The organism is Methanoculleus thermophilus (assembly GCF_001571405.1).
Taxonomy (GTDB): domain Archaea; phylum Halobacteriota; class Methanomicrobia; order Methanomicrobiales; family Methanoculleaceae; genus Methanoculleus; species Methanoculleus thermophilus.
On the sequence record NZ_BCNX01000010.1, the window covers coordinates 56,240 to 110,702 of the forward strand.

The window sequence follows — 54,463 nt, forward strand, 5'->3', positions numbered from 1 at the left end:
TATTTTTCCAGTTTCTTTCGCTTTAAAGAGGTTTTTCAAGACTCTGGCAACAAAAAACTGCCAGAATCTGACATCTGATCGGATACAGTCTTCGGATACTCGCTCTGCAGCCAATTATCGCCAAAATAAGGAAGCAAATCGCTCGGGTTCTCGTCTCTGAGATCTAATTCGAGGAGCGAACCTCCAACAAAGCCTATATAGCGACAGGGTGAGTCATTGAGCAGTGATTTCTTCATGATCACCGCCCAGGGCGATGCCTACATAGCACTTCTGGGACGCTCAACATGGGCTCTCGTCAACGCATATCATGCAGTCCTGCGGGAGAAGGGGTTGCGCCCCAAACAGGTCTCTATCGTAACCGAGGAACCCTATGCATCGAAGACATCGACCGTAGCCGAGGCCATCCGGATAATATCGGAGGGATATGGCTTCACTCCGGTAATCAGGGTGGAGGTTCTGCCTGAAGCAGACTTTGTGCAGGCCGGGCGGACGATCCGCTCTCTCGTCGCTGACCTCATCCAGCAGGGGTTTTACGTGGCGATCGATATCACCTCCGGGAGGAAGGTCATCGTCGCAGGAGCACTCATCGCGGTCTCACTCGCCGGACTCGATCTAAGACACATTTACTATCTTGCCATGAAGACGACAGACAACGTTGCAAAACCGTACATGATGATCCCTCATCAGATCCAGAAGATCCGGGATATCATGGAGGATGCGGGGGTAAGGCCATGAATGATGCAGTCATCAGGGAAGATGAGCTGCAGATCCTCTTAAACAGCCTAGATGAGATCAACGTCACATATCCGCTCTATGAGGGGGATATCCTCGTTGCACGCCCAGAAGGCATCGGCTACTCCCTGGATCTCCTTGCATCACGCGAGACCTTCCAGGGCTGGCTCGCGGAGTACGAGCCGATTGCCGCCGAACTTCCCAACTACGCAGACTTCCTGGAATGCATGCTCGCAAGCGGGGTCGCCCGCTACGCAAACCAGGCCGCCTTCGATGCAATGCTCACATCGTATGGGCAACTCAAGAAAGCCGTCTTCTTTGGTCTGGATACAAATCTCTTCTACCATGGCTTTGCAACAAACAACCCGGAGATCGATCATGCCTCCTACCTGATCGTTGAGACCGTCCGCGACGAGATCGCATACGCAATCAACCGTAAGTACCCGGCAAAAAAGATCGAGGAGATGGTGGCGCATGCACCGGGCTTGCGAGACTATATCAAGGAACTCGAGAACAAGCGGATGAAGAGATCCCGAAAAGCGGCATACCTAGCTCTGAAAGAGTATCGCATCATCCGCGACCGGGCGACAGAGATCGCATCGCCAGGCCCTCATACGCACCTGACGGAAGAGAACGATCGCAATATTGTCAAAGCGCTCCGGAAGTTCGAAGAGGAACGGTATGCTCTCCCGGTGCTTCTGACAGCCGACGTCTACATGGCGGATCTCTGCATGGCTGAAGGGCTTGAGTACTTCTACTTTGACCGCCCATACAGGTTAGAGACAACAACCTGTACGGCCCAGGGATTCCGGCGGCTGCTCTTCAATCTTGCTGCCGTCTTTGGATTCGTGGGTTGCAACGGTTTTGCCGTCTTCGGGGAATACGGCGGGAAGGGCAACGATCTTGATGAGCTGAAGGTGCGATTTTTTGACGACGAAACATATCATGAATTCACCAGGGAACTGGAGATATGCAGACAACTCCAAAAACTCGGCATAGAACGGTAGAGGCGATCCTCTGCGATATGGATAACACTCTCTTTGACCTTGTTGGAGCAAAGCGTGAGGCCTGCCGGTGCGTGGTCGATTATCTCGGTGTTGGAGACGCGGAGATGCTCTTTTCAGAGTTTCTCCGGGGAATCCATGGGTTTGAAGATCATGAAAACATACGTGACTACCTCGAGCGTCTCGGGGTCTACGAACCCAGGACGTTTGAGGTCTGCTGCCGCACCTACGAAGACGTGAAACTCGACCTGGTCGAGGCGTACCCAGGTGTCGAAGAGACGCTCCAGTTCCTCAGAGACGCCGGGATTGGGCTCGCGGTCGTCACCGACGCAGATTTGCTCCATGCACACCAGCGGCTCACAAAGACCGGGCTCATCGATTACTTCGAGGTCGTGGTGACACCGGAGGTCTCGGGGAGACGGAAACCGGAACCGGACTCGCTCCTCTACGCCCTCCGGAAACTCGAGACCCCTCCTGCGCAGGCGATGATGGTCGGCGATAGCCTGGTTCGCGACATCGCTCCCGGGAGGCATCTAGGGATGGTGACCGCGTTTGCCGCCTACGGCGACTGGCGCGCAAGCCGGCCAAGTGACGTTGAGGCCGATATCATCCTTTCAGAATTCTCCGAACTCCCGGATCATATCGGCATATCAGACCAGTAATCAGCAGAGCGGCGAGGGAGACTGAGAGCCCGGAACCGGGAGGCGCGCTCCGTGGACGATGACCGGCTGATCGGTCTCCGCGACTTTCCCGAGAATGATCGCCTTTCCCGCTTTGGTCATCGCAAAGACCGGGATTGATGTCCCTGCCTGCAGGAGCGCGGCCTTCGCCGCCTCATCGCGGATGTGCTGCGACGCGCAGGCAGTGAGGAGATCGGCAGATCTCGCCATCAGCGCCGCGTCCTCTCGCGAGATCCCGGTCGTGTGAACGGCAACGATGACGGTCTCGGGGAAGTGTTCCCGGATTACCGCAGCCTCGGCGGCAACGGCGGTGGTCACGGCGATCCGCCGGTGCCCGAGCGATCGCGCAAGGGCAACGCCGGCGGCCTGGTCGATCGTGGCGGTCTTCGGGTCAAGGACCACGCCCCCGTTCTCCCGAATTCGTGCGATCACCTCAGGGATAGGGGAAGTCTTTACGAGGCCCGACATCCGGCCGCCGATCCCCTGGATGAGGGCGGGATTCGCCGCGACAAGCGTCCCTGCCCCGTCGGATACGATCACCACAGCGTCGAGGTCTCCCCGGCGGACAGCGCTGCTCAAGAGTTCCGATGCCCCGAAGATGACGAAGTCCGGACCGGCAAGAACCTCCCGATCCGGAGTGCACATCCCAAACGACCGGATTCTCCCTTCGATGTTTCTTCGGATCGCCTCAGGCGTCATCTCCTCGACCGGGCAGGCAAACCGTCGCGCCAGTGGGCAGTCCTCGATCAGGGGCGTCCCGACCTCGACCACACGACCGTTCTGAATCACGACCCGGCACCTTCCGGCAGCCTCTATGATATGTTCGTCTCGGTTGTTCATAGGCCCGTTTCCATACTTGCTATGCGGTGACGTGAAATAATACTCCCTTCCCGACCCCGGGTAAATGCTTATCAGATTGCCGCTATGAGTGTACAGAGATGATATACCTGCATCAGGTAGACGGGGTGAAGGGTCATGGGCCGGATCTGTAGTCCGTTCATCGTTCTCGAGTGCAGCCGGGAGTGCGGATTCACCCGGATCTATAACGAACCTACCGAGGAGCAAGAGAAGGAGATCGCCGATATGAAGACCTGCCCTGACTGCGGGGCCCCGATCAGGCGAAGATTCTTCTGACGGCGAAGACTATGCCGGGAGAGCGCTACTGGGAGATCGATATCGTCCGGGGTATCGCCGTCGTGACGATGATCATCTTCCATGCCGCTTTCGACCTCAACTTCTTCGGAGTCCTGCCGCTCAACGTCTCGAGCGGCTTCCTTCGGATGCTCGCCTACCTGACCGCATCGACATTCATCTTCCTCGTCGGGCTCTCCTTCACCATCAGTTATGCCCGGGCTTCGGAGCGGCTTGCCGGGCGGGACCTCACGCTCAAATACGTCCGGCGCGGCCTTACGATATTCGGCTACGGGCTCGTCATAACTGCTGTTACCTGGTTCTTCCTGCCGAATGTCTATATCGTCTTTGGCATTCTCCATTTCATCGGGGTCGCCATCCTGATCGCGCCGCTCTTTGCGCGCTTTGGCGCGACGAATCTCATCCTTGCAAGCATCGCCTGCCTGGTTGCGGGCTACGCCACAAACGCCATCCCGGGCCCGTGGCCCCTCCTCTGGCTCGGCATCCATCCGGAGTCGTTCGCGAGTCTCGACTACGTCCCGCTCCTCCCCTGGTTCGGCCTTGTCCTCGCCGGGATGGCGTTCGGGCACCTCTACTATCCGGACGGACGACGCGGATTTGTACTCACGACGAGAGAACCGAGGCTTGCGCATCCCCTCTCGTTCCTCGGCCGGCACTCGCTCCTCATCTACTTCCTGCACCAGCCCATCCTCCTCCTCCTGACCGCGTTCCTCGCGCCAGGAGCGATGATAACCGGGTTGTGGTGAGGGACGTGGCACGGAGACGGGGAAGAATGGCGTCCGCTCCCCCCAAGAGATCTGGATCTTTCGGGTAGAGGCGATACCGATACGCTTTAGGCACAAAATACCCACATGGAAGACATTGGTCTATAAGGTGGACTGTCTGTATCCCGCCATGGAAATGGAGGAGTGGTCCCGTCCGAACCTAAAAGACGCCCCAGATCATCATTCCAAGGGTGTGGCCGCATGGATTACCTGGAGGAGTTCCCTATTCTCATCATCGACGATGAGTTGCATTCAGATACTGCTGAAGGCCGTGCATCTCGCGAGATCATCAAAGAATTGAAGGACGAAGGTTTCTCCATAATCGAGGCTCTGAATGCTCGCGACGGGGTTCACGCATTTCTGTCGCACCCGCATGCAAGCTGCATCGTCATCGACTGGGAACTCACCCCCGAGGCCGCGGACGGCATGCTCACCGCAGCCGACGTCATCACCCTCATCAGGGAGCGCAATCCGAAGGTTCCGATATTCTTAAACACCGAAAAACTGGCGATCTCCGCCATTCCTTTGAGCGTCATATCCCGGATTGACGGCTACATCTGGAAACTTGAGGATACCCCCAGCTTCATCGCCGGCCACATCAAACGGGCGGCGACAAGTTACCTCATTGATATCCTTCCTCCATTTTTCCATGGGCTGATGGACTACGTTGAGGAGTACAAGTATTCCTGGCATACCCCGGGGCATATGGGGGGCGTCGCGTTTCTCAAAAGCGCCGCAGGCCGGATATTCTACAATTTCTTCGGCGAGAACGCTCTGCGGGCCGACCTCTCGGCCTCGGTGCCGGAACTTGGATCGCTCCTCGAGCACTCCGGCGTCGTCGGTGAGGCGGAACGGAAGGCCGCGGAGGTCTTCGGGGCCGATCGGACCTACTTTGTCACCGGAGGGACATCGGCCGCGAACAAGATCGTCTGGCTTGCGACCGTTACCCCCGGCGACGTTGTCCTTGTCGACCGGAACTGCCACAAATCCGTGATGCACGCAATCATCATGACCGGTGCCATCCCCATCTACCTCATACCAACCCGGAACGAGTATGGGATCATCGGTCCCATTCAGAGCCGCGAGTTCCACCCCGAGGTCATCGCAGAGAAGATCCGCAACTCCCCGCTCATCGACGACCCTGCGGCAGAGACGATCAAGATGGCCGTGATCACGAACTCCACCTACGACGGGATCTGCTACAGCACAGAGAGGATCGAGGAGCAGTTGCGGAATGTGGTTCCATACCTCCACTACGACGAGGCGTGGTTCGGCTACGCCCGGTTCCATCCCCTGTATGCGGGACGCTACGGGATGCACACCACAGATACGGTCGGGCCGACGGTCTTTGCCACCCAGTCGACCCACAAAGTCCTCGCCGCCTTCTCGCAGGGCTCGATGCTCCACGTCAGGCAGGGCCGGGGACCGGTCGACCACCCGCGGTTCAACGAGGCGTTCATGATGTTCACCTCCACCTCACCTCAGTACACCATCATAGCGTCCCTCGACGTCGCCACCAAGATGATGGCCGGTCACTCGGGGAGGTTCCTCGTCGAGGAGGCGATCGAGGAGGCGATCGTCTTTCGAAAGAAGATGGTGACAGTGGCCGAAGAGATCCGGCGAGGCCCCTTCACCGAGGAGGACTACTGGTGGTTCACCGTCTGGCAGCCCGATTGCATCATGGACCAGGAGGCGGAGCGGCCGCTCGGAGAAGTGGAGGACTGGATGCTCCGGGACCAGGCAGGCTGCTGGCTGTTACATCCCCACGATACCTGGCATGGGTTCGACGGCATTGAGGAGGGATACGCCATGCTCGATCCCATCAAGGTGACGATCCTCACCCCGGGGATCAGACCGGGCGGGAGCATGGAGGAACAGGGGATCCCGGCGAGCATCGTCACGAAGTACCTCCGGAAGAGAGGGATCGTCGTCGAGAAGACCGGACATTACTCGTTCCTGATCCTCTTCACGCTCGGGATCACCAAGGGCAAGTCCGGGACGCTGCTTGCGGAACTCTTCCGATTCAAGGCCCTCTACGACCGAAACAGCCCCCTCGAAGAGGTCTTCCCCGATCTCGTGCGCCAGTATCCCGCCCGGTATGCAGAACGGGGGCTCCGCGACCTCTGCCAGGAGATGCACGAACATCTGCGCGAGAAGTCGATCGCAGAGATGGTCCGAAACGTTTACTCGAGATTACCGGAACAGGTGATGACACCTGCGGAGGCCTACCGCCGCCTGGTTCGAGGCGAGGTGACGCCGGTGCCCGCAAGCGATCTCGAGGGGAGGACGGTCGCGGTGATGGTCGTCCCCTATCCTCCCGGTATCCCGGTCATCATGCCGGGGGAGCGATGCGGTCCGGAGACGCGGGCGATCGTCGATTACCTACGATCATCAGAGGAGTTCAACGCGCTCTTCCCCGGGTTCGAGAACGAGGTGCACGGGGTGGACATCGTGACGGAGGGCGACCGCCGGGTCTACTACGTTTACTGCGTTTCGGAGTGACGCCGGTCAATCCCGCACGCCGACGAAGATCGCGGTCGCGAGGAAGTGGACGAGGCTACGAAACTGAGCGATACTGCGTCGGGAGCGAACTCAGCGGCGATGGACGGGAGCGCGATGTTCACCGCCGAACCCATGAACGGGGTGGCCACGCGCTGAGTGTAGGGTGGTCGGGATGATGCCGGATCACCTGCCGGGGGGGTACGGTGCCGGGCAGGGACCTGCCCGGGAGAGAACAATGAAGAGGAGAGGAGCGGGTTAGCCGGCGGTACTCTTTACATTAACCGATAACGTATGCAAATTATTTACACGTCTGGGTTTTGTCGGAGAAAAAGTCCTGGTTTCGTCGTGAGTAATTTCTTGCTTCAACGGTCATTTTTCGGAAAACCCCTTGAGGTGGGGTTTAATATTCCGCGCAACACCTTTCCCGTATTGCGCTTGTCCTTCAGAAAGGTGCGGAATGGACGATTCTCGGCGGAATGCCCGTGATCCTGCGTGCTATTCCGGAGACGCTCGGGTGATCTCTCACGCGCCGAGATCGACGTACTGCTTGCGTATATAAAACGTGTAAAGAAATTGGACAGAATTTTTATACGGAGGTCTTCCGATGTCTCATCGGTGGATTCTGATGAAGATCAGCCGCGTTATAGGACTTCTTGCCGTCGTCGCCTTCATCGTGCCGGTGGTTTCAGCTGCAGGTATCGGAAACGAAAATGACGGAGTCGCGGGACTTCTCTCGCAGGCGGACGGGTACGGAACCCGTGAGTATTTTACGATTACACAGGGGGAGACTGATACTCATCTGCTCAATGTACCAGCTGGGATGTCCTTACTGAATGTTTACTTAAACTGGTTTACCCCGGACCACTCCCTGGAATTGGAGATCTACAGACCGGATGGGAGCCTGTATGGTTCGTACCATGACAACTATGGTGGACGTCCAGATGGAAAGATCCGCATAGATATAAGCAGCCCAGCATCAGGTACCTGGAGAATTGAAGTGTATGGAGAGAGTGTGACAGGAACCATTCCGTATATTTTGAATTGCAATGCTTATGCTTAAATGATTACCTCTCACATGCTTTCAACAAAGCCGAACACCTACCAAACCAAATCTTTTTATTGATACCGGTTTTATATAAATCCATGGTCATGCGAGTGCGGATTGCCGGAATCGCTCTGGCCATCCTCTGCCTCGCACTGCTGCCGTCTGCCGCATGTGCTACTATCGTTCAGGACGCATATCCGGAGAGGGTGCCTTTGGATCCGATGCCGGTGTACGTCTGGAATATCCCCCTGGAGATTGTTACTCTCGGACTCGTATCCATATTCGTTCCGGTGCTTTTTATCCCGATGCAGCTTGTATTCTCGCTGCTCACATGGTTGCATTTCGGCCATAAGAGGGTCCTGCACAATAACGTCCTTGAGAACGAAACCCGGAATGCAATGTACCTATGCATACGCGATAATCCGGGAATCAATACAAGCTCTCTCTCCCGGTTGCTCGGGATGAATATCGGAACCCTCCGCTACCACGTAGAGATGTTATGCAGGATGGGAACGGTCGTCCCCGAGCCGAACTGCAGAGGTATGAGATATTACGTCGACACGGGCGCCTGTTCTGATCTGGAACGAAAGGTGGCGGGATATCTCAACGAGCAGTCAAAGAGTCGGATACTCAATATCGTTTTGCAACACCCGGGAAGCACGAGAAAAGAGATCGCGTCCCGGCTCATAATGTCGGGCGCGAACGTCACCTGGCATATGAAACCGCTGCTCCGGGACAGCATTGTCAGAGACGAGAAGAAAGGACGGTTCGTACGCTACTACCTCTGCGCCGATGCGAAAGAGTGTGTACAAGCCCACGGATCGTGGAAGCCCACGATCGCCGGGGGGCGTGTGTCCGGCACCGGTATCTGATTGCCGTTCGACAGTTCTCCATAACTACACCGTTTGCCTCTTTTCCCGGATCGCCCCGCGGCTTATCGAGGATGTGTTCAGAGTCTCCGGGCGCCGCCTGCACGTCATGCATGGACGACGGAGTCGGCCCGGGCGATCTCCTGCTCGGGGAAGAGGATGATGTGATCCGATATGCTCTCTGCGGTCGTAATCCCGCCCGACTGCCCGATCTCCGGGAAGATCTCGATCATATGCCGGGAGGCTTCGGAAGAGAACGTGGCCTCCTTCAGGGGACGAAGCGATCCGTCCGCGAAGGCGTACAGGTCGCCGTTGGTTTTGTTGTAGGTCATTGGACCGTCGTGTTTGAACGTCGTGAGCGTTATATTGTATTCTCCGTGAGTGAGATCGTCAAACTCGATCCTGTCGACCTCGCGTAATATGGCGAGGGGATGTACCCCCTGCATGGGGAAGTCAAATATCTGGTCGTTATAATACACGTTGCCGCTCTGGTGGACATATACCTCGTACGCGTGCTCCTCCCCGTCTACGTAGCCGATCCAGTGGAGTCCGGTGCACTGCACTGTTCCGTCTTTGTCGATATACTGGTTCAGCTGGATGAGCACGGCCGACTCGTTCGAAAACGCCTGCTCCTGTGCAAGCGTATTCCAGAGGTCAACCAGATCGGGTCGGCACTCCCGGGCGTCGAAAGAGATATGCATCTCTCCCCTGGTGACCTCGGGTTGCTCGGGCATGTAGAAGTAATGCACAAAGACGAGAGTGATGAGGATGCTCCAGATGACAATCTGGCTCTTTTTCATGGGACCTCCGGATAGGAGCGTCCTGGTTTCGACGGGTTTTTGTACGGGTTGAAGGTACTGTCACTCATGGCTGATACAGTTTATGCAATCGGCCGGCAGGCCTGCCTGTCTATCGACAGAACCCGGTAGTTCGGGTGCAGGGCGCGCGCAAGTGCGGCAGTCTGAGGCTGCTGCGTCCTGTACGGCATTACCGCCGTGAGAATGGGTTCTCTCCTGTGCCCTCGTCTTCCGGGGAGGGTTCTCTCCGTTCATTTTCGGCAAATATCTGCCGACGTGTAAAGAAATTGGACAGAATTTCTAAATAGATCGCCATTCATGTCATTGTGTGGATGCTTCAGAGCGGCGTCTGCAAAAGGTGTGGGGCTGCCCATCCCTGGTTGACGACCGGATGACGCGCCCCGCATGCCCAGAGGCAAAGGGAACGTACGCGTTCTGCGTACTTAAATATGTGCCTCTTTTGCCTCCTGGGAAAGAAACAGGAGGAAAGCAAATGAACAGAAACATTGGAATGCGGGCACTCTCCGCGCTTCTCGCCGTGCTGCTGGTGAGCGTGGGCGTTGTGCCGGTGATGGCGTGCGAGCCCGGAACACCTTGCGGCGATGCCAAACAAGACATGCAAAAAACTGATCTGTCGGGCCTGGAGAAGTACGAGGCTGTTGCTTCTGCACTGGATTTGGACGATGTGCGAAAACTCTCAGAGATCCCGCGTTCCGAAGATCTGAGTAAGATTGTCGAGAATGCTGAGACATTCTCTCTCGATAAAGAACTTGAAGATGGATCCATCAATCATATGACGGCTGTAGTACTGCCCGTTGAATCCGTTATCGAAAAAGGCGGCTCTGTCCAGATATCAAACGTCGTTGCCGTCTGGGATAGCGACAATACTCGGGTACTCAAGTACACAAACACGTATCAGAATGGGTCCCTGTATAAACTCACGTTCGCTAGAATCGGCAGCAATGGAGATGTCCTTGAAGAAATTATCGTCGACGGAGGTTCCCTGGTCGAGGGCATGCCAGAGCAGTTCATTACGACAGCTGAGGATGATGATTATTGGCCTTGCGTAGGCGAGTGTATCATCGGAGATTGTATCTGTGCGATTGTAGGAACTACCTGCCCCGGGCTGCCACTCTGCGACGTCTGTGTAATTCTGCTGCGGCCCTGCGCTGCTCTGCCGAGTGCAGTTTCTTGTGCACCTGCCGCGGCTTGTCTGGGGATAGAGGTAGCATGGTGTATGGGGCAATGTATGTGAACCAGGGTAGCCCCATCATTCTTTTTTTAAGGTGGATATGATGGTGGTACAAAGGGACTCTCAATCCATATTGGCTATTGTAGTAATCGGACTCATTTGTTCCGGTTGTGTAAGTACAGACATTAGTTCTGGTACACCTCTGGAAATAGCCATAGAGAAACAGCAAAATATCGAAAATTTAGCGTATATTGAAATACTTACTTTGAACATAGTCAACGAAACGAGGGCAATTGAATATGACGTACTTTTACAGAAACCAGATAGATTTCGAAAGATTGAAAAAAGTGACTCTTTTACACGCTTGAAGATCGTTTCGAATGGAGATGTCGTCTGGATCTATGATCCGGAGAAAAATAATGTGCTCGTAAGACACTTGACACCATCTGAAAAGAGACCAGCGCCTGCGATCTACACATTACTGACCGACAACATTACTAAAAATTACACGGTAGAGGAACAAGGGATAGAATCAATCAACTCAATTCCGGTCTATAAAGTAAAACTGACTCCTCACGAGTTGGACCGCGAGGACAACACAAAAGAGTACGTATTGTGGATCGACTCCAAAAATATGACCCCGTTAAAACTGCAGAGTTACGATAAGGGCAATCTGGTGCTAACCCTGGAATATCGAAATTACTCAATGAATTGCGTGATAAATGATGATGAGTTCACGTTCACGATTCCCGATGGCGCATCGGTGGTGTACGCATGAAGATTGATACTATTGCCAAAGAAGAGTTGTGGCGTTCAGTTGCAACCTTTGGAATCTCGCTTATCGTCATCGCTTACATCATCACAACAGACTACCTCCCATTGCCAGCTTTTTTGCTCTTACCCCTGCCATTGATGATCGCTGCAATAGTCGCCTGCGTTATGGTGTGGTATAGACGAAAAGAAGGCCTGACCGACCCCAATCCCGCGAATATCCTTTGTCATGCGTTTCGACTGGGGAAGCGCGGAGAAAAGAAGACAGCACGGAGAAGAGGCATCGTTGAGAAGATGACCGACGCCGCCCTTCTTGTCACGATCTTCCTGATCTATAGCTATGCGTCCCTTGCATACTCCATCAACCAGATATTCTGGCTCCCTGTCCTTGTCATCCTCGGCCTGCTTCTGACGCGCATCGTCTTCATCGATGGTGGGGAGCGCCACATCACCTTCGCACGATCGGCCATCTTCTACCTCGGAGCAACTGGGATCGTCCTTCTGCGCTACCTGGTACTGGGGTACCCCGTTCTCCCCCTCCTCCAGGCAATCGCGCTTGTTGGTATCGTTGCTTTTCCCATCCTCTATATCTGGGAACGACGGCGCGCACCGGAGGGAGCGGATTGATGGCTGATGGATGACCAGCAGAGTGATCGATGTGTTCTGCGCACCCCTGTGAGAGGTAGAGGGCTCATGACCGTAAAGGCAGTGCAGGTACTGGCCGCTCTGCTCATCGCATGCACTCTGTGCATTCCTGCAGTCGCGGCCTCAACGATCCCCCTCGAATACTAACACATGGACCGGTGCCCGGACTGCAAACTGACTGATCCGCTGATTGCGGACCTGGAAAGCACCTACGACGGCGCCCTCACGATCGAATGGATCGACGTCGAGACTGTGGACAGTTGGGAGCGATGGAACGCGTACGCATTTCTCGAAGTCCCGGCCGTAGTCGTGAACGGCACCGTCACAATTCCCAAAGAGGAGATCACCGACGAGAACCTCAGGGCGGCGATCGAGCAGTCCCTTGCCGGTGCTGAGCCGCAGGAGAACTCGCCGCCGATTGGAGAACTCGCCGCCGATTAACTGGAATATCCCGTTTGCATTCTCCCTGGGCCTTTTCTCCGGGTTCTCACCCTGCCTGATGGCAATACTCGGATTCATCCTGGTGTACGTCACCGGGTCGGGCAAAGGGCTGAGAAGCAGTCTTCTGAACTCGTTAATATTCGGCCTGGGGCTGGTCGCCGCGTATATCATCATGGGATGCTGCTTCCTGCTGGCGGGGATGTCGCTCGGCGGTTTCGGTCCGTACCTCGCCATCGCGGCGGGACTGATCACGATACTCGCCGGGGTGAACCTGCTCGGGTTGATACGGCTCCCGGTCTCTACAGATAACTATGTTAAGTCATCCATACGAAGGCACTCGACCACCCTTGCCGGGTTGTTCGTTCTGGGCATGATATTTTCGATCGTCAAGGCCCCGTGCGCCGCGCCGATGCTCCTTGTCCTGCTGAACAGAATCCTGATCGACGGCACCGTGCAGGACTTGTCGCTCCTATTGATCTTCGGGGCCGGGGTGCTCACGCCGTTCCTCGGCGTCGGGGTCCTCGGGGGATACGCCTCGTCAAGCAGGATACGGGAATACAGGGACATCATTCGAGCGGGAAGCGGGATTCTGTTGATAGGATTCGGGCTCTGGATGCTCTTCTGGGGGTAAACGCTGCTGGATCAGCAGATACCCATCCTCTGGATCGACTGGCGTACCTTGCACGACCTTCCTTGCCGCGAGAATATTCGTTCTCCTGCACCTGCGTCATTCTGGATGAGACCGAATGCCTCGTTTTTGCAAACAGCCGATGGACGTGTAAAGAAAAAGGACAGAAAACATAAATGCCCAGACGTCTAGGCTAGAGTGCGGAGGCTCAAAACAGCGTTCGCAAAACCGTGGAGGCTCACCCTATCCGTCCAAGACCGGATGAGCCCCCCCACTGCCCGAAGGCAAGAGATAGATTTGCACTCCCTGTACTTAAGAACTGTGCCTCTTTGCCTCCGGGGACGTTAGAGGAGGCAAACAGATGAAAGAAACAATTGGACCGCGGGCACTTTCCATGCTTCTCGCTGCATTGCTGGTGAGCGGAACGATGGTGCCGGCGGTGAGTGCAGAGAATGAATCAAGGGGCTGGCTCGATACGTTCGACCAGTGGGTTGAGCCAAGGGATATGTCGAAGTATACTCCGGTCATTGAAACCCCGCAGAGGGTTCCGATCACTGAGGAGATCGCACGGCAGCACCCCGGAGTAATCATTCTAGATCCGAAGAGAGAATCAGAATTCCCGGTAATCGATGCAGACATAGTTCCAACCTCCATAGTTCCAACCTCTCCCGGTAAAGTATCATTGACGCTGCAAACCGAGAGCAGTGACCTCGGCACCAGGGATTTAATGCCGGACGTGAGGATGACCCAGGGAACTATCTCCTGGTACTGGACACAGGACACATTTGTCTACCACGAGATCACGATTCATAACTATGCTTCTTCTGCAGCGAGCGGGATGGTCATCCTCTGGTCGCTTAAGGATGGGTATGGGTGTGGTGTACCCTTCTCGGATCTTGCAGCGGGAGCGGACCTCACTGTGACGGTTCCATTCGAGGTTCTCCCACAGCACAGTTCCATCGGAATAAAACCGATGGCAGTCGAGATCAGAGTTGATCCGACCGGCCTTACGTCGTGGATGGCAAGAATGCCGATCGATGCCATAGAAAAGTATAACAACGATGCGGCGCATCTCTTCGATCCTGACGGCGGAGAAAACCTCGAGACAAGTGATCTATATCATTTCCCATTCAGTGAGGGATATAGGGTGTTACTCGAAGCAGCGCAGGCAGCTGATGGTACGACAGAGCCGTATCAGTCTGCCTACGAAATAATGCAACGGGTTCATGATATGATGGAATATAATAACGAAACAATGTACGTTGAGTATATATTTTCTGATCTGTATACCCTAGACCATCCGTCTCCCATAAACGGAAAATATCAAGGGGTCTGCGATGAGTATGGGACCCTGTATACCGCCTTCACCCGCGCACTGGGCATCCCGACGCGATTCCTATCGTTCACCATGGAACTGCCTTCCGGTAATATAACAGGGCATGCTATTGCAGAATCATGGAATGGAAATGCCTGGATCCACTCGGATCCAACATGGGATGTATTTGACAATCCCCAGGTTTACAGGGCAGCGGGAAACAACCACATCAACATCACCATCTACGGTGACGCCGATGACTCCTATTACACGCAGGACCCGAACGACCCAACCGGCGATGGCATTCTCAGGTACGAAGATTTCAGAACGCAGATTCTCCTCGGAGAGGTTCCGAGGTATAACTAACCCTTTTTTATGTCGAAAAGCGTTGTCCTTCTGATGCTCGGTCTCATCCTTGCGGTGCTTGTCTGCAGCATACCCGCAGATGCGGTCGTGACGCCTCTCCCTGGGCAGGGAAACCAGACGGGAATTCTGTTTGGGGTTCACCCGAACGCGAAGACCAACGAGACGATCACCGCATTCATCGCTGAACATGGGGAGATCTGGTGGCATGAGAACACGTACAACCACACGCATGAGTACGTGTACATCGTGCCGGCGAACGCCTGCGAAGAACAGCTCGTCTATTTAAACAAGATTAGAGCCGATGAACACGGCGGCGAACAGTCCATCGGGCAAATCTGGATTATCGGCTGCGATGAGGCGCTGCCCCTGGCCGCGGAACTCACCTTCCCGAAGATTTTTGCGAAGTACCCGGCGCTCAGCAACGACGGCGGGGTGCGGTCGTACGTCGAGAATCAATCCCCCAACCGCTATGAGGAGATCACGTCCAAACCTTCTCGGGCGCAGGTCTACTTCATCAACGATACCGGCGTGTTCACGGAGTACATCGTCGACCTCTCGGGAGGAGAGATCGTCTCCACCACCTACATCTCGGAAGAGAACCTCACGGTCGGGAGAGCCGAAGCGGAGGCGCAGGTCCTCTCCGGGCAGTCTCCGGGCGCCTGCGTCGAGAACGTCGTGCTGAAAGTCTACGACAGCGACCGGATAGTCTGGGAGATCACCGTTCGGGCCGGTCGGGAGACGGACGTCGTGCAGATCCCCTCGGACCTGGCGCCCGGGCAGTCGCTCCGGACGACGACGCCGGGGTTCGGAACGATCCTCGCGGCTTTTGGCGTAGGGATGAGTTTCGTCCTGTACCGGAAGCGGAGATAGGGTCGGGGCGGCGGATACGCCCTTTGCAAACGCTCCTGTCCGGCATGCGCGCCTGCCCATCCGGGCATGAGGGGGCATCCCGCTCGAACTCCGCTTTGGTGAAACATCGCCCCTCCAGGCGGCACACCTGAAGAACGGGTTGGACCCGGCCTTGTCCCCGGGCCGATCCAAAAAAAAAAGTTTACTCTCCCTTCAACATCGCGTCGATCGCCGCGGCCGCGCGCTTTGCCGAGCCCATAGCCTCGATCACCGTCGCCGCGCCGGTGACGATGTCACCGGCGGCGTAGACGTGGGGAATAGACGTCCGACCGTTCTCGTCGACGATGACGTTGCCCTTCCGTCCGCGCTCAAGGCCCGGGATCAGAGAGACAAGGAGCGGGTTCGGGCTTGTGCCGATTGCCTGGATGACCATATCCACATCAAGGGTGAACTCGCTTCCCTCGATCGGCTTTGGAGAGCGGCGACCGCTCGCGTCGATACCGCAGAGGGCCATCTTCACGCACTCGATCCCTGTGACGTGCTGATCGCCAAGGATCCGGACCGGATTGGCGCAGGTGTAAAACTCGATCCCTTCCTCCTTTGCATGAACGACCTCCGCTCTTCGTGCCGGCATCTCTTCTTCGCCGCGCCGGTAGATCAGAAAGACCTTTGCTCCCAGACGGCGTGCCACCCGGGCGGCGTCCATCGCGACGTTGCCGCCGCCGATCACCGCAACGCGAGCCGCATGCAAGACCGGGGTGTCGAACTCCGGGAACGCCTCGGCGTGCATCAGGTTCACCCTCGTCAGGAACTCGTTTGCAGAGTAGACACCGTTTAAGTTCTCGCCGGGGATGCCCATGAACGCGGGGAGCCCCGCCCCGGTCGCGAGGAAGACCGCATCGTAAGAGAGGAGTTCGTCCACGCCGATGCTTCTTCCCACAACGTGATTCTTCTTTAACCGGGCGCCGAGAGCGAGAACCTGGTCGATCTCCGCTTTGACGACATCTTTCGGGAGCCTGAACGCAGGGATGCCGTAGGTCAGAACACCACCGGCCTCGTGGAGCGACTCAAAGATCGTGACGGCGTGACCGGCGCGGGCGAGTTCGGCCGCGGCCGTCAGCCCGGCCGGACCGGACCCAACGACGGCCACACGCCTTCCGGTCGGCTTTGCCACCTCAGGGAGATCGGGCCCGTTTGCCCGTTCCCAGTCGGCCACGAACCGCTCGATCGCTCCGATCCGGATCGGGGCATCTCTGTTGCCGAGGATGCAGACGCCCTCGCACTGTGTCTCCTGCGGGCAGACCCTGCCGCAGATGGCGGGGAGCATGTTCTGCTCCTTGAGTGCCCGTGCAGCTGCCGGGAAGTTGCCTTCCGCGACCTCGCGGATAAACGCGGGGATATCGATGCCGACCGGGCAACCCCGAACACAGAGCGGTCTCTTGCATTGCAGGCACCGCGCCGCCTCGTTGATAGCCTCGTCCGTGGAAAGACCGATATCGACCTCACCAAAGTCGCGGATCCTTACGTCTGCCGGCCGATCACTCATGGCGGTGACCCCCCTCGCCGCACCGGCACCGGTGCTCCGCAAACCGCTCAAGCGAGACCTTCTCCTGTGCGGTATAGATACGCTGGCGCTGCATCAGTTCGTTAAAGTCCACCTGGTGGGCGTCGAACTCGGGACCGTCGACGCAGGCGAACTTCGTCTCCCCACCGACGGTCACCCGGCAGGAGCCGCACATTCCCGTTCCGTCGACCATGATCGGGTTGAGGCTGACGTAGGTCTTCACGTTGTAGGGCACCGTCACGCCAGAGGTGACCTTCATCATGATGGCGGGGCCGATGATCCAGACCCGGTCGAGCGTGCGCTCCTCAAGCAGTTTCTTTAAGACATCACTTGCAAATCCGTGGACGCCCTTGCTCCCGTCATCGGTCGTGATGTAGAGTTCGTCACAGATCTCCCGCATCTCATCCTCGAGGATGAGAAGATCGGCGCTGCGCGCCCCGATGATCCCGATGACGTGGTTGCCGGCATCTTTTAGTTCCTTCGCGATGGGGGGCGTGCTCGCGATCCCGACACCCCCGCCGATGACGCAGCAGGTGCCGTAGTTGGCGATCTCGCTCGGTTTCCCAAGCGGCCCAACGACGTCCGTGATGCGATCGCCCGCACGGAGCGTCGCTAGTTCCTCGGTCGTCTTGCCGACGGTCATAAAGATCACTCTGACAGCGTCTTCCCTGACCGCAGAGATAGTGAGTGGTATCCGCTCGCCCGCCTCGTGCAGGCGCAGGATAAGAAACTGGCCTGCCCGCGCGTGCTGCGCCACATGCGGCGCGCGTATCCAGAATTCATAAACTCGGTCGGCGAGTTTGGTCGCCTTTTCTATTTTATACAACTACTTCACTCCTGACGGTGCTGACCGATCCTAACATCGAGACGCACCCAAACTTTTCATACATATTGTGGCTCCAGCCTCTTTACTTCAGCTATCACATGCAGGCTACTGCCGATCGATGCCGCAGCGATCCTCCGGAGCTTAGACAGATAATCCGGATCCGGACGGGGAATGCGAACGGTTTATCCCCGTGTCCGTCTCAGAGTTAGGTATGCGGAGTCCGGTACGTTGGGGGGTTGCCCTGACCGCCATCGGTGTGGTGATCGCGGTCATAGCGATTCTCACGCTCCCATTCCTCCTCATATACGGCGTCCCGCTCATTGTGCTCGGCCTTGCGCTGATCATCTGGCAAGGGCGCGAAGAAAAGATCGAAGCGATGCAAGAGTGATGCAAGATGATACTGACAACGACTGAAGAGGTGCCGGGCTACGAGATAGGAGAGATCCTCGGCGTGGTCTTCGGCAACACGGTACGAACGAAGCACGTAGGAAAAGACGTCATGGCCGGGTTAAAGAGCCTCGTCGGCGGGGAACTCGAGGAGTACACCGAGATGCTCTCCGACGCACGGACTGAAGCGTACAACCGAATGGCCAACGCCGCACGCGACCTCGGGGCCGATGCGGTCGTGAACATCCGGTTCACCACGTCCCAGACAATGGCGACAGCGGCTGAACTCCTTGCCTACGGGACGGCGGTGAAGCTCGTCCCGAGGAAGAAGTAAGGAAAGCAAGGGTTTTTGGGGTTCCCCGGGTTGGGGGGCCTGATTTTCTTTTTGCTGAGATTCGTAAGTCAACGAAATCCAGATAGTTTCAAAAGCCCTTGAACAAATTTCCATCGGCAATCGTCATGCACTGCCCGCCCCCTTGGGGGCGGAACGACTTTCCCGCAGGGAAAGGAGTTTGAGCACCGCCAGGTGCGATTGAGGAGCGCGAAGCGCGGGCGGTGGGGGGTATAGGCATCCCGTATAACGGACAGAGGGGCTCGCCCCTCGAAGATCTTCGATCTTCTCGTGCGACGTTCCTGCGGAACGTCGCACCTCGCACCTAACGGTGCCCAAGATCTAGTTCTCTGAACCATCGCTTTACGCACCTAGCGGAACTTTAGCTCCGTTTCTATCGAAACGTCGCCACACGCACCTAAGTGGTGCTCAAGCTCCGGTTCTACGAACCATCGCTCATCGCAACGCACTGCCCCCGCTCCGAGGTGTGGGGTGCGACTGCCGGAACGGCAGGAGCACGAGCACCGTCAGGTGCGAGCTACGACGCTCCACTAGGAGCAGAGTTGAAGCACCGTAGGTGCGTCTGAGGAGGCCGAAGGCCGGGCGGGGTGGGGGAATAACATGCCTCCATAATTAATATACGGAGACAGGGGAGGGGGGCTCGCCCCCCTCCCCGTCAGCCCCACCCCCGCGTGGCGATGCGCACCACGGTCCACTGTTCCGGGCTCTATACTCGCCACACGGAGTTACCCGACGCCGCAGGCAAAAAATGACATCTTACAGTTGTTTCAGGGCCAACCGCCTGCAAAACATGACCCCAGGGGGAAGCAAACCCCCAGGGCTCACTTACTCCCCAACCTTCCTCACCTTCCTCACCCTCACCGCGATCCCGCGCTTTGATCGGAGCATCTCGTCTGCGCCCATCAGCGCCCGGCCGGTGGCGATCGCGAGCGGGCCTTCGATCAGCACCTCATCGCCCTCCCGTATCCGGGGGTCGCAGTCCGTGATCCCCGGCGCGAGGATGTCGCCCTGCGGGACGAACGCATCGATCCTGACCCGGTAACCCTCCGGTATCAGATCCCACCCCTCAAACGTCGGGCGGAAGAGCCCGGTCCCGGGGTCGATGCTGAAGAGTTGCTGCTTTCCGCGGAGGACCGCCATCTGCATGCTCCTACCACGGATCTGGAGGCCTTTTGTATCGATATCGGTCGCAAACTGCCAGGAGACGGTCCCGCGAATGGTGTCGGTCTGCATCCGCCGTTCACCCTCGAGGGCGTCGGAGAGCGCCCGAAGCGAGGTGGGCGAGGTTGGGTGTCCCCGGCAGGTCACCTCGAGATCGATCCCGCAGGCTTCCGCCGCCATCTCTGCGACGGTGAGCGCTCCGCCCTCAAGGTGCGCGATCACCCGGCGGTACGGGTGCGCAGCAAAGTAGCGGGCGAGGATATCGGCGATGAAGGCGCACTCCTCACGGTCCCAGTAGCCGGTCACCGGTACGTCGTAGTGGCCCGCCGGATAGATCCGCTCAAGTTCTCGGGGAACAAGGCCGAGGGGTGAGGTGACGATCAGTTCGTGAGCCCGCCGGTCCACGGCGTTCATGAAGAACTTGTGGCTCCGGGAGAGTGAGTAAGGCTTCTTCGCCGAGCAGGGGAGGAGGACCGCGACGTCGGTTCTGGTCGGGATGAACCGTTCGATCACCCGATCGGCGAACCGCCGGATCTCCGCACGATTTTGAGACTCGGCGGTGTTTGCGTGCATCGGCACCGCCCGCACTATCGGGAGGGAGCGCTCCATGAATGCATAGTTCCGGTCGAGGAACCGCATGACCCCCACCTGTGCGGCGTCTGCACGGCATCGCAACTCCATCAGTTCCCGGAGCCTGCCCGCCTCGATGTAGTGCCGCACGAGGGCAATCTCCCGGTCCAGCGCGAGGCGGTTGTGCTTTGCAAGGTCGCCGTCCCGGCAGCCCTCACACCCGCATACCCCGGTCTCCATCAGTGAAGCGGGGAACTCCCCTTCCGGGAGGCAGAAGAGATTCTGCGCGGAGGCAAGATCGACCGCCCGATAGTCGAAGAGATCAAAGCCCGAGTAGATGAGGAGGCAGGCGGTCGAGGGGAGCGCAGATGCCGGGGCATACCATGCAGTGTCCGGCGGGATCTTCTCTTTTAAGACCGCAAGCCACCCTGCGTAGTTCCGCGGGTTTTTAAGCGCCGTATGCCAGTTCGCAATCAGGACACAGTCACCCGACTCCGCTCTCGATGGGGCAAGCGGGTGGACGGCCATCGGCTGCCCCTCCCCGGGGGAGAAGTAGTCGCGGACAAACGCCTCATCCGCGGCAAGCGGGACGTTTGAGAAGGGGCGCTTGCGAAGTGCCGGGAAGAGAGCGTCAGTATCGAGGGCGGCAGGGAGGGATACCCTCTTTTCACCCTCTTCATAAACTCCTATTCGCGCAAGACCGTCGCGTTTTTGAGCCTCATACCTGCTCACGGTACACCTCCACATCAGGGAGCTCCTCGAGGACGAGACGGATCCACTCCTCACCGCATCGGACGGCAAACTGTTTCTCTGGGTGCGCCTCCATCAATGCCCGGATCCCTGCGCATCCCGACCGGACCATCTCATCGTCCCATTCCGGGACCTCACTCTGGCCCACGGGGAAGGTCTCCGCAAGTTCCGTGGGATACGGCCCGAAAGGAGGCTTGAAGTTCAGCACCGTGTCAAACCCGGGAACTTCGCGCCCGTCAAACGAGACCAGTACCCGGTCACCGAGCGGGATCCGGGGGATGACCTCCTGGTACCGGAGCACCTCAGTTCTCTGGCAACTCTCTGAACCCCGGTAGAAGAACCGGCGCTTGGAGACAGGGTCATCGCGCTCAAGCTCCGCAGCGTGGGCGAGGAGCTCCCGGTAGCCGTCGAGGAGACGCGGGTGGCTCCGGCACCGCTCGTCGACCAGTTCCCAGAGGGTCCCGTCCAAAATTGCCTGCCGGATGCGGGCGATCTCCGCGATAGTGACATACAGGTTGTGGAGAGCAAGCAGCCTTTCCCGATCCTCGGACTTCCGGAGTTCGTCGGCGGTCATCGAACGGCAGACCCGGCAGGGACAGGGGAGTTCCGCGAGCTCCTCAATCTTGAAGCTCCCGTGCGGGGTGATGTAGCGCCCTTCCCGGGCAAAGAGAGCATACGCGGCCGAGTCGAAGAGGTCGCAGCCCATGGCAACGGCAAGGGCGAACATCGACGGGTGGCCTGCACCGAAGAGGTGGACGGCGGTTGCAGGGGAGAGGCCGCGTTTGGCCGCGAGGACGACCCGAACGAGATCCCGGTAGCGGTAACTCTCCATCAGCGGCACAACGGCGCCGATAGGACAGAAGGTGAAGTTCAGGTCCTGGACGGCCCGTCCCGCCTCCTCACGGAGGTCGGTAAAGATTCCGCCCTGCACCGGCCCTGCCAGGTTCGCGTCAGGGAAGAGTTGTTGAGCTTCACGAATCCGGTCCATGGTGATCGCGAGCTCCCGCTCAGCCCTCTCCCTGCTGGCGTCCGGCGGGGTGGGGAGGTCCAGGGGGACAATAATATCACTCCCTATCGCCTGCTGGAACTCAAGCGTGTCCCGGTTACTTACTTCGACCTCCCCGTAGACCGAGAGCTGGAACGAGCCGGAGTCGGTCATGATGACGCCGTCGAAGTCGAGAACATGATGCAGCCCTTCCGCAAGCGCTCGATCGCGGTATTCTGTGCTCCGCCTGAAGATGTAGGCATTCGTGATCAGAGCCTCAACCCCCATCTCCTGCATCTCGCGGGGGGTCACCAGAGGAAGGTGCGGGTTGACGACGGGAAGGAGGGCAGGTGTCCGGACGATCTTGTCGTTCACCCGGAGTCGCCCCACCCTCCCTGCGATATCTTTGTGTATGACTTCAAAATTGATTGCCATTCGGATTAAACCGCCTTTTCATCGAATATCTGCCCCTCAAAAATCTGTACGGTAACATCGCTGCGCCTCCAGCACCCGGGCTGGAGCCCGGCCTTGATGCAGGTCTGGTCAAGGAACTCCCTGCTGTTCCACCCGCACTCGGTGGCAACCTGTGGGAGGAGAAGGCCGCCGGTTCCAAGACCGGTGATGATCAGGCCGTGCCTCCCGACCTCGACGAAGTTCGGGCGCTCCTCCGGCGGGCAGTCGAGCGGGCGGGGCTGGGTAAGCACTGTCACCTCGAGATCGAGATCGGCAAGTTCCGACCGAGAGACCGGCGGAAACCGGGGGTCCTCAAGAGCGGCCGACGTAGCCGCCTCGACGAGCGCGTCGCCGAGCGGTCTTATCGGATACGGGAGGCCGATGCAGCCGCGGAGGCATCCCTGCCGCTTGATCGTAACAAAGACGCCCCGCTTCTCTTGAAAGACCGAAGGTAAAGCGGGCAGTACCACCCGTTCACCGCTGACGGCTCTCTCGATTACACTTCGTGCCAATAGAACTGCCATTCTGCCTTCTTCCGGGGTCAGCATTTCCATCAGAATGGGTCGTATGATTTTGAATACTTTTAGTCTTTCCCAGAAGAGAAGGACGCGGGAGCACCAGCCGTCGGGATACTGACCGGCCCGGTGACGGAGCAGGGTGCTCTGCCCTCAGTGCGCACCTGGAGGGTCAGGATCTCACCGGCAGGAATGGGACGATCGAGGCGCAGACTGATAATCCGCTCTTGGCCGGGGTGAATGAGCATACCCTCTCCAGGCGAGACCACAGCCCACATCCCGGGCTCTGGGATGGGATCTTTCGAGAGTGCGAGGATCTCAATGTAATCATCCATCATGATCGTCACGGTTGCCCGGGAGAGATCGATGGCCCCTTCCTCCCCGGTATGAGCGACGCGAAAGGTGAGGGTATCGATAGATGTTTCGGAGGGACCCGGGACCGATGAGGAGCCGTAAACCCCTCCGGCAACCTCAAGCTGCGGTTCACCTGCGGCGAGAACCGGGTATACGTCCACAGCGGGGGCCGGGCCCATGGCGCCCGCACCGAGTGAGACAAGTGAGAAGAGTGTGGTGACAACAGTGAATGCCACAAAGATTACCGCAAGTTCCAGATGTGTGCAGGTTTCACCTCCCCCCATGGTAACGTCAATGGTAGGACTAGATACGAGTATATATAGTTATGCTACAGGGTGTGCGCGGTTGACACGATGGGTCTCACCGGGCGGTCCTAAGCGCCCACGGGTTGAGGAAAGGGTCGGGCAGGGTACACGTGCGGTTTTATATTCTCATTACAATATATTATATGGGAGAGGGAGAGTGCGGCCGACGGTGGCACATCCGGTGCTGCTGAGGAAAGTCCTCCCACCAACCAGACACGCAGCCGCATGCAAGTGCGGGTGGCGAGAGCCACGGCAATGACACAGAAACGATACGGCCCGCCGTCAGTGATGAAACGACTGAGCCTCGAGAGGCGAGAAGCGTGGGAAACTCACGCGAGCAACTCGTTGAACGTAGCGGCGGGATACGATGAAACGGTGAATCCCTGCGGGTGCAAACCAGAATAGGGCATATGGATCGTCTGGTATCCGCCCAGGTATGGCGCTCAGCTGAATGCCGCACAGAACAGAAGGAGGCTTACTCCTCCCACTCCTTGCTAACCATCAACTCTTCTCGGTGATGATCTTAGAGTATCTCAGCCCTTTCGCGGTTTGAGCTCGATCTCATCAAACGTCACGATATGTGAGTCGAAGACATCGCCTTTGTCGTTTATGAAGAGCTGGACGAAGATCTCGGCGAGCGTGTTCTCCATGGATATAACATCCCCATGCTCCGCCCGCACATCAAAACCAAGTGACTCCAGTTCGCTCCGGACGGCATCCCTGGTGTAGTATGTCGAGAGTATATCCCTGACCTTCGCGAGGAGGCTCTGCTGCTCTTCAACCTTCACAGCCATACTCCACCCATGTATTCTTGGGTATATTAACATCTCCAAGAAATGTATAAGTAAAAAAATTACCAATGGTAATATATGGAGATCCCCACCCCGGCTGAGTTGCGTGAAAAACGGATCCGTATGGGCCTAAAGCAGGCAGATGTAGCCCGTATGGCCGGCATCAGCCAATCCATGGTCGCGCGGATCGAGGCAGGCAGCGTAGATCCAAGGGTGAGTACGCTTGCAAAGATTGTGGAGGTCCTGCAGGCGGCGGAACACTCGGAGATCACAGCGAGCGAGGTGATGAGCGCACCCGTATACTCCGTTGCCCCTGATGACCCCGTCAGCCGTGCCGTCGAGATCATGAGCCAGAACAGTATCTCTCAGCTGCCCGTGCTAGAGAATGGGGTACCTATCGGGTGCATATCCGAGTCGGCGATCATGAACGCCATGGAAAAAGGGGGGTTCCACCAGACACACCGAAGACTGGTGCAGGACTACATGGAACCGGGTTTTCCGACGGTTCCTCCGACGGCCCCCATCGATACCATCGTCCATCTTTTACACCACAGTCACGCGGTCATCGTGCTCGATAAAGGGGAGGTACAGGGTGTCATCACCAAGCACGATCTGATCTCGCTAATAACGTAATTTGCGCTTAAAGCATCGAGACAAGGTCCCGGAGGACGGCTTCGGGATCGTCAGCCTTGACGACGCTTGATGCGAGGAGAACACCGCAGGTCCCAAGATCGACAGCAATCTTCACGCACTCGCCCGACTGGATACCCGCCCCGGTCAGGACCTTCACGTCCGGGTTGACCGATCTGACGGCATTGACGGACCGCTCGATTATTCCAGGGTCGGCCTTTGAGACCGAGACACCGCTCCCGATCAACTCCGGAGGCTCGACCGCCACATAATCGGGCCCGAGGGCCGCCGCTGCGGCGCTGGTCGAGTCGTTGTTCGTGCAGACGACCGATTCAAGGTTGAGCCTGCGAGCGACCTGGACGCAGGCGTCGATATCGGCCAGAGTGAGGCGTCGCTCAGAGTGGTTGATCAGGGTGCCGCGTGCACCTGCCGCCCTGACCGCCTCGGGGAGAATATGGCCCGTATGGGCGCCGGGGGTGATCGCATCGATATGCTGGGCATAGACCGGTATTGCATAGTGGTGACTTATCGGATGAATCTCAGTGAACGCCGGCGCGATGCCGATGACGACGCCGCTCTCCTGTGCCACGGTCTCGGCTGCAGCGGCGATCCGGTGAGCATTGCGGCCCATACCCTCCTGATAGGTCTTGAGATTGACCAGAATTAACGGTGAAACCATATCCATCACGTCTGCTAGATAGATTACTTCTCCTGATATTAACCCTGATGCCGGGTGTGTATCCTCACTCTTCAATTCCTCTGACGAAATGACCACCCGTGATGCCTCCGAGGGCCCGCCGCTTCACCTTGTCCTTGAGCGCGGAGAGCGCGCCATGGTCACCCCGGCTCACCGCATCGATCCCTTCACGGTAGAGCCGGGCCACCTCCTCGGCGTAGCGCGGACCACGGCCCCGTGCATCGATGGCAACGGCAGCTATGCCCATCCCGGCGATCCGGGGCAGGTGGTCGATGAGGCAGGTCTCGACCGCGTTTGCGATGTAGGTCCGCCCTTCGCTATCGGACCGGATCGGGAAGATGCGGTTTCGCTGGTCCTCGATGCCCATGAAACGGTTGCCGGGCTGCTCCCCGGCGACCGCCACCACCAGATGGTCCTCGGTTACCATAGCCTCGAGGTTGCCCTGGACAATCACCTCAAGTTCTGGAGCATCCCCGATTCGTCCCGCAAGCCGGGCCAGATCGGCGGCCGAGAGCTCAGGGGACGCCGTACACCGCTGAAAGTACGATGTGAGTCTCTGGGCGGTGAGGTGGTTCCAGATGTTTAACCCGGCGGCACCATAGAGCCGCATGCGGGGCTCGGCCCGCTGCACCGCATCGAGAGCGCCCATCCCGCTCACCATGACGCCATGGATGCCTGCCTCATAGAGCGACGGGAGGAGGCTGGACGCTGCATCAAGGAACCTGCGCCGGGTGATTGCCGGCCATTTCCAGACAAGGTCCGCACCCCCATCCCGGCAGATGGCGGCAGCCTCGTTGAGGTGGGGAAGGTCGGAGGGTTCAAGGTAGACGGTCGTCGCCCCGCCCCGGACGGCGGCGGCTGCACCCTCGAGGGTGTCGGTGTAGACCGAGACGGACGGGATCCGGTGTGCAGGATAGGGATCTCGAGGTCTCTCCAACCGAGCAACAGCCGCTTCTATCCGTTCCCGTGCGGCGCTCACCGCCTCCGGGCCGGGCCGATGTGCGGCAAGGACGGCCTCCTCGACACGAACTAAGAATGAGCGTCGGACCCGGTTCAACTCCCCAAGCGGCGCAAAGAGTCCACCCGGGTAGTCGACCTCCATCCTCCGGACCACAAACGGGGTTCCCCCGGTCTTTGAAAGTTGCTCGGCGATCGTCTCCCGGGTGAGCGGCCGGCTCCGTGCCGGCTCCATCCGGAGGTCCGACCGGTAACGCACCCGGAACGGTTCACTGCCGTGCACAAAGACCATTGCCTCCAGACAGAGCGTCCCGTCATCAAAGGATACCGTAAGATCCAACGGTAACTGCCGTAGAGGCCTCTCCATGATCCGCTTCGCCCGCTCCTCAAGATCCGCACTCTTCGTTATGAAGACACGGGTGCCCTGCCCGACGGGTTTGGGAACGTTGAGGCGCACAGTGCCGTCTCGAACGGCGGGGGTGCCGCGAAGAACCGTTCCCATGTCGCGGTCGGGGTCGTTCGTGCAGAACGCCAACCCGTCGCCGGAACGAGGCATGAGATCGCCGGCGAGGCGCACGGCCGCTTCCCGCCGCCGGGGGTCGTAGCCGGTGACCGTGCCGAGCAGAATGCCCCGGTTCCCGGGACGGTCGCGGGCCATAATCTCGGATGCGCCGAGGATGTAGCCCTCTGTGAACTCCCGGTTGAACGCGAGAGCAAGGTCCCGGATATCGTCCGGCGAGGGCGACCAAGCCACACCGCTCGCTATCGCGTCGAGGGCACGCCGGTAGATGCTCACCACCGTTGCGACATACTCCGCCGAGCGCATCCTCCCCTCGATCTTGAGCGACGCCACCGGTGCACGCACGATCCGGTCGAGGTAAGGGTAGATCGCCAGATCGCGCGTCGAGAGGAGGTAGTGATCCTTTGCGGGTACTCTCCGGAGATCTTTTGGCCGCCCGAGATCGTCCATCTCGGAGGTCACAAGCCGGTAGGGCTTCCGGCACGGCTGGGCGCACATCCCCCGGTTTCCGCTCCGACCCCCGATGACCGAGGAGAGGAGGCACTGGCCCGAGTAGCAGTAGCAGAGCGCCCCGTGGGCAAAGACCTCGAGACCGACCCCCCGTGCATCCGCAACTCTCGCGATCTCCTCGATCTCCGCGAGGGTGAGTTCTCTCGCGAGCACCACGCGGGAGAACCCTTCCCTTGCTGCCCGGGCGACGCCTTCGCGGTTGTGGACTGTCATCTGGGTGGATGCATGGAGGGGGAGGTCCGGGACGACCTCCCGGGCAAGCGACGCCACCCCGATATCCTGTACCAGGACAGCGTCTGCACCGATCTCGTAGAGCCAGAGGAGATAGCGGGCCACATCGGGGAGTTCGGCATCCCTCACGAGGATGTTTACCGTGACGTAGACCCTGACTCCATGGAGGTGTGCATAATCGATAGCGGAACGGAGTTCCTCGTCGGAGAAGTTCGCCGCGTAATGCCGGGCCCCAAAGCGCTTTCCGGCAAGGTAGACAGCATCGGCGCCGGCGGCGACTGCTGCAGTCAGGGCCTCCGGCGACCCTGCCGGTGCAAGCAGTTCCGGCAACCAGGATCTTTGAGGGTGTTTCTGCGGCATCTCTTGAGTACCGTTCGCTCCGTGGGTCTATATAATCCACCCCGCAGGTATCCTTTTGGGGCGGGAGAGCGATGTGGAGAGAGGGTCAGGATATGGATCGCGTAGGACTAATCGGCTATGGGCACATGGGGAGCATGCTGGTGAACGGATTTCTCACATCCGGGATCCTTTCGACCGATGAGCTCGTGGTTGCGACAAAGAGCCTGGAGAGCCGAAACGCATGCGCCGCCGCATGGCCGGGAGTCGGTATCGCCAGAACGAACGCGGAACTCGCACGGCAGTGCCGCACAATCATCATCGCAGTCAGGCCGCAGGAGATGGCGACCGTCCTTAATGAGATTCTCCCGGTGATGGATGGGGACGAGCATATCGTCTCACTCGCCGCAGGCATCTCCCTCAAAGATCTTGAGAGCGTCTTTCCCGGATCGCTCACCAGGGCGATACCCACGATCACCTCCACGGTTGGGCAAGGGACGACGCTGGTCTGCCACGGGCGGCAGGTGGATATAAACAGCGCTCTCAGGGTTGAGGGGCTCTTCTCATCGCTTGGGAACGTAGTGCTCGTCAGTGAGGAGGAACTCCCGGCAGCCATGCTTCTTTCGAGCTGTGGGCCGGGACTGCTTGCCGTTATCATCGACGAACTTGCCGGGGCGACGGCCCGTGCAAGCGGACTCCCGAAGGACCGGGCGATCGGACTCACCATGGAGATGGTTGCCGCCACGGCTGCTTACCTTCGGGAGACCGGCAGGAGACCCGGAGAGATGATCGAGGAGGTCGCGACCGGCGGCGGCGTCACTGAGGCCGGGGTACGCAAGCTCCGCGAACGGCTACCCGGGGTCTTTGATGAGACCATCATCTCCATGCTGGAGCGCTGCAATACAGTGGGGGCGTGGTCGGGGAGGCGGACAGACTTTTAAATGATAAGGGGTTATACCTCGGATTAACATGAAGATCGTCGTCTCTGTGGAGGATGCCGGTGTTATCGACGAAGTAGTGGAGTACAGCCCTACATTCATCGAGATCAGGCTCGACCGGATGGGAGGTGACCTGCTGGAGCAGGTCCAGTCTATCCGCGAGAAGACCGACATTCCTTTAATAGCCACACTCAGGAGCAGAGAGGAAGGGGGGAGGTTCGTCGGCGATGCCGACCTCTGGGTCAGGATCGTCGGGCCGATCGCACGATACGTCGACTTCGTGGATGTAGAAGCCCGTTACCGCGACCATGCGCCGCTTATCAAGAGCCAGGGTGTCCAAATTCTCGCATCTCTTCACACGAGCGAGATGCCCTCTCTCCCGGAGCTCGGGAAGATCGAGGAGATGCTTCGGTCCTACGGCGATATACCGAAGATTGTCGTGAAACCCCGAACCCTTGACGACCTCTTTGACCTCATCACGTTCACGCATCGTGCCCAGAAACCTATCTGCACAAGCATCATGGGCTCTGAGTTCCGCTATGCCCGTGCAATCCTCCCTCTCTTTGGGTCGGAGTTCACGTTCTGCCACGCCGGGACCCCGACGGCCGAAGGGCAGTACCACATACGGGAGATGCAGCAGATTGCGGATCTGCTGAAGTGATGGAGGAGAGGGGTCTTGGCACTCGTTTGGACAGGAGAGATGCTTGAAGTGGTTCGTCGTGATGGGTTGTAAAGGGGATACTCCCCCTCACCTCACTTCCCATCCCCGGTACTTCGCCTGCTCAAGCATCGCATCGATAATAACGAGCGCCATCATGCATTCCGCGACCGGCACGATCCTCGGGGCGATACAGGGGTCGTGCCTTCCTCCGACCGAGATCTCCCGCTCCCTCCCGGTGGTATCGACGGTCCGCTGAATCTTACGTATCGATGGCGTCGGTTTGACGGCAAGCCGCACGACAATATCCTCCCCCGTGCTGATCCCGCCGAGGATACCGCCCGCGTGGTTGCTTAAAAATCCATCCGCATCGATCGGATCGTTCATCTCGCTCCCGAGGAGCCGGGCGGCGCCGAATCCCTCTCCGATCTCGACACCCTTCACGGCGCCGATTCCCATCATCGCCCCGGCGATGGCGGCGTCGAGTTTGCCAAAGACCGGGTCGCCGAGACCCGCCGGGCACCCCGAGGCAATCACCTCGACGATCCCCCCGACGGAGTCGCCTGCTTTTAGTGCCGCGCGGATCTCCGCTTCCATTGCTTCCGGTTCCGTCGCCCCATGAATCTCGATAACCCTTCCGCGTATCGAGATGCCGTAGGGTGCAAGGCAGCGGAGAGCCACCGCTCCGGCGGCGACCCGGGCAAGGGTCTCGCGGCCCGAACTCCGACCGCCGCCGCGGTGGTCGCGGAGCCCGTACTTCGCCTGCCAGGTGTAATCCGCGTGCCCCGGGCGGAAGAGATCCCGGAGCGTGTCATAGTCCTCCGATCGGACGTCCTGGTTCCTGACGAGAAGCGCGATCGGGGCGCCGGTCGTCCTTCCCTCAAAGACCCCTGAGAGGATCTCCACCCGATCGGGCTCCATCCTCGCGGACTCGAGCGGGCTCTTGCCCGGCCGTCTTCGGTCGAGGTAAGGTTGGATATCCGCCTCCGCGAGGGGGACTCCGGGCGGGCAGCCGTCGATGACCACGCCCACGGCCAATCCGTGGCTCTCACCGAACGTCGTGCACCTGAAGTTTCTCCCGAACGTATTCATGCAAGCATCTCCCGAACCACCTCCGGCGCGACCGCGATCCCGGTGATCAACCGGAACTGCTCCACCGCCTGGTGGACAAACATCTCCGTGCCGGGTATCGTCTCGCACCCGGCCTCTCTTGCCGCCCGGATGAGGGCTGTCTCCGGCGGCGTGTAGACGAGGTCAAAGATGGTCATCCCGGCCCTAAGATCGCAAGCGGCAAGCAGGCTCCGGGTGTCGGGCTCCATCCCGACAGGGGTTGCGTGTACAACCACATCGGCATCGCTCCCCTTGAACTCATCGAGGCCGCCCCACCGGCATCCAAACCGGCCTGCAAGCCTCTGTGCCGCGGCCGCCCTTCGGGCAAGCACCGTGACGTCCATATCGAGCGTTTTGAGCGCATAGACCGCCGCAGCCGCCGCACCCCCGGCCCCAAGCACCACAGCCCGGCCGCCACGCCGGTGTACAAGCGGGGCCCGGACGCCGAGCCAGTCGGTGTTATGGCCGTAGAGCCTCCCGCCGCACCGGACAACCGTGTTCACCGCCCCGATCGCCGCTGCGTGCTCGCTGACCTCGTCGAGATAGCGCATCACGTCAGACTTGAACGGGATCGTGACCGAGAGGCCTTTTAAGGGGAGGAGGTGTGCAAGGCGGACGATCGTTCCCACATCCGGCCACTCGAAGCGGGTATAGTGGTAGTTCATCCCGAAGCGCTCAAAGAGCCGATTGTAGAGGAGCGGACTTTTGCTGTGGGCACAGGGGTTCCCGCCGATGCCGCACACAGAAAGTCCCGGGTCCCGGTCGAGCATCTCACCGAGAGTGGAGAGGCCGAACCGCTCAAGGAGAGCGGCGCGCTCACGTGCGTCATCGGGGGAGATACCGGTCTCCCCTCTGATCTCCCTGCAGATGATATCCGCGACCTCCGCAGGGGTGCGTCTCCCGGTATCGATGCAGGTATCTGCCGCACCAAGGTAGGCATCCTTCCGCCGGGCAAGGAGCGTCCGTATCTCCTCTGCGGGAGAGAGATCGGTCAGCCCCGGGCGGTCGCTTCCGGCGATCCGCTCATGGCAGATCTCAGGAGCCGCGGTGAGGAGGAAGACCCTGCCGTGCCACCGGAGGTCTGCGACGTTTGCCGGGTCGCAGACCGCCCCCCCTCCGGTAGCGATCACGCCCTCTGCGGTCCGGAGCGACGCGATGACCTCCCGCTCGAGAGCCCGGAAATGCGCCTCGCCGGCCCGGCGAAAGATCTCCGGGATCGGCATCCCCGCCCGCTGTTCGATCAGCGCATCGGTGTCGTAGAACGGCAGCCCGAGACGATTTGCGAGGATCCGACCGACAGTGGTCTTCCCGGTCCCCCGAAAGCCGATAAGCACGACCTTCACAGCAGTCCCTCCCCGTAAAGTGCCTCCCAGAACCCGGGGAAGGACTTCTCGACGCACTCGGGGTCACGGATCGCCATCCCGCCGACCGCAAGACCGAGCACGGCAAACGCCATCGCCGTCCGGTGATCGTCATGCGGATCGACGAAAACACCGTGGAGGGGGCCGGGGGTTATCGTGAGGGAGTCCCCGGTGACCTCGACCCCGGCTCCCATCCGCCGGAGGGTATCCGCCGTAACAGCGACGCGGTCGCTTTCTTTGTACTGCAGGTGCCCAATCCCCGTGATCGTCGTCGGCGAACCGGCTACTGCCGCCACCGCAGCGAGCGTCTGGACGGTATCGGGGGAGGAGGACATATCGATCTCGATACCCCCCAGATCGTCCGTCCGCTCCACCGTCACCGCGTCTCTCCCAAAAGTCACCCGACACCCCATCGCCTCGAGCGCGTCGAGGAACCGGCGGTCCCCCTGGACGGAGGCGGGATTCAGGCCAGTGACGGTGACCTTTCCGCCGCAGACGGCCGCGATCGCAAAGAGGTACGATGCCGAGGAGTAATCGCCCTCGATCCGGTAGTCCCTCCCCCGGTAGGTTGCACCGCTCTCTACCCGGAACCTGTCGTATTCCCGCCGCTCGAGCCGGGCGCCGAACCCAAGCATCACGTCTGCGGTCACATCAAGGTAGGACCGGGAGGCCGGGGTTGCAGGGAGAGCAAGTTCCACGTCCTCCTCCGCGTAGGGAGCCGCCATCAGGATGGACGAGATGAACTGGCTGCTGATGCTCCCGTCGATCTGCGTCTTCCCACCGCGAAGCCTGCCTGTGATGCGGATGGGCGGGAACCCCGGTTCACCAAGAAATGCAATCTCACCCCCGAGGCTCCCGAGTGCTCCTGCAAGAGGACCGATCGGGCGCTTGAGCATTCTCGCACTCCCCGTCAGCACCACCGGATGCGGCGAGAGGAGCGCCGCCGAGGTGAGGAGCCGCAACGTCGTCCCGGAGTTCCCGCAGTCGATCGTCACCTCTCCGGTCGCCGGGAACGTGCCGTCACATCCGGCAACGATGATCTCGCCGGGCAGCCACTCGAGCGCCACCCCGAGGCTCTCAAGCCCCCAGGCGGTCAATTCCGTATCGCCCGCCCGAAGCGGGTTTACTATCCGCGTTCTTCCCGAGGCGAGCGCTCCTGCAATCAGCGCCCGGTGGGTGTAGCTCTTCGATGGGGGCGCTTCGAACGTCGCATCGACCGGTTCTGTCCGTGATACCCTGACGATCATAATCCCGGCACCTCCATGCGGGCGTAGCACCCAAGTTCCCTGACACTCGCCATGCCTTTTAACTCCTCTTTTGCCTCCTGCAAGCCTTCGGAGATCGCAAGGTCGATGAAGAATATGTAACTCCCGATCCCTCTCCGGGACGGCCGCGACTCGATCCGGGTCAGGTTGATCCCGCGCCGGGCGAAGACGCCGAGCAGATCGGCGAGGAGCCCGACCCGGTCGGTCTCCGGGTCCACAAGGAGACTGCACTTTGTGGCTCCCGCGCTGTCGAGAGGGGCGGCGGATATCTCCACGAAACGGGTAATGTTCGATCTATTGTTCTGGAGATCCCGGAGGATTATCGGGAGGTTGTAGATCGCTGCAGCCATCTCCGAGACGACCGCACCGGCACGCTCGTCTCTCTGCATGGCAACGGCGCTTGCAGCGTTGCTGCTCGTGTGGACGACCTCGATCCCGAGTTTATCGAGAAGAATGGAGCACTGCTCGTGCGTCTGCGGGTGAGCGTAGATGACCGAGAGGCGCGAGGGGTCGGTTCTTGCCGCAAGGTGATGCCTGATCGGAATATATGCTTCTCCGGTTATCGAAACGTCGAACTCCATCAGCCCCTGGAGCGTCTCTCCCACGCCCCCGGCCTCCGAGTTCTCGATCGGAACGAGCCCTTTCGCCGCGCCGGTCGCCACGTGTTTGATGATGGAGCGGATGGTCGGCAGAAGCTCGATCTCATCGGTATAGAGGCGGGCAGCAAGCTCGTGGCTGAACGTCCCGGCCGGCCCAAGTGTTGCGAGGGTCATCGGCTCACCACGTGATTGATGAGGTCGTCCGTCTCCTCCGTCGCGGCGCTGAGGTAGGAGGCGTAATGCCCGGCGTTCGCGGTAAAGAACGTCTGGAACCGTTCGGCATCTCTGGACTCGACGATCTCGCGGAGTCTCCGGACAGCCTCTTCGAACTCGCCAAGCACCTTCGGGACCTCCGGGTTCATCTGCAGGATGTCACCGTAGAGCCCGGCGTCCTGGGCAAGGATCCGCCCGACAAGCCCCATCTCTATCCGGTAGATAGGGCTCGTGTAGGTAAGGGTCTCTGCGACATCGGTGCCGATCCGGCGGATCGCCTCGGCTTTTGCGAGCGTTCCAAAGTGGGTCAACCCCTGGATCACCGCCATCATCCGGTCGTGCTCCTCCGGTGTCGAGATGGTGATCGCCGCTCCCTGGTCGCGAAAGATAGAGAGGAGCCTTTCAAGAGTCTCTGGGCTGCAACGGGCCGGTGTAACGACGATCGTCTGCCCCCGAAGCGATGCGGCGCCCGGTCCGAACATCGGGTGGAGCCCGATCACCTCCGCACGCGAGGCAAGCATCGCCCGGACCGGTTCGACCTTGAGGGAGGTGAGGTCGCAGAAGACCTGCTCTTCCGAGAGGAGCGGAGCAACCTCGCGGATCACCCCGACGGTGGCGCGAATCGGGACCGAGACCATCACAAGGTCTGCGGTCTCTGCGAGATCGCGGTTGGTCCGGGGGGTCTTTCTCCCGGAGACGATCACCTCCCATCCGGCGGCCTCAAAGACCCCGGCGAAGAACCGTCCCATCTGGCCCGTGCCGCCGATGATGCCTGCAAGCATTTGGGTCATTTCTCCCGTATCGTCTCATTGACGGCGACCCCGAAGTGCCGCCCGCCTTTTGCGACGCTCCCGAGCACCCGATCGCCCACTTCGAGGGCGGCGACCGATACGGCCGAACCGTCGGGTCTGACGAGCCAGATCGTCTCGGCGTTCTGGAGGACCAGGCTTGCCGTACTCTCGCCGGCCCTCGCCTCGACAAGGAGGAGCGGACGGCGCTCGATCTTTATCCTGCCGACGACCGCGTCATGGGTTGCGCCGGTGTGCTCGGCGATGAGCACCTTATCGCCGACCGCAAGATCGGCAAGATACGCGGTCTTCCCGTCCGGGAGGAGGGCGTAGGCATGCACCGCTCCGGCATTCACGCGGAACGGGCGCGGCGCCACGTAGGGATTCTCCAGGGTCTCGGGGTGGACCAGCAGGAACGCCGAGGAGGTGTTGCCGACGAGCATTCCCTCCCCGTCGGCGAGGAGGGAGCAGGTGTCGACGCAGACCCGGTCCCCCATCCCGACGGGGACGATCCGGGTCACCTCGAACGGAACGAGAGGGATCTCTTCGCCGGCGCCGGCGATCACGCCCGCCGTCCTCCTGATCTCTGCCGGGTCGTCGGTTGCAAGAAGAACGCCTGCCGTCCCGCGCTCGAGGACGGTCAGGGCGACCTTCGCCTCGTCGGCGCTTCCGACCGCGGCGATGATCCGGTCGGACTGCGCGACGAGGTTCTCAAGCGGGATAACCGTCCAGTCCCGTGTCCGGACGACGACGTATCCCTGCCTTGAGAGTCTGAGCGCCTCCTCTTCGGCCGCTTTATCGACGATCTCGACCTCAAAGACGTCCTTTCCCGGTATCAGGTCGCCCTTCTCTGCGACCGTCGTCACCCGCCCGAGTTCCCGCACGCATTGCGCGTCCTCGACGACCAGGGTATCGGCACCGCTCTCGATCGCGGTCGTTGCGAGATCTTTCCTCCACGGCCTGATATCGACCCAGAACTGCTTCATCGATTCGTCTCCAGTGCTTCGGTCGGATCCGCCCCCTCGTGCACGACCCGGGAGATCGCAGCGATGAACCGGGCAGGATCGTCACGCTGGAAGGCGTTCCTCCCCATGCAGACACCCGCAGCACCCGCATCGATGGCTTCACGAATGGTTCTGAGCGTCTCCATATCCTCACCTTTCTCGCCGCCGGCGATCAGAACCGGCACCGAGCAGGCGGCTGTGATCCGGCGGAACGACTCCGGATCCCCGGTGTAACTCGTCTTGATGAGATCGGCCCCGAGTTCTTCCGCCACCCGGACACAGTGCCCGATCGACTGCGGCGAGGTGGGATCGATACCTTTGCCGCGGGGGTAGATCATGACCAGGAGCGGCATCCCCCAGCGGTTGCAGTCCCGCACCACCTGGCCCGCCGATTCGAGCATCCTCGATTCATTCGGCGCGCCGAGGTTGATGTGGATCGAGACCGCATCGGCGCCGAGCGCGATTGCCTCCTCCACGGTGCAGACGAGCACCTTGTCGTTCGGGTCCGGGTTCATTGAGGTACTCGCGGAGAGGTGCACAATAAGCCCGATATCCTTTCCGCGCTTCCGGTGACCTCCTTTCACCATACCCATGTGGAGGACGATGGCGTTTGCCCCGCCCTCGCTCACCGCGTTGATGGTCTTGGTCATGTTGCAGAGCCCTTCAATCTGGCCCATCGTGAACCCATGATCCATCGGGATGATCACGGCACGGCCGGTATTTCTGTCCATTATCCGCTCCAGGCGGATCTCTTTTCCTATCATACCCATCACGTCCGAAGAATCTCAAATGCCTCTTCTGCCGACCGCCCTTCATGAATGATCAGCGCCGCGGCACGAATAAGGCGATCGGGTGCGGGATGCTGGAAAGCATTCCTCCCGATCGATATGCCTGCAGCGCCTCCCTCCATCGCGCCCTCCACCAGGTCGAGGATCGCCCGCTCATCGGTCTTTGAGCCGCCCGCGACCACGACCGGTACCGGGCATCCTTCCGTCACCTCGCGGAACGAGTCCGGATCCCCGGTGTAGACGGTCTTGACGATATCGGCGCCGAGTTCCGCCGCCACCCGTGCAGAGAGTTTGACGCTCTCAAGGTCGTGTTCGTCCGCGATCTTCCGGCCCCGCGGGTACATCATCGCAAGAAGCGGCATCCCCCACTCCATACATTCGACCGCGACTCTGCCGAGATCTTCAAGCATCCTTGCCTCAGAGTCGGCGCCGACGTTGATATGCACAGAGACGCCGTCAGCACCCATCTTTAAGGCGTTCGTGACGGTGTTCACAAGCACTTTGTTGTTCGGATCGGGGCCGATGCTGGTGCTTGCCGAAAGATGCATGATCAGCCCCACATCCCGTCCATGCCTTCGGTGCCCGTGCAGCGCAAGCCCCACATGGCCGATCACTGCATTTGCTCCGCCCTCGGCGACGAGATCGATGGTCTTTCCGACGTCGACCAGCCCAGGAATGGGACCGAGCGTCACGCCGTGGTCGAGCGGCACGATGATGGTCTTGCCGGTATTCCGATCCATAATACGTTCCAGACGAATTTCCTTTCCTCTCATACCGTAGTCCTCCCGGATTTGATACGATGGTCTTTCCGGGAATGATTAAAACTGGATATACCAGTTAAAATAGCGATAAAACGCTGCCGCTCCGTTGTTTAAGGTAGCAGCGGTCAAAAGCGGGTCTGTCAGTCCTGCGCAAGTAGTGGCCACTCCGTTAACCGAGGTAAAAACGGTCACCGGCGAAAAAACATCCACCACGCATTAGATATATCGTTACGCATTCATGTATAAAAAAATGACGGATTACAACACGAGAAATGAGGTCGGGCAAGAGAAGGGGCCTCAGGAAAAAGTATTATGATTGGCTTATTTCCGGTTCTTTTTAAACGATATTACATCGCCGACGGTCATAGTCACCTGGCCTGCCCTGCCTGCGGAGGTGCTGTCTTCGGTTGAATCGATCAGCCTGATATTGAGGGCTTTCTCAAGTTTCCGTCGGACTTCGTCTTCAGGGATAAGGTCTCCCTTCTCGATCTTCTTGATCAGGATCTCACGTTCCTTGATCGCCTGTGCAAGGTCGAGCGTCGACCATTCCTTCGCTTCCCGGGCGATCCGGATCCGGTCGGCATAATCTTCGACGAGATCCCCCTCCATCAGATCAAAGACATCCCGTGGTCTTTTCCGGGTCTGTGGGACAGCAAGACCGGGTTTCTTCTGTGGGGCGGCACTCGTTCGTCGCGGTTGCTGGACTTCTGTACCATATTTTGAGCATCGAACGCAGACGCAGAGTTCTGCACCTTCGATCTGGATGATCTTCGGCGGTCCCTGAATAGAAACGCCGCATAGTTCACACTGCATATATCTCGCAAACAACTTTATATTCATTTTACCCTATATAATTAATCGAGGAGACCTATGGGAGATATCGCTCGGCAAGCACCAGATAAGGATACCGGTGAAGACATCTACCAGTATCTCCTAGAGCGGATTACGACCCTCGAAAACCGAAACCTGGAGCTACGCGAACAATTTCGCCAGATGGAGTCCGAGAAACGATACGTTGAAACCCAGAAGATCCGCTACGAGCGAGAACTCCGAAAACTCAAGAGTGAGATTGAACAACTCAGAAGCCCTCCTCTCGTGATCGGGACGGTTACGGACGTGATCGACAACAGCCGGGTGATTGTGCGAAGCAGTGCAGGACCACGGTTTTTAGTCCGGACATCGCAACTTATCGACCCTGATCTCCTCAAGCCTGGGGTCCGGTGCACACTCAATCAACAGTCCCTGGCAATCGTGGATGTGCTGCCCACAAGTTACGACGCGCAGATCTACGGTATGGAACTGGTTGAGTCCCCGAAAGAGACCTACGAGAACATCGGTGGTCTTGGACCGCAGATCGAAGAGATCAGGGAAGCGGTCGAACTCCCCCTGACAAAGCCGCACCTCTTTGAGAAGGTCGGCATCGCCCCACCGAAGGGCGTGCTCCTCTACGGCCCGCCCGGAACGGGGAAGACGCTCCTCGCCCGGGCGGTTGCGCACCAGACGAACGCGCACTTCCTCCGTGTGGTCGGCTCTGAACTTGTCCAGAAGTACATCGGCGAGGGGGCTCGCCTGGTCAGAGAACTCTTTGACCTTGCGAAGCAGAAGGCACCGTCGATCATCTTCATCGACGAGATCGATGCGATCGGCGCGCACCGAAACGACTCGACGACATCCGGTGACCGCGAGGTGCAGCGGACGCTGATGCAGCTCCTCGCCGAGATGGACGGCTTCGACAACCGTGGAGACGTCAAGATCATCGCTGCAACGAACCGGATCGATATCCTCGACCGCGCTCTCCTCCGGCCCGGCCGGTTCGACCGGATGATTGAGATCCCCCTGCCCGACCTCGAAGGACGGCTCGCCATCTTAAAGATCCACACCATGAACATGAGTCTTGGTGAGGACGTTAACCTGGCAGAGGTGGCCAGGCTCACAGAAGGCAAGAACGGTGCAGAACTTCGGGCGATATGCATGGAGGCGGGAATGTTTGCGATCCGGATGGAGCACGAGACGGTCAGCCACGAAGACTTCATAAAGGCAATCGAAAAACTCTCGACGGACTTCGACCGCCACCACTTCCACACCTCCTTCGGCGAGATGTTCGCCTGAGGGTGTCATCTTTTTTTCATCATGTCTTTGTACTTATCACGATCCCACCTTTCGGGGCAGATATGGAGTAAAAGCTGCGGCCATCACACAACCGTGATGACGGCAGCTCCGCTCGCCATTGAGACGGTATCGTAACCGTCGTCGCGGTAGACCGTTGCACAGCGACCGCGGGAGATTTATACTCCCAGTGGCGAGATCAGGTATCGTGAGTGTTCCGCTGATGTTAACCCCATGAAAATTTCAAAAAAACATATCATATATATCCTCGCACTGATTCTCGCCATTTCAGCGGCGGTCTTACTGATACCGTTATATTATAACGCATATTTCAACCGCTGGGACGATTGCGGCATAACCCCGGCATCTACATCCGATCTTCAGAACGAGGAGAGGGCAAGAATAGCGGCGAAGTTATGGGAGCAGAACATCTCTGTCGGAGAATACCTGGAACAGGTCTTTCCCGAAATCTTTGACAGTTTGCCGGAGGAATCGAAGGAGCAATATTACATCAAACCAATGAACTGGCCGGATCTTAGAGAGGGCGACAACCGGGGTTGGTATCCCTCTCTGCCGCAACCTCTCATCCTGTGATATGAGGCGGATTGCAGTTACGCCGGGGCTTTCAGGATACTGACCCACATCATACCCTGATCTAACCACTTCTGGCTATGCAGAAAACCCCGGCGGCATACCCGCCGCTTTACCCCTCAGGGTACTCATCCTCAGCACACCAGACTTCAAGAACCGTATCTTCCGGTTCCATGCGGTCAGAAGACGCCTCAGGCGCCGCGCCCTCGTCCAGCCAGATGGTATCGATCATGTGGTCCCCGGAGATCCGGTAGAGACAGCGGAACTTCCACGGCGGTGCGGGTCTCACGTCCCGCTCGTAGATCTGCCGGGCAAGCGCGGATGAGTAGAATATGCCTTCTTCAGGCTCAAAGAGGACCTCCTCGACGTACCGCTGGATATACCACCTAAGCTCGGAGACGAGGGCAAGAGCACTCCCAAGTGATGCCGTCCGGACGCGCACACCGTATGCCAGCCGATCGGGCTGATAGAAACGGAGAACCTCCCTGCTGGTCTCGGATTTGAGCAGGGTAGCGTAAAGATCAACCCCCTCGGGCTGGATGAGGAGGACGTTCATTGCACTATTGTGGGCGCACGAAGTCGATAAGGTTTCCTTTGGGGGCGCCCCGGACGCCCCCTTCATGGCCCGGCAGCAGGATACGGACCGAAAATAGACGGGTGTGGGAAAAACCCGTCAGAGATACATGCGGCCGTCGGGAGCCGCCACCTCGCGCTTCACCTTTTTGATTGCCGCAAGGAAGTCTTCCTGGTAGACGGCATCGGCATCCCGACGGATCGCCATCATCCCGGCCTCGCGGCAGATTGCCTGCAGCTCCGCGCCGGTGGTATGTTCGGCGAGTTCGACAATCTCGGAGAGGTCGACATTCCCGGCAAGGGTCATCTTCGCCGTGTGGATCTTTAAGATCTCAAGACGCGCTCCGGCATCCGGGAGTGGAACCTCAACGATCCGGTCAAACCGACCGGGCCGGAGGAGGGCCGGGTCAAGCATATCGATCCGGTTCGTCGCTGCCATGATCCGGACGTTGCCGCGGTTCCCAAAACCGTCCATCTCCGCGAGGAGCTGCATCAGCGTCCGCTGCACCTCGGCGCTGCCGGAAGTTCCGTCATTCGTGCGCATGCTTCCAATCGCATCAATCTCGTCGATAAAGACGATTGCCGGGGCGCGCTCCCGGGCAAGGATGAAGAGTTCCCGCACGAGTTGTGCGCCTTCGCCAATGTACTTGTGGACGAGTTCGCTCCCGGACATCCTGATGAACCGGGCATTGGAGTGGTGGGCAACCGCCTTCGCAATCAGGGTCTTCCCCGTTCCGGGCGGGCCGTAGAGGAGGATGCCCTTCGGGGGCTCAACGCCGATGCGCTCGTAGATCTCGGGCTTCGTGAGCGGATACTCGACGGCTTCCCGGACCTCTTCAATCTCCTCCTTCAGGCCGCCAATCTGCTCGAACGTCACACTCGGCTGCTCATCAAGTTCCATAACCCGGACCCTTGTGTCATAGATATTGCCGATTATCTTGACGATGGACAGGGTATTGTTCACTGCCACTTTCATCCCGGGTTTGAGAGTGCGGTGGAGTTTCTCGTTGACTGCGGTGACGTATTCCTGATTGTTGCCCTGCTGCCGGAGATACACTTCGCCATTTTCAAGCACATCGACCACAGCGGCAACAAACAGCGGCACCCTTTTTAACTGAGCATTCTCTTTTCTAAGTTGCAGGAGTTCTTTTTCCAGCAACTCATTCTTCAGTTTGTAGTCCAGGACCTGTGCCTTCAGATCCTGGATCTGGAGGGTGAGCATATCATGCTCGCTGCCAGGAGTGTTGCCAATGGTTTCGTCCATGTTACTCATATATTTGGATCTCCAACCACTTTATAATGTGGTGGTAGAGATCATGCAAGGCAGGAGCATATCAAAGGGTATTGCAAGCGGAGAACTCCTCGTCTCACCGGAACCCATATCATTCCTCTCAGGCGTCGATCCGGAGACCGGCACCGTTGTGGAGCATGGGCACCCGCTCGAGGGGCAATCGATCGCCGGACGCGTTCTGGCCTTTCCATATGGTAAGGGATCGACGGTCGGTTCTTACGTAATCTACGCATTAAAGCAGAACGGGCTTGCTCCGGCGGCGATCATCAACACCGAAGCCGAACCGATCATCGCAGTCGGGGCGATCATTGCAGGAATCCCCATGGTCGACCGTCTCCCGCCGGAGTTCTCCAAAATCCCCTCCGGGACTCTGGTTACGGTGAATGGGGACACCGGCGAGGTCTCCTGCAACGAGAACGCATGAGGAGGACCGTGGAAACCTATTACGATATTCTGGGCGTCCGGAAAGACGCCACGCCAGATGAGATCCGGGCGGCGTACCGGCGGCTTGCAAAACAGTACCACCCGGATATCAATCCTGACCCAAACGCGAGTGAGCGATTCATCCTCATCCAGCAGGCATATGAGACTCTGATCGATCCGGATGCCCGGGTGCGCTACGATCTTGCCCTCCAGCGCGGCAGCGCATCTGGACAATATGGCCCATTTCAGTGGTACCGCCCAGGCGGGCAGACGATCTGGACGCAGAGATTCTCGTGGCAGAGAGAGATGCCGAGATCGGGGATGGGCCGGATCGGCTCTATCGTCCTCCTCTTCGGTGTCGGTATCCTGATCGTCCTCATGCTCATGCTCTCACTCATATTTCGTCTTGCCGCCGGGGGCAGACGGCAGCAGGATTCATAATAAAGCGCATCCGACGGGGGATAATCCCGTTGAGCGGGACTGCACCTGCGGCAAACGGGATCACGGGAAACCTTATCTGGTGAAACTGCCTTCGTGCAGGATGATTGTTCCTGAGTGAGTGTGATCTGTATGGAGAAGGTGAAGCGATACCGGTGCAAGTACTGCAACTACATCTACTCCCCGCTGCGGGGAGAGCCGCACCGCGGCATCCCGGCAGGCACCGCGTTTGAGGATCTGCCGGAGGACTATATCTGTCCCGTCTGCGGCGCGACCGGGAAAGGACCTATCGGCGCATGGGGGTTCGAACCCTGGGAGCCGACGAGGTACGTCTGCAAGATCTGCGGTTATGTGTATGACAAAAAGCGGGGCGAACCGCTCCGGGGCTACCCAAAAGGCACCGCGTTCGAAGACCTTCCGGAGGATTACACCTGCCCCATCTGCGGAATGGATCCGAAGATCACAAGTTTCTATGGACCTGTCGGTAAATCGCAGTTTGACCCAATTCTGGATGTCTAACCGGTGAGAGGAGCCCTGCCTCCTTCCCGGACGGCTCTTGAGAGTTGCTTCTTGACCGGATTGTCGTTCTTATCCAAAGGTCCGTTTATTGCGTTCTTGATCGATTATCGATAATCCCGTTCATACCTTGGCGGTCTTCAGGAGGCATTCGGGATCATACTCCGGCATAATTTATGATCTTCGCCGTGCGAAGCCATAACTTCGATAGAGATCAACCCTGTTTGCCCGCACAGATCGGTCCCTTCAAATAGTGGTCTGAGCATCAATTTAGCAAGCAGTTGGTCGCCTCATCCTGAGGGAACAAATCACAAGAGTATAACATTGGCCAATTGAATAGGTAACGAGCAAGCAGCGGCAGGATGATATCGAATGGATTTCTTCGGTAATATTCTGGGTCAGGGGAAGAATGCAAACCCTTCAATAAAGCAGGGAAACTCTCAGTTTGAGGCCGGGAACTACACTGAGGCGGTAAAGAGTTTCGAGAAGGCGCTCAAGATCGATCCCGAGAACGGCACCCTCAGACTATCGATGGGTCAGGCGCTTGCATGCCTTGGTAGAGACCGCGAGGCCGCAGAATGGTTAAGGAAGGCTCTTGAGTCCTCTCCAGGCGATATCGAGATACTGCGGGAATTGGGGCATGTCCTTGCCCGGACTGGGGACTACAAAGAGGCGGCAGAGTGTTTCGCCGCCATCGTTAAAGAAAAACCTGCAGACACGAATGCCTGGTACTGGCACGGGGAGATGCTCGAGAGGAGCGGCCAGTATGCCGATGCGACGCAATCCTACAGACGGGTACTCGAGAGGGACCCGGAGAACCCTGTTCTTCTGGAAAAGATTGGAGGATTGTACGAGCGAACAGGGAACTACCGCGAAGCAGCGGGCTGTTACGAACGAGTCCTCAGGATGAGACCGGACAGTATCAGTACGCTCGTAAAGAAAGGGTGCGCCCTCCTGTATCAGGGGGACTACCCGGAGGCTATCGAGGTATTTAGCCGGGTGCTTGATGCAGAGCCAAAGAGCCTTGACGCCCTCTACGGTAAAGCTTTGGCGCTTGAGCATCTTGGCCGGATTCAGGACGCCGCTGACTGCTATGGAGCGATCGCTGACATTGAGCCCGACAGCACCCCCACCTGGTATCACCGCGGCTCACTCCTCCTCCGCGCGGGAGAGTACACCGAAGCGGCGGAGTGCTTTGGTAAAGTCGCCCTCGCCAACCCGGACCACATCCCGGCGCGTTACTCCATGGGGATGATCCATGATGCGCTTGGCCGCTACGACCGGGCGGTCAAGAGTTTCGACCAGATTCTTAAGCATGATCAGAGCCAGGTGCAGGTGTGGTGCGCACGCGGCATCGCGCTCTTCCACCTTGGCCAGTACGCCGAGGCGGTACATTCGTTCGACCGTGTTCTCGACAGCCAGGCGATGACCGGGATGAAATGGATCGGGAGCGGCACTGATCTAGCGCTTTTTGAGCAGGATAGAGCGGAGACCCCGCGGAAACAAGCGCCATCGATCTCCGATGCCCTGAGCCGGGTCATCCTGAACTACCGGGGAACAGCTCTGCTTCACCTCGGGCAGTACGCAAAAGCTGAGAATGATTTCAAGCGCATCCTCGAGGGCGATCCCGGGAACATCACCGCCTTGCAGCAGCGCAGCATCGCGCTCATCCATCTTGGCAGGTATGGCGAGGCCAACACCTGCCTGGACACGATCCTCGCAAAAGAACCGCATAACGTCATTGCCCTCTTATCAAAAGCTGACGTCCTCGAAAGCCTCGGCAGATACGATGATCTGCTCGCCTGTCTTGACCAGATACGGGATATCAGAGGGGATAGCCCCCATCTCATGCAGAGAAGGGGAGAGGCCCAGATGCGCCTCCAGCAGTATGAAAAGGCTGCGGAGACGTTCGATCTCCTCTATAAGTCCTGCCCCGGAAGTGCTGCAGCGGCGAAAGGTCTCGGCGACGCACTCCTGCACCTTGGTAAGTACGAAGAGGCGCTCAACCACTTTGACCAGGTACTTGGGGCGTACCCGGCCGACAGGGTCGCCCTTTCAGGGAGGATCACGGCTCTTGAGTATCTTGGCCGGTATGCAGAGGCGCTCGAGTCGGTCAGCCTGATGGAAGAGAGAGATCCGGGAGATGCCTGGTTATTCACCTTGAAGGCGCGGCTGCTTGAGAGGCTTGGGAGATATGCGGAAGCTGCCGATTGTTATGATGCGCTTCTTGAAACCGATCCGGATAACGGCGGATATCTGCTGAACCTTGGGATTGTCCTTGCCACGCTGGGGCGATACGATGAGGCTGCCGAGCGGTTCAGGCAGGCCATCAAAGCCAATCCTGACGACCTCCTTGCATGGTTCAGTCGCGGTCGGGCTCTGGAGCGGATGGGAGAGTATGCGGATGCAGCAGAGTGTTATGCAAAAGTGACCGCCGGGCGACCAAAAGATACCGGGGCCTGGTTTGCACAGGCTGTCGCACTCGCACGGCTCGGAAGGCATCAGGAAGCGATCAAATGCTGTGAGAAGGTGCTCACATCCGACCCCTCGAACGCAGCGATCTTAAAGATTCGGGCGGATATGCTGGAAGCCGTAGGCAAACATGCAGAAGCGAAAAATGCATACGAGCATTACCTCAAGATCTCTCCCGACGATCGGGGCGCACTGATGGCGTTTGGTGCGGCGCTCGAACGGAGCGGGAAGTTCGACGATGCAATCAAGCAATACGCGCTGATCCTCGAGAGAGATGAGCGTGATGTTGAGGCATGGTACGCCCTTGAGAGGGCCCTTGTGCATATGGGTCGATACGAAGAGGCACTGGAGTGTTCCGACGGCATCATCGAGGCGAACCCGGAGAACCGGGCAGCCTGGCAACGACGCGGAGAGATCCTCATGTGGCTCGGGCGCTATGCCGATGCGGTGGAGTGCTTCGAGAAGGTGATCAAAGCCGATTCGGCGGATACCCTCACCCTGTGCAAACTCGGGGAAGCTTACGAGAAGGCTGGAAACTACGAGGAGGCGCTCGCCGCCTATACACAGGTGCTCGATCGGGAACCGAAGAACATCGAGACCCTTCACGCCTGTTCCTCCGTCCTCATTCATCTCGGCCGCTACAACGAAGCGGTCAGGACAATCGACAAGATCATAGCCCTTCAGGCCGAGGATCCTGCCGCGCTCTTTATGAGGGGAACGGTGCTTGAGAAGATGGGCAGGTACAACGAGGCCCTGAAGAGCTATGAGAAGGCGCTCTCAGCCAATCCGAAGAATGCGGCAATCTGGAACGCTTTCGGGGCGCTCATGAGTTCGCTCGGACGGCAAGCCGATGCCCTTGGTGCGTTTGAGAAGGCGATCGAACTGGGTGACGGGGACGTCAATGCCTGGCTCTGCAAGGGCATCGCCCTCGATCACCTCGGGAAGTTCGATCAGGCGGTCGCCTGTTACGAGAAGGTCCTCGAGTCGGATCCACACCATCTCCGGGCATGGTACCTGAAAGGACGGGCACTTGATCGTCAGGGTAGGCTTGCAGAGGCAGTGGAGTGCTTCAAGAAGGCGCTCGAGAACGAGGAAAAACCATGAAAGGATATACTAACGGCATCCTGCTGCTGATTGCGGGGATCTTCGCGGTCTTCGTTCTCAGCCCGGGGTGTATAGGAAACGAAGATGCAGAGGATCGGGCAAAAAGCGGAGACCTGGTGAAAGTCCACTATACCGGCACTTTTGATAACGGGACGGTCTTTGACAGTTCTATGGGGGGTGAACCGCTCGAGTTTACCGTTGGCGGGGGTGAGATGATCCCGGGGTTCGATGCAGCCGTTGTAGGGATGCGGATCGGAGAGACGAAGACTGTTCGTATCCCCGCTGACCAGGCATACGGCCCATATCAGGAGGAACTCGTCTTCGTCACAGATCCAGCCGGGATCACCGGCGGTGAGAACCTGACAGTCGGTGATCAGGTTGCTATAACACTGGCTGACGGGCGGGCAATCCCCGGAAGGGTTACCAATATCTCGCCCGGCGAAGTCACCATCGACGCAAACCATCCCCTTGCGGGAGAAGATCTCACGTTCGTCATCAATCTTGTTGAGATAGGATAGATTCTACTTTTTTTTTACCTATCGGGGTGACGAGCACTTTATCGACGCGGTGGCCATCCATATCAACAACCTCAAACCGGAGGTTGTTCCAGGTGAACCGATCCCCGGTGTTCGGCGTCCGCTCTAAGTACATCATCACAAACCCGCCGAGCGTCTGATAATACCCTCGCCCCTCACCAGGCAGGGTCCCTACGCCAAGGAGATCATGGAACTCATCGATCGGGAGCAATCCATCGAGGAGCCATGACCCGTCTTCACGGCGAATTGCCGTGCCCTCCGGCGGATATTCTGTCGACGGAATATCCCCGACAATAGACTCCATAATGTCGTGAATGGTGACCAATCCCTGGATACTTCCATACTCATCGGTAACAAGGGCGATTCGCGCCCTGGAGGTCTTGAATCTCTCAAGGACCGTAAGAGCAAGGACGCTCTCAGGAACAAAGAGAGCCGGTTCAATTGCCTTTGCGATATCTGGAGACTCGCCCGAGATCGTCCGCGCCCAGAGGTTACGAACCGAGACAATCCCGAGCAGGTTGTCCAGGTGTTCGCGGTAGACCGGGAAGTAAATGTGCCCGGACTCCACCATCTTTCTCCAGTTCTCTTCGGGAGGGGCTTCCACATCCACGGCTACGATATCGGGCCGGGGAGTCATCAGCATGCTGACACGCCGGTCACCAAGGCGAAAGACGCTCTCCACCATATCCTGTTCCGCCTCCTGAAAAACGCCCGCCCGGGTGGCCTGGCCGATCAGGATCCTGACGTCCTCCTCAGTAACCTCGGGACCGGAGGGTTGCCGCATCCCGAGCGCCATGAGGACTCCTTCAGTCGATATGCTCAGCACCCGGATGAGAGGCGCGGCGGCTATGGAGAGGAGACGTATCGGGCGCGAGACCAGGCGGGCAATCCGCTCGGCGTTGTTCATGGCCACCCGTTTCGGCACCAGCTCGCCGATCACGAGCGTTAAGTAGGTGATGGCGGCGACGACGAGAACGCCCGCCAGCAGACTGCTGTAAGGAGCAAACAGGGGGACGCCCGCAAGGACTTCCGCAAGAGGGCCTGAAAGCGTTGCCCCGCCGTAGGCACCGTTCACAATCCCGACGAGGGTGATCCCGACCTGGATGGTGGAGAGAAACTGTGTCGGATCGTTGGCAAGTTCAAGGGCGGCAGCCGCCCCTGCATCGCCGTCTTCGGCTCTCTTTTGCAGGCGAGAGGGCTTCGCAGAGACGAGAGCAAACTCTGCCATCGAGAAGAACCCGTTTGCAAAGATCAGGAGGATGATGATCAGGATATCGGTGACGACAGGCATTTCCCGGCTCTCCTCGCCAAAAGGTTTACTGTACTTTTATCAAACCCTCACTTATGCGTATCGACACGACCGGGCAAGACATCCAGGGAATGAGAAATGTTTATCAATGTGGGGACAGGAGTTCCACCAGGTGATACGCAGTGGTCGAGATCGGCCAGCAGGCACAGGATTTCTCGATATCCGATCAGAATGGGAACAAAGTCCGGTTGTCGGACTTTCGAGGAAAGAGGGTCATCCTCTCCTTCCACCCGCTGGCCTGGACCAGCATCTGTGCCAGGCAGATGGAAGCGCTGGAGACGAACCATGAGGCCTTTGAGAACCTCGATGCCATTGCTTTCGGCATCAGCGTGGACTCGGTTCCCTGCAAACGGGCATGGGCAGAGAGCCTCGGAATTAAGAAAACCCGGATCCTTGCGGATTTCTGGCCGCACGGTGAGGTAGCCCAGATGTACGACGTCTTTGACAGCACAAAAGGCTACTCCCGGCGGGCCAACATCGTCATCGACGAGTTCGGGCGCATCATCTTCGTCAAGGAGTATCAGCTGACGACGGTACCCGATATGCAGGAAGTCCTTGACGCCCTGCAGGCACAGGAGAAGAGCAGGCAGGCAGAGGAACAGGTGCCGGAGATATAATCGTCGGCGCTGCCGGAATACTCATCCAGTAGTCCAGAAGATACTGCCGATCAGCGTGATCAGCAAGATCGCCGGAACAGCATAGCGGATGAGCACCATGTAGACCCTCTGCTGCCATCCGCATCCACCTATTTCTGCACAGATCCGGGCACGGTTGACAAACCACCCTCCAACGATGGAAAGGATCAGTCCGGCAACGATGAGGCCGAACGTCCCGAAGGCATAGTCGGCGAGGTCGAGGAACGGCGTTCCGAATACTTCGAGTTTCAGCACGGTATAACCGAGGGCAGACGGAAGCCCAAGAAGCATGACGGCAACAGAGACAAGGAGCGTCGCACGCCTCCGCGAGTAGCCGTAGGTATCGATCATGGTCGCCACCGGAACCTCAAGCATAGAGATCGCAGAGGTGAGCGCTGCAACAAAGAGCATCGTAAAGAAGAGCGCTCCAAGCAGCATACCGAACTGGATATTCGCAAAGGCAGCGGGCAGGGTGACGAAGACAAGGTTTACCCCGGCGGCTGGGTCAAGACCCGCGGTGAAGACCAGAGGAAAGATCATAAATCCGGCAAGGAACGCCACCAGCATATCGGCGACTGCGATGATGGAGGCGCTCCTAAAGAGGCTTCCTCGCCCAAGATAACTTCCATACGTGAGCAGGATCCCCATTCCCACCGAGAGCGAGAAGAAGGCCTGCCCAAACGCTGCAATCCAGACGCTCGGGTCGGTCAGTCGTGGGCAATCCGGGGTGAGGTAGAACCTAACCCCCTCGCCCGCCCCGGGCTCCGTGAGTGAGACGACCACGAGGAAGAGGAGGAGCACGATGAGGAGCGGGATAAGAAACCGGGAACTCTTCTCGATACCCCCACGGACTCCGGAGCGCACTGTCATAAAGACCGCAAGCCCGGAGATGAGGTAGAAGATGAGCGGAAGATAGGAATTGGTGAATCCTTCAAACTCCATCGGCTGGTTGAGGGCAAAGAAGAATGCATACGCAAGCACCCAACTCGTGATCACGAGGTAGTAACTGAGGATGAGGCTGACGATGAGGACGATGATGAGGCCTGCAACGAAAAAGCGCTGCCGTATCGCCTGAAAGGTGGAGATGACTGAACTCCCGCTGGAGCGGCCGATGACGAACTCTAAGATCATCAGGGGAAGACCAAAGAAGAGGATGGAGATCAGGTACGGGATCAGAAACGCTCCGCCGCCATTGGCACCGACAATATACGGAAACCGCCATATATTCCCGATGCCCACGGCCGACCCTATACTTGCAAGGATGAAACCCGCTACCGACGACCACTGCTCTCTTTCCATACCCTTCACCATCCGGGGCCCGTTCCCAGTAGTTGGCTTGTACTCTTTCTTTATATGTATACCCGGCCGGATCCGGCGGCAGGTTTTGTATGGATATCGATCAGTGCACTTTTGTAGCGGGGGCGCCCATACGGTTGTTGTAACTGGTAACAAGATGAGCGTCAGTTCCAGTGTGAACTCCCGGAAGGAGGAGGAACGTTGAACGAACGATACCCCTTCCTCATCTCCATCCCTCACGGAGGGATCTTGGTTCCCGCCGAACTCCGCGGGCTTATCAACCTCTCGCGAAAGGAGATCATCTTCAATAGCGATCCCCATACTCGCCTTCTCTATGGGTTCAATGACAGGGTAGAAGCAGTGGTCGACTTCGATATCTCCCGGGTCTTCGTCGATACCAACCGGCCACCCTACGATTATCCGCCGCGGGCTCAGGACGGGGTGACCAAGGTCATCACACAGGACGGGACCCCGGTATTCCGAAAAGGCCAGGTACCCGGCAGGGAAGTGATAGCGGCCCTTCTGAAGAACTATTACTACCCGTTCCACGGGCAGTTGACCAGGGCACTCAATACACTTCCCATCAGGATTGCCTTCGACTGCCACAGCATGCTACCGAAATCTCCGCCTGTTCGGGCAGACTCAGGTCGCCCGCGGCCGATCTTCTGTCTGAGTAACCGGGGGGACCTGAACGGAAAACCAAAGACGGCAGGGGGTCTCGTGACCTGCCCGCCGGAATGGCTTCAGGCGCTTGCCCGATCGTTCCAGACGGAGTTCGAGGGGGAGGGAAAGGTTGCCATGAACGATCCGTTCCGGGGCGGGTTCATATCGGTGGCACACTACCGACGGTCGCGGGTCCCCTGGGTCCAGGTCGAGATCAACCGCGGCCTCTACGAGACTCCGGATCGTGAAACCGATGAAAAGCGACTCGCCGAACTTCGGGAGAGGATCTTTTCAGCCATGGCCAACTTCTGGGACGAGATCTCCGGATAAGAAAAAATCCAATCTCAGCCGAATCAGACCTCAAACTCCCGGATTTTTCAGGCCGAAGATACTATGCCGATAGGGCGCCCACTTATATAGCGATGGATCGCCTGCACCTGATCCTGCAACGTTACTTTGGGCATACGGCGTTCAAGCCCTACCAGCAGGAGATCATAGACGACCTCCTCGCCGGACGCGACGTCCTCGCGGTGCTTGCAACCGGAGGCGGCAAGTCGCTCTGCTACCAGGTCCCGGCACTCATCGGTGATGGTGTGACATTGGTGATATCACCCCTTATTGCCCTGATGAAGGATCAGGTCGATGATCTGCAGGCCCGCGGGATCGGTGCAGAAGCATTGAACTCATCCGGATCGTACGCAACGACACGCCGGATCCTCTCGGAACTCGAGGAAGGTCACGTCCAGATCCTCTACGTCTCGCCGGAGAAGGCGGTCAGCGAAGATTTTCTCGATCTCCTCTCAACCCTTCCCATCACGCTTATAGCGATCGATGAGGCGCATTGTATATCGATGTGGGGACACCAGTTCCGCCCTGAATACCGGTCGCTTGCGGTCCTCAAGGAGCGGTTTCCCGGTGTACCGATGGTCGCCCTGACCGCAACCGCGACCCCGGATGTCCGCGACGATATCTCGCGACAACTCCGCCTTGAGGACCCATCGGTCTACGTGGGAAGTTTCAATCGGAGAAATCTCCGATACGCCGTCATTCCTAAAGACGATGGCGCATATGATCGGCTCCGGACCTACCTGAGAAATCGCAGTGGGGATGCCGGGATCGTCTATGTTACAACCCGGGAGGGGGCTGAGACGCTCGCGGCCAATCTCCAGGCCGACGGGGTATCGGCGCTCCCCTACCATGCCGGCATGACGGCAGCCGCACGGGCCGAGACACAGGACCGGTTCATAAGCGGGAAGGTCCCGATCATCTGCGCAACAAACGCGTTCGGGATGGGAATCGACAAACCGGACGTCCGATTTGTCGTCCACTATGACATACCAAAAACCCTCGAGGCTTATTACCAGGAGAGCGGCCGGGCGGGGAGGGACGGCAACGCGAGCGACTGCATCCTGTTCTACCATGACGACGATGCAAAGCGCCTCAGGTCCTTCATCGACCGGGACCTCCCCTCAGAGTTCCAGCGCGAGGTTGCACGCTCGAAACTGCAGAGCATGGTGGAGTACTGCACCACGACGGGATGCCGAAGACGAGTGCTCCTCGAGTATTTCGGCGAGCATTTTGACGCCCTGCCCTGCGGAGGCTGCGACGTCTGTGCTCCGGCCGGATCAGAGACCGGAAAGACCCGCCCCCGCTCAGGGCGCCGAAAGCGCAGCGCCCCTCGTTCTGTATCCGGCTGAACTAGAGGGGAATCACAGTCCCCGCAACACCCTCCGGGGAAACATCTATTACATCGACGGCAGATGAGCGCTCCGGGGGTTGTCATGAAGAAATTAACCCGTTCAAGAACTGACCGGTGGATCGCCGGAATATGCGGCGGCATAGGAGAATACCTCGAGATCGACCCGAACGTCATCCGGGTGATCTGGGTCATCTTCACCGTGGTCACAGGGTTTGTCATCGGGATCGTCATCTACCTCCTGCTCTGGCTCATCCTGCCGGAGAGCGGACAGGTGCGCCCGACTGAAGTGTTAGAGGGAACGTAGGAGGTTAGCAATGCGGTCTAATGGCCGAAAACGTCTCTTTTTACGAAGGAGGGCGGTTGTGGGTGTCGGTGAGCACCACACGCTGGGGGTATATTCTCCGAAACAGTCATCCCTTCGTTTGAGAGTTGATCAGGCTGTTCATCGATTGCTCGCCTGTGGACGGATACCCGCTGAGCATCGCCACGCGGGCGAGTCCGAGGGTCCGAAGGACCGGATCTTGAGCACCGTTAGGTGCGAGGGGCTGACGGGGAGGGGCGCTTGCCGGGAAGTGTACCCGCTGCGGGGGGAACATCATCCCGACGGTTCACGAGGGGTCGGTGAAGAAGTATCTGGAGATGTCGCGCGAGATCTGCGCAACCTACGCGATATCGGAGTA

55 protein-coding genes and 1 other RNA gene are annotated in these 54,463 nt (G+C 58.7%); 32 read left to right on the forward strand and 24 right to left on the reverse strand.

All coding sequences use genetic code 11. The features are described from left to right. Positions 1–216: 216 nt before the first annotated feature. Genes MCUTH_RS09785 through MCUTH_RS09795 form a run of 3 tightly spaced genes read left to right on the forward strand, consistent with a single transcriptional unit; the run spans position 217 to position 2,398 of the window. On the forward strand, positions 217–735 hold the full coding sequence (locus MCUTH_RS09785; RefSeq protein WP_224732809.1) for a hypothetical protein: 519 nt from the start codon (positions 217–219) through the stop codon (positions 733–735). Beyond that, positions 732–1,739: a PIN domain-containing protein gene (locus MCUTH_RS09790; protein WP_066958495.1), complete on the forward strand. Its 1,008-nt coding sequence runs from the start codon at positions 732–734 to the stop codon at positions 1,737–1,739. The genes MCUTH_RS09785 and MCUTH_RS09790 overlap by 4 nt, the downstream gene beginning before the upstream one ends. Next, a complete protein-coding gene (locus tag MCUTH_RS09795; protein ID WP_066958498.1) occupies positions 1,703–2,398 on the forward strand; it encodes an HAD family hydrolase in 696 nt (231 codons plus the stop codon). Before MCUTH_RS09790 ends, MCUTH_RS09795 begins: the two co-directional genes overlap by 37 nt. Here MCUTH_RS09795 and MCUTH_RS09800 read toward each other — a convergent pair whose 3' ends face one another. Further along, on the reverse strand, positions 2,399–3,256 hold the full coding sequence (locus tag MCUTH_RS09800) for a methanogenesis marker 8 protein (RefSeq protein ID WP_066958499.1): 858 nt from the start codon (positions 3,254–3,256) through the stop codon (positions 2,399–2,401). It abuts the gene before it with no gap. Positions 3,257–3,391: 135 nt separating this feature from the next. On the opposite strand from MCUTH_RS09800, the gene MCUTH_RS11850 reads away from it, so the two are divergent. The 5 genes from MCUTH_RS11850 (at position 3,392) to MCUTH_RS09820 (ending at position 8,751) form a co-directional block, all read left to right on the forward strand. Further along, positions 3,392–3,550, forward strand: a complete 159-nt coding sequence (locus MCUTH_RS11850; RefSeq protein ID WP_169795900.1) for a hypothetical protein — start codon at positions 3,392–3,394, stop codon at positions 3,548–3,550. Positions 3,551–3,561: 11 nt separating this feature from the next. Next, entirely contained in the window at positions 3,562–4,314 is a 753-nt protein-coding gene (locus MCUTH_RS09805; protein WP_066958501.1) for a heparan-alpha-glucosaminide N-acetyltransferase, read from the forward strand. A gap of 219 nt (positions 4,315–4,533) precedes the next feature. Continuing rightward, positions 4,534–6,834: an Orn/Lys/Arg family decarboxylase gene (locus tag MCUTH_RS09810; RefSeq protein ID WP_066958504.1), complete on the forward strand. Its 2,301-nt coding sequence runs from the start codon at positions 4,534–4,536 to the stop codon at positions 6,832–6,834. A gap of 625 nt (positions 6,835–7,459) precedes the next feature. Next, the gene (locus tag MCUTH_RS09815; RefSeq protein ID WP_150468734.1) at positions 7,460–7,894 is read left to right on the forward strand and encodes a PPC domain-containing protein; all 435 of its coding nucleotides are present in this window, start codon (positions 7,460–7,462) and stop codon (positions 7,892–7,894) included. Positions 7,895–7,977: 83 nt separating this feature from the next. Continuing rightward, the gene (locus MCUTH_RS09820) at positions 7,978–8,751 is read left to right on the forward strand and encodes a winged helix-turn-helix transcriptional regulator (RefSeq protein ID WP_066958508.1); all 774 of its coding nucleotides are present in this window, start codon (positions 7,978–7,980) and stop codon (positions 8,749–8,751) included. 104 nt (positions 8,752–8,855) lie between these two features. Here the strand turns inward: MCUTH_RS09820 and MCUTH_RS09825 are convergent, their stop codons facing one another. Further along, positions 8,856–9,548: a hypothetical protein gene (locus MCUTH_RS09825; protein ID WP_066958510.1), complete on the reverse strand. Its 693-nt coding sequence runs from the start codon at positions 9,546–9,548 to the stop codon at positions 8,856–8,858. A gap of 490 nt (positions 9,549–10,038) precedes the next feature. On the opposite strand from MCUTH_RS09825, the gene MCUTH_RS09830 reads away from it, so the two are divergent. The 7 genes from MCUTH_RS09830 to MCUTH_RS09860 all read left to right on the forward strand — a co-directional run bounded on the left by MCUTH_RS09830 (position 10,039) and on the right by MCUTH_RS09860 (position 15,773). Next, positions 10,039–10,800 carry a hypothetical protein gene (locus MCUTH_RS09830; protein WP_066958512.1) on the forward strand — a complete coding sequence of 254 codons (762 nt, stop codon included), beginning with the start codon at positions 10,039–10,041 and terminating at the stop codon, positions 10,798–10,800. Between the two features lie 37 nt (positions 10,801–10,837). Further along, positions 10,838–11,515: a LolA family protein gene (locus tag MCUTH_RS09835; protein ID WP_066958514.1), complete on the forward strand. Its 678-nt coding sequence runs from the start codon at positions 10,838–10,840 to the stop codon at positions 11,513–11,515. Next, entirely contained in the window at positions 11,512–12,135 is a 624-nt protein-coding gene (locus tag MCUTH_RS11620; protein WP_150468733.1) for a hypothetical protein, read from the forward strand. The genes MCUTH_RS09835 and MCUTH_RS11620 overlap by 4 nt, the downstream gene beginning before the upstream one ends. A gap of 168 nt (positions 12,136–12,303) precedes the next feature. Beyond that, the gene (locus MCUTH_RS09845; protein ID WP_066958519.1) at positions 12,304–12,594 is read left to right on the forward strand and encodes a thioredoxin domain-containing protein; all 291 of its coding nucleotides are present in this window, start codon (positions 12,304–12,306) and stop codon (positions 12,592–12,594) included. After that, positions 12,542–13,225, forward strand: coding sequence for a cytochrome c biogenesis CcdA family protein (locus MCUTH_RS09850; RefSeq protein WP_224732808.1), 684 nt, complete (start codon positions 12,542–12,544; stop codon positions 13,223–13,225). Before MCUTH_RS09845 ends, MCUTH_RS09850 begins: the two co-directional genes overlap by 53 nt. A gap of 358 nt (positions 13,226–13,583) precedes the next feature. Next, the gene (locus MCUTH_RS09855) at positions 13,584–14,903 is read left to right on the forward strand and encodes a transglutaminase-like domain-containing protein (RefSeq protein ID WP_066958524.1); all 1,320 of its coding nucleotides are present in this window, start codon (positions 13,584–13,586) and stop codon (positions 14,901–14,903) included. Between the two features lie 9 nt (positions 14,904–14,912). After that, positions 14,913–15,773, forward strand: a complete 861-nt coding sequence (locus MCUTH_RS09860; RefSeq protein WP_066958525.1) for a PGF-CTERM sorting domain-containing protein — start codon at positions 14,913–14,915, stop codon at positions 15,771–15,773. A 181-nt stretch (positions 15,774–15,954) separates the two neighbouring features. Here MCUTH_RS09860 and gltA read toward each other — a convergent pair whose 3' ends face one another. Next, the gene (gene gltA / locus MCUTH_RS09865; RefSeq protein ID WP_066958597.1) at positions 15,955–17,298 is read right to left on the reverse strand and encodes an NADPH-dependent glutamate synthase; all 1,344 of its coding nucleotides are present in this window, start codon (positions 17,296–17,298) and stop codon (positions 15,955–15,957) included. After that, positions 17,291–18,142: a sulfide/dihydroorotate dehydrogenase-like FAD/NAD-binding protein gene (locus tag MCUTH_RS09870; protein WP_066958527.1), complete on the reverse strand. Its 852-nt coding sequence runs from the start codon at positions 18,140–18,142 to the stop codon at positions 17,291–17,293. Before MCUTH_RS09870 ends, gltA begins: the two co-directional genes overlap by 8 nt. A 211-nt stretch (positions 18,143–18,353) precedes the next feature. On the opposite strand from MCUTH_RS09870, the gene MCUTH_RS11855 reads away from it, so the two are divergent. Together MCUTH_RS11855 and MCUTH_RS09875 are read left to right on the forward strand one after the other, a co-directional pair. Next, positions 18,354–18,530, forward strand: coding sequence for a hypothetical protein (locus MCUTH_RS11855; RefSeq protein ID WP_169795901.1), 177 nt, complete (start codon positions 18,354–18,356; stop codon positions 18,528–18,530). A 6-nt stretch (positions 18,531–18,536) separates the two neighbouring features. Beyond that, entirely contained in the window at positions 18,537–18,863 is a 327-nt protein-coding gene (locus MCUTH_RS09875; protein ID WP_066958529.1) for a YbjQ family protein, read from the forward strand. Positions 18,864–19,706: 843 nt separating this feature from the next. Here the strand turns inward: MCUTH_RS09875 and arcS are convergent. Genes arcS through MCUTH_RS09895 form a run of 4 tightly spaced genes read right to left on the reverse strand, consistent with a single transcriptional unit; the run spans position 19,707 to position 23,953 of the window. Next, complete coding sequence (arcS, locus tag MCUTH_RS09880) at positions 19,707–21,359, reverse strand: archaeosine synthase subunit alpha (protein ID WP_236707454.1); 1,653 nt, start codon at positions 21,357–21,359, stop codon at positions 19,707–19,709. Then, positions 21,331–22,782 carry a tRNA guanosine(15) transglycosylase TgtA gene (gene tgtA / locus MCUTH_RS09885; RefSeq protein WP_066958532.1) on the reverse strand — a complete coding sequence of 484 codons (1,452 nt, stop codon included), beginning with the start codon at positions 22,780–22,782 and terminating at the stop codon, positions 21,331–21,333. Before tgtA ends, arcS begins: the two co-directional genes overlap by 29 nt. Positions 22,783–22,787: 5 nt before the next feature. Continuing rightward, positions 22,788–23,354: a TIGR00296 family protein gene (locus MCUTH_RS09890; RefSeq protein WP_066958534.1), complete on the reverse strand. Its 567-nt coding sequence runs from the start codon at positions 23,352–23,354 to the stop codon at positions 22,788–22,790. A 29-nt stretch (positions 23,355–23,383) separates the two neighbouring features. Continuing rightward, positions 23,384–23,953: a hypothetical protein gene (locus tag MCUTH_RS09895; RefSeq protein WP_066958536.1), complete on the reverse strand. Its 570-nt coding sequence runs from the start codon at positions 23,951–23,953 to the stop codon at positions 23,384–23,386. A 168-nt stretch (positions 23,954–24,121) separates the two neighbouring features. Here MCUTH_RS09895 and rnpB point away from each other — a divergent pair. Further along, positions 24,122–24,464, forward strand: an RNA gene (gene rnpB, locus MCUTH_RS09900) — RNase P RNA component. A gap of 43 nt (positions 24,465–24,507) precedes the next feature. Here rnpB and MCUTH_RS09905 read toward each other — a convergent pair. Beyond that, entirely contained in the window at positions 24,508–24,768 is a 261-nt protein-coding gene (locus tag MCUTH_RS09905; protein WP_066958538.1) for a hypothetical protein, read from the reverse strand. A 75-nt stretch (positions 24,769–24,843) separates the two neighbouring features. On the opposite strand from MCUTH_RS09905, the gene MCUTH_RS09910 reads away from it, so the two are divergent. After that, complete coding sequence (locus MCUTH_RS09910) at positions 24,844–25,398, forward strand: CBS domain-containing protein (RefSeq protein ID WP_066958540.1); 555 nt, start codon at positions 24,844–24,846, stop codon at positions 25,396–25,398. 7 nt (positions 25,399–25,405) lie between these two features. Here MCUTH_RS09910 and tpiA read toward each other — a convergent pair whose 3' ends face one another. Together tpiA and MCUTH_RS09920 are read right to left on the reverse strand one after the other, a co-directional pair. Continuing rightward, positions 25,406–26,074, reverse strand: coding sequence for a triose-phosphate isomerase (gene tpiA / locus MCUTH_RS09915; protein ID WP_066958599.1), 669 nt, complete (start codon positions 26,072–26,074; stop codon positions 25,406–25,408). Positions 26,075–26,138: 64 nt separating this feature from the next. Beyond that, positions 26,139–28,670: a DUF3656 domain-containing U32 family peptidase gene (locus MCUTH_RS09920; protein ID WP_066958542.1), complete on the reverse strand. Its 2,532-nt coding sequence runs from the start codon at positions 28,668–28,670 to the stop codon at positions 26,139–26,141. A gap of 92 nt (positions 28,671–28,762) precedes the next feature. On the opposite strand from MCUTH_RS09920, the gene MCUTH_RS09925 reads away from it, so the two are divergent. Together MCUTH_RS09925 and MCUTH_RS09930 are read left to right on the forward strand one after the other, a co-directional pair. After that, positions 28,763–29,587, forward strand: coding sequence for a pyrroline-5-carboxylate reductase family protein (locus MCUTH_RS09925; RefSeq protein WP_066958601.1), 825 nt, complete (start codon positions 28,763–28,765; stop codon positions 29,585–29,587). A gap of 28 nt (positions 29,588–29,615) precedes the next feature. After that, the gene (locus tag MCUTH_RS09930) at positions 29,616–30,245 is read left to right on the forward strand and encodes a type I 3-dehydroquinate dehydratase (RefSeq protein WP_066958544.1); all 630 of its coding nucleotides are present in this window, start codon (positions 29,616–29,618) and stop codon (positions 30,243–30,245) included. An 87-nt stretch (positions 30,246–30,332) separates the two neighbouring features. On the opposite strand, the gene MCUTH_RS09935 is transcribed toward MCUTH_RS09930, so the two are convergent. The 9 genes from MCUTH_RS09935 to MCUTH_RS09975 form a co-directional block, all read right to left on the reverse strand. After that, on the reverse strand, positions 30,333–31,334 hold the full coding sequence (locus MCUTH_RS09935; protein ID WP_066958545.1) for a chorismate synthase: 1,002 nt from the start codon (positions 31,332–31,334) through the stop codon (positions 30,333–30,335). Beyond that, a complete protein-coding gene (gene aroE / locus MCUTH_RS09940; RefSeq protein WP_066958547.1) occupies positions 31,331–32,695 on the reverse strand; it encodes a shikimate dehydrogenase in 1,365 nt (454 codons plus the stop codon). The genes MCUTH_RS09935 and aroE overlap by 4 nt, the downstream gene beginning before the upstream one ends. Further along, positions 32,692–33,960, reverse strand: coding sequence for a 3-phosphoshikimate 1-carboxyvinyltransferase (gene aroA, locus MCUTH_RS09945; protein ID WP_066958549.1), 1,269 nt, complete (start codon positions 33,958–33,960; stop codon positions 32,692–32,694). The genes aroE and aroA overlap by 4 nt, the downstream gene beginning before the upstream one ends. Continuing rightward, a complete protein-coding gene (locus tag MCUTH_RS09950; protein WP_066958551.1) occupies positions 33,957–34,751 on the reverse strand; it encodes a prephenate dehydratase in 795 nt (264 codons plus the stop codon). Before MCUTH_RS09950 ends, aroA begins: the two co-directional genes overlap by 4 nt. Next, entirely contained in the window at positions 34,748–35,572 is an 825-nt protein-coding gene (locus MCUTH_RS09955) for a prephenate dehydrogenase/arogenate dehydrogenase family protein (RefSeq protein ID WP_066958553.1), read from the reverse strand. The genes MCUTH_RS09950 and MCUTH_RS09955 overlap by 4 nt, the downstream gene beginning before the upstream one ends. A 5-nt stretch (positions 35,573–35,577) precedes the next feature. Then, positions 35,578–36,564, reverse strand: coding sequence for a 3-dehydroquinate synthase II (locus MCUTH_RS09960; RefSeq protein ID WP_066958555.1), 987 nt, complete (start codon positions 36,562–36,564; stop codon positions 35,578–35,580). Further along, positions 36,561–37,346, reverse strand: coding sequence for a 2-amino-3,7-dideoxy-D-threo-hept-6-ulosonate synthase (locus MCUTH_RS09965; protein WP_066958603.1), 786 nt, complete (start codon positions 37,344–37,346; stop codon positions 36,561–36,563). The genes MCUTH_RS09960 and MCUTH_RS09965 overlap by 4 nt, the downstream gene beginning before the upstream one ends. A gap of 5 nt (positions 37,347–37,351) precedes the next feature. After that, positions 37,352–38,143 carry a 2-amino-3,7-dideoxy-D-threo-hept-6-ulosonate synthase gene (locus tag MCUTH_RS09970; protein WP_066958557.1) on the reverse strand — a complete coding sequence of 264 codons (792 nt, stop codon included), beginning with the start codon at positions 38,141–38,143 and terminating at the stop codon, positions 37,352–37,354. 309 nt (positions 38,144–38,452) lie between these two features. Beyond that, positions 38,453–38,944, reverse strand: a complete 492-nt coding sequence (locus MCUTH_RS09975; protein WP_066958560.1) for a multiprotein bridging factor aMBF1 — start codon at positions 38,942–38,944, stop codon at positions 38,453–38,455. Between the two features lie 57 nt (positions 38,945–39,001). Between MCUTH_RS09975 and MCUTH_RS09980 the strand changes: the two genes are divergently transcribed. Both MCUTH_RS09980 and MCUTH_RS09985 read left to right on the forward strand, forming a co-directional pair. Next, the gene (locus tag MCUTH_RS09980) at positions 39,002–40,240 is read left to right on the forward strand and encodes a proteasome-activating nucleotidase (protein WP_066958561.1); all 1,239 of its coding nucleotides are present in this window, start codon (positions 39,002–39,004) and stop codon (positions 40,238–40,240) included. Between the two features lie 231 nt (positions 40,241–40,471). Beyond that, the gene (locus MCUTH_RS09985) at positions 40,472–40,831 is read left to right on the forward strand and encodes a hypothetical protein (protein ID WP_066958563.1); all 360 of its coding nucleotides are present in this window, start codon (positions 40,472–40,474) and stop codon (positions 40,829–40,831) included. Positions 40,832–40,940: 109 nt separating this feature from the next. Here the strand turns inward: MCUTH_RS09985 and MCUTH_RS09990 are convergent, their stop codons facing one another. Both MCUTH_RS09990 and MCUTH_RS09995 read right to left on the reverse strand, forming a co-directional pair. Next, a complete protein-coding gene (locus tag MCUTH_RS09990) occupies positions 40,941–41,384 on the reverse strand; it encodes a DUF5804 family protein (protein WP_066958564.1) in 444 nt (147 codons plus the stop codon). A 117-nt stretch (positions 41,385–41,501) separates the two neighbouring features. After that, complete coding sequence (locus tag MCUTH_RS09995; RefSeq protein WP_083524859.1) at positions 41,502–42,674, reverse strand: proteasome-activating nucleotidase; 1,173 nt, start codon at positions 42,672–42,674, stop codon at positions 41,502–41,504. Positions 42,675–42,717: 43 nt separating this feature from the next. Between MCUTH_RS09995 and MCUTH_RS10000 the strand changes: the two genes are divergently transcribed. The 5 genes from MCUTH_RS10000 (at position 42,718) to MCUTH_RS10020 (ending at position 48,163) form a co-directional block, all read left to right on the forward strand. Beyond that, complete coding sequence (locus MCUTH_RS10000; protein ID WP_066958606.1) at positions 42,718–43,116, forward strand: DUF126 domain-containing protein; 399 nt, start codon at positions 42,718–42,720, stop codon at positions 43,114–43,116. Positions 43,117–43,124: 8 nt separating this feature from the next. Continuing rightward, a complete protein-coding gene (locus MCUTH_RS10005; protein ID WP_066958608.1) occupies positions 43,125–43,556 on the forward strand; it encodes a J domain-containing protein in 432 nt (143 codons plus the stop codon). Positions 43,557–43,685: 129 nt separating this feature from the next. After that, positions 43,686–44,072 (forward strand): rubredoxin, encoded by a 387-nt coding sequence (locus tag MCUTH_RS10010; RefSeq protein ID WP_066958568.1) that lies wholly within the window; start codon positions 43,686–43,688, stop codon positions 44,070–44,072. 369 nt (positions 44,073–44,441) lie between these two features. After that, entirely contained in the window at positions 44,442–47,645 is a 3,204-nt protein-coding gene (locus tag MCUTH_RS10015; RefSeq protein ID WP_066958570.1) for a tetratricopeptide repeat protein, read from the forward strand. Next, positions 47,642–48,163 carry an FKBP-type peptidyl-prolyl cis-trans isomerase gene (locus MCUTH_RS10020; protein ID WP_083524860.1) on the forward strand — a complete coding sequence of 174 codons (522 nt, stop codon included), beginning with the start codon at positions 47,642–47,644 and terminating at the stop codon, positions 48,161–48,163. The genes MCUTH_RS10015 and MCUTH_RS10020 overlap by 4 nt, the downstream gene beginning before the upstream one ends. On the opposite strand, the gene MCUTH_RS10025 is transcribed toward MCUTH_RS10020, so the two are convergent. Then, positions 48,141–49,472: a hemolysin family protein gene (locus tag MCUTH_RS10025; protein WP_066958572.1), complete on the reverse strand. Its 1,332-nt coding sequence runs from the start codon at positions 49,470–49,472 to the stop codon at positions 48,141–48,143. The two genes, MCUTH_RS10020 and MCUTH_RS10025, sit on opposite strands and share 23 nt — an antisense overlap. 140 nt (positions 49,473–49,612) lie before the next feature. Here MCUTH_RS10025 and MCUTH_RS10030 point away from each other — a divergent pair, with 140 nt between their 5' ends. Continuing rightward, positions 49,613–50,107, forward strand: coding sequence for a redoxin domain-containing protein (locus MCUTH_RS10030; RefSeq protein ID WP_066958574.1), 495 nt, complete (start codon positions 49,613–49,615; stop codon positions 50,105–50,107). Positions 50,108–50,128: 21 nt separating this feature from the next. Here MCUTH_RS10030 and MCUTH_RS10035 read toward each other — a convergent pair whose 3' ends face one another. Next, positions 50,129–51,424 (reverse strand): sodium-dependent transporter, encoded by a 1,296-nt coding sequence (locus MCUTH_RS10035; RefSeq protein ID WP_083524862.1) that lies wholly within the window; start codon positions 51,422–51,424, stop codon positions 50,129–50,131. A 198-nt stretch (positions 51,425–51,622) separates the two neighbouring features. Between MCUTH_RS10035 and MCUTH_RS10040 the strand changes: the two genes are divergently transcribed. The 3 genes from MCUTH_RS10040 to MCUTH_RS10050 all read left to right on the forward strand — a co-directional run bounded on the left by MCUTH_RS10040 (position 51,623) and on the right by MCUTH_RS10050 (position 54,087). Then, positions 51,623–52,414: an N-formylglutamate amidohydrolase gene (locus MCUTH_RS10040; RefSeq protein ID WP_066958577.1), complete on the forward strand. Its 792-nt coding sequence runs from the start codon at positions 51,623–51,625 to the stop codon at positions 52,412–52,414. A gap of 92 nt (positions 52,415–52,506) precedes the next feature. Continuing rightward, positions 52,507–53,781, forward strand: coding sequence for a RecQ family ATP-dependent DNA helicase (locus tag MCUTH_RS10045; protein WP_066958579.1), 1,275 nt, complete (start codon positions 52,507–52,509; stop codon positions 53,779–53,781). Positions 53,782–53,865: 84 nt separating this feature from the next. Beyond that, positions 53,866–54,087 carry a PspC domain-containing protein gene (locus tag MCUTH_RS10050; protein ID WP_066958581.1) on the forward strand — a complete coding sequence of 74 codons (222 nt, stop codon included), beginning with the start codon at positions 53,866–53,868 and terminating at the stop codon, positions 54,085–54,087. Positions 54,088–54,463 lie beyond the last annotated feature (376 nt).

Bases quoted from the DNA above. Each gene is read 5' to 3' on its own strand.
- MCUTH_RS09790 (WP_066958495.1), top strand. From the start codon at position 732: ATGAATGATGCAGTCATCAGGGAAGATGAGCTGCAGATCCTCTTAAAC.
- MCUTH_RS09795 (WP_066958498.1), top strand. From the start codon at position 1,703: ATGCAGACAACTCCAAAAACTCGGCATAGAACGGTAGAGGCGATCCTC.
- MCUTH_RS09800 (WP_066958499.1), bottom strand. From the start codon at position 3,256: ATGAACAACCGAGACGAACATATCATAGAGGCTGCCGGAAGGTGCCGG.
- MCUTH_RS11850 (WP_169795900.1), top strand. From the start codon at position 3,392: ATGGGCCGGATCTGTAGTCCGTTCATCGTTCTCGAGTGCAGCCGGGAG.
- MCUTH_RS09805 (WP_066958501.1), top strand. From the start codon at position 3,562: ATGCCGGGAGAGCGCTACTGGGAGATCGATATCGTCCGGGGTATCGCC.
- MCUTH_RS09810 (WP_066958504.1), top strand. From the start codon at position 4,534: ATGGATTACCTGGAGGAGTTCCCTATTCTCATCATCGACGATGAGTTG.
- MCUTH_RS09815 (WP_150468734.1), top strand. From the start codon at position 7,460: ATGAAGATCAGCCGCGTTATAGGACTTCTTGCCGTCGTCGCCTTCATC.
- MCUTH_RS09820 (WP_066958508.1), top strand. From the start codon at position 7,978: ATGGTCATGCGAGTGCGGATTGCCGGAATCGCTCTGGCCATCCTCTGC.
- MCUTH_RS09825 (WP_066958510.1), bottom strand. From the start codon at position 9,548: ATGAAAAAGAGCCAGATTGTCATCTGGAGCATCCTCATCACTCTCGTC.
- MCUTH_RS09830 (WP_066958512.1), top strand. From the start codon at position 10,039: ATGAACAGAAACATTGGAATGCGGGCACTCTCCGCGCTTCTCGCCGTG.
- MCUTH_RS09835 (WP_066958514.1), top strand. From the start codon at position 10,838: ATGATGGTGGTACAAAGGGACTCTCAATCCATATTGGCTATTGTAGTA.
- MCUTH_RS11620 (WP_150468733.1), top strand. From the start codon at position 11,512: ATGAAGATTGATACTATTGCCAAAGAAGAGTTGTGGCGTTCAGTTGCA.
- MCUTH_RS09845 (WP_066958519.1), top strand. From the start codon at position 12,304: ATGGACCGGTGCCCGGACTGCAAACTGACTGATCCGCTGATTGCGGAC.
- MCUTH_RS09855 (WP_066958524.1), top strand. From the start codon at position 13,584: ATGAAAGAAACAATTGGACCGCGGGCACTTTCCATGCTTCTCGCTGCA.
- MCUTH_RS09860 (WP_066958525.1), top strand. From the start codon at position 14,913: ATGTCGAAAAGCGTTGTCCTTCTGATGCTCGGTCTCATCCTTGCGGTG.
- gltA (WP_066958597.1), bottom strand. From the start codon at position 17,298: ATGAGTGATCGGCCGGCAGACGTAAGGATCCGCGACTTTGGTGAGGTC.
- MCUTH_RS11855 (WP_169795901.1), top strand. From the start codon at position 18,354: ATGCGGAGTCCGGTACGTTGGGGGGTTGCCCTGACCGCCATCGGTGTG.
- MCUTH_RS09875 (WP_066958529.1), top strand. From the start codon at position 18,537: ATGATACTGACAACGACTGAAGAGGTGCCGGGCTACGAGATAGGAGAG.
- arcS (WP_236707454.1), bottom strand. From the start codon at position 21,359: ATGTGGAGGTGTACCGTGAGCAGGTATGAGGCTCAAAAACGCGACGGT.
- tgtA (WP_066958532.1), bottom strand. From the start codon at position 22,782: ATGGCAATCAATTTTGAAGTCATACACAAAGATATCGCAGGGAGGGTG.
- MCUTH_RS09890 (WP_066958534.1), bottom strand. From the start codon at position 23,354: ATGGAAATGCTGACCCCGGAAGAAGGCAGAATGGCAGTTCTATTGGCA.
- MCUTH_RS09895 (WP_066958536.1), bottom strand. From the start codon at position 23,953: ATGGGGGGAGGTGAAACCTGCACACATCTGGAACTTGCGGTAATCTTT.
- MCUTH_RS09905 (WP_066958538.1), bottom strand. From the start codon at position 24,768: ATGGCTGTGAAGGTTGAAGAGCAGCAGAGCCTCCTCGCGAAGGTCAGG.
- MCUTH_RS09910 (WP_066958540.1), top strand. From the start codon at position 24,844: ATGGAGATCCCCACCCCGGCTGAGTTGCGTGAAAAACGGATCCGTATG.
- tpiA (WP_066958599.1), bottom strand. From the start codon at position 26,074: ATGGTTTCACCGTTAATTCTGGTCAATCTCAAGACCTATCAGGAGGGT.
- MCUTH_RS09920 (WP_066958542.1), bottom strand. From the start codon at position 28,670: ATGCCGCAGAAACACCCTCAAAGATCCTGGTTGCCGGAACTGCTTGCA.
- MCUTH_RS09925 (WP_066958601.1), top strand. From the start codon at position 28,763: ATGGATCGCGTAGGACTAATCGGCTATGGGCACATGGGGAGCATGCTG.
- MCUTH_RS09930 (WP_066958544.1), top strand. From the start codon at position 29,616: ATGAAGATCGTCGTCTCTGTGGAGGATGCCGGTGTTATCGACGAAGTA.
- MCUTH_RS09935 (WP_066958545.1), bottom strand. From the start codon at position 31,334: ATGAATACGTTCGGGAGAAACTTCAGGTGCACGACGTTCGGTGAGAGC.
- aroA (WP_066958549.1), bottom strand. From the start codon at position 33,960: ATGATCGTCAGGGTATCACGGACAGAACCGGTCGATGCGACGTTCGAA.
- MCUTH_RS09950 (WP_066958551.1), bottom strand. From the start codon at position 34,751: ATGACCCTCGCAACACTTGGGCCGGCCGGGACGTTCAGCCACGAGCTT.
- MCUTH_RS09955 (WP_066958553.1), bottom strand. From the start codon at position 35,572: ATGCTTGCAGGCATCATCGGCGGCACGGGCCAGATGGGACGGTTCTTC.
- MCUTH_RS09960 (WP_066958555.1), bottom strand. From the start codon at position 36,564: ATGAAGCAGTTCTGGGTCGATATCAGGCCGTGGAGGAAAGATCTCGCA.
- MCUTH_RS09965 (WP_066958603.1), bottom strand. From the start codon at position 37,346: ATGATAGGAAAAGAGATCCGCCTGGAGCGGATAATGGACAGAAATACC.
- MCUTH_RS09970 (WP_066958557.1), bottom strand. From the start codon at position 38,143: ATGAGAGGAAAGGAAATTCGTCTGGAACGTATTATGGATCGGAATACC.
- MCUTH_RS09975 (WP_066958560.1), bottom strand. From the start codon at position 38,944: ATGCAGTGTGAACTATGCGGCGTTTCTATTCAGGGACCGCCGAAGATC.
- MCUTH_RS09980 (WP_066958561.1), top strand. From the start codon at position 39,002: ATGGGAGATATCGCTCGGCAAGCACCAGATAAGGATACCGGTGAAGAC.
- MCUTH_RS09985 (WP_066958563.1), top strand. From the start codon at position 40,472: ATGAAAATTTCAAAAAAACATATCATATATATCCTCGCACTGATTCTC.
- MCUTH_RS09990 (WP_066958564.1), bottom strand. From the start codon at position 41,384: ATGAACGTCCTCCTCATCCAGCCCGAGGGGGTTGATCTTTACGCTACC.
- MCUTH_RS09995 (WP_083524859.1), bottom strand. From the start codon at position 42,674: ATGAGTAACATGGACGAAACCATTGGCAACACTCCTGGCAGCGAGCAT.
- MCUTH_RS10000 (WP_066958606.1), top strand. From the start codon at position 42,718: ATGCAAGGCAGGAGCATATCAAAGGGTATTGCAAGCGGAGAACTCCTC.
- MCUTH_RS10010 (WP_066958568.1), top strand. From the start codon at position 43,686: ATGGAGAAGGTGAAGCGATACCGGTGCAAGTACTGCAACTACATCTAC.
- MCUTH_RS10015 (WP_066958570.1), top strand. From the start codon at position 44,442: ATGGATTTCTTCGGTAATATTCTGGGTCAGGGGAAGAATGCAAACCCT.
- MCUTH_RS10020 (WP_083524860.1), top strand. From the start codon at position 47,642: ATGAAAGGATATACTAACGGCATCCTGCTGCTGATTGCGGGGATCTTC.
- MCUTH_RS10025 (WP_066958572.1), bottom strand. From the start codon at position 49,472: ATGCCTGTCGTCACCGATATCCTGATCATCATCCTCCTGATCTTTGCA.
- MCUTH_RS10035 (WP_083524862.1), bottom strand. From the start codon at position 51,424: ATGGAAAGAGAGCAGTGGTCGTCGGTAGCGGGTTTCATCCTTGCAAGT.
- MCUTH_RS10045 (WP_066958579.1), top strand. From the start codon at position 52,507: ATGGATCGCCTGCACCTGATCCTGCAACGTTACTTTGGGCATACGGCG.
- MCUTH_RS10050 (WP_066958581.1), top strand. From the start codon at position 53,866: ATGAAGAAATTAACCCGTTCAAGAACTGACCGGTGGATCGCCGGAATA.